Source organism: Desulfitobacterium metallireducens DSM 15288 (assembly GCF_000231405.2).
Classification (GTDB): domain Bacteria; phylum Bacillota; class Desulfitobacteriia; order Desulfitobacteriales; family Desulfitobacteriaceae; genus Desulfitobacterium_A; species Desulfitobacterium_A metallireducens.
Genome location: NZ_CP007032.1, coordinates 921081 through 978751 on the forward strand (window position 1 = coordinate 921081; position 57671 = coordinate 978751).

A 57671-nucleotide genomic window follows, 5' to 3' on the forward strand; every position below is an offset into this window, starting at 1 on the left:
CAAATTTGATTGTGATCAGGACACCGTTCTCTTGACTGTAGACCAAACGGGAATGGCCTGCCATGAAAATTATTTTTCTTGTTTTCACTATGCTGTTGATGATGAACAAGCGATTGAATTTAAAACGGTGGGAGAACCGGAAGTACGTGCGGATATTTCTCTGGGGCAGACCCTAGATATGTTGGCTGAAGTGATTCATACGCGTAATCTAGAGCGACCGGAAGGAGCATACACAACTTATCTCTTCGAAAAGGGGATTGATAAGATTCTGAAAAAAGTAGGGGAAGAAAGCGCTGAGTCGATTATTGCCGCCAAAAATAATGCCCCAGAAGAAATTCGGGGTGAAGTATCGGATCTGTTCTATCATCTTTTGGTCATGCTCGAAGATCGCGGCGTGAACTTAAAGGAAATTTCACAAGAACTTTTGGGTCGCCAAAATAAGAAACATGAAAAAGACTACACTCTTACCAAGTAATCGATAACGAGCAAGCTTAAGTTACGAAAACCCGAAAGGATATGTTAAAAAAAACGTTCCTGTTCGGGTTTTTTTATCAGTTATCAATTTAGAATTTGGAGGCTAGAAACCATGCGGAATTATAAAATCGCCAGTTTACCCGGTGATGGAATTGGTATTGATGTAACTGCTGAAGCGGTGAAGGTATTAGATGCAGTAGCGCGTCTTGATGGAGGGATTCGTTTTGAATTCCAAGAGTTCCCTTGGGGAACGCAGTACTATTTGAAGCATGGTGAAATGATGCCAAAGGATGCTTTGGCTATACTTGCATCGTTTGACTCGATTTTGCTTGGGGCAGTCGGAGATCCAAGCGTGGCCGATCATGTTACTTTATGGGGAATGCTTTTACCGATTAGGCAGAGTTTTCAAGAGTATGTTAATCTTCGGCCGATAAAACTCCTTCCGGGAATTGAAAGCCCACTTAAAAATAAGGGGGTTAAGGACATTGATATGGTCTTCGTTCGTGAAAATACGGAAGGCGAGTATTCGGGTGTAGGAGGCAGAGTTAACCCAGGGACTTCAGCGGAAGTTGCGTTACAAACCGGAGTTTTTACCCGACATGGAACAGAACGTATCCTTCGTTTTGCTTTCGAAGTTGCCCAAAAGCGCCCCAAAAAGCATCTGACCTCAGTCACAAAATCGAATGCCTGTAACTATAGTATGGTTTTCTGGGATGAGGTTTTTAAAGAGGTAGGAACGGACTATGCTGATATTCATGCGGATCAATATCTTGTCGATGCCATGGCAGCTTTTTTAGTGACGCACCCCGAACGGTTTGATGTTATTGTTGCCTCTAATCTATTTGGTGACATACTAACGGATATTGGTTCGGCAATAATGGGAAGTATAGGTTTGGGTGCTTCAGCCAATATTGATCCATCTTTCAAATATCCTTCCATGTTTGAACCGATTCATGGGTCTGCACCCGATATTCAAGGAATGGGAATTGCTAATCCGTTAGGTGCAATTGGCGCAGTTAAAATGCTTCTCGAACATCACGGTGAGAATGAAATGGCAGAATTGCTTCAGCAAGTGATTGAACAACAAATCACAGCGCAGAAGGTATTAACTCCTGACTTAGGAGGAACTGCGAAGACTTGGGAAGTTGGAGATGACATCGTTACACGGATCCTGGCATCTCGATAGAGAACATAAATTTATGAGTTGTGAAGGGAAACGAAGTTTTATGGCGAATTCTAGAAAATATTAACAGATCTATAATTCGGAGACGGGGGGATTATAGTGAAAAAAACTAGATTAGGACAAACGCAGTTAGAAGTTAGCGAAATGTGTTTTGGTGTTTTACCTATGGTGCCACTTCAAGCGAGGATTTCGGAAGAAGCGGGCGGAGAACTCATTCTAGCTGCCCTCCGTCAAGGTGTAAATTTTATTGATACAGCAGAGACCTATAATACATATCCCCATATCCGGAGAGCCCTGGACCAATTTAACGGAGAAGTCATCATTGCCACAAAATCTCCTGCACATACCTATGCCGATATGGAGAGAAGTATTGAGTTAGCCTTAAAATCTCTTGGACGTGAACAGATTGAGATTTTCTTACTCCATGCCGCTCGTGTGACTCCTGCCGTCTTCGAAGAACGGGCAGGAGCTTTTCAATGTTTAGTCGACTACAAGGAAAAGGGAATTCTGAAGGCGATCGGAATTTCGACCCACGTCGTACCTGTTGTAAGAAGAGCGGCTGAAATTCCTAATGTAGATATAATTTTTCCGATTGTTAATAAGCTGGGAATGGGAATCGTCGATGGGAGTATCGACGAGATGCTTCAGGCCATCCGTAAAGCGCACGATGCTCGAAAAGGGTTGTATGGGATGAAAGCCCTTGCCGGTGGACATCTGATCACTGACTTGAAAGAGGCTTTTGATTTTGTTCGCCAAATACCCGAATTAAGCTCAATAGCGGTTGGTATGGTGAAGCTTGAAGAATTAGAAATGAATCTTAAGATATTTAACGATGAAGAATTATCTGCGAACCTTACAATAGGGAACTTAAAAGCTTCAAAGAGGTTACATATCCTTACGAATATATGTAGGGGCTGTGGCACCTGTGTTGAGACCTGTCCTAATGCTGCTTTATCTTTGGTAGATGGTAAGGCTCAAGTCGATCGTGACTCTTGTATACTGTGCGGGTATTGTAATCCGGTTTGTCCGGAGTTTGCATTGCGAGTGGTATGAAATAGAGTGATGTAAAAACTCATGACAAGGAGAGATTTCATGCAACAATTACTTCAACAAGACCCTTTCTTTAGGATTTTATTTGATACACTTCCCGTTTGGGCCTATGTCATGGATCCTGAGTGTCGGATCAATGCAGTCAACAAAGCAGCATGTGATTTCATAGGATGTACTCAAGGGGAATCCTATCTGCATCGATGTGGGACTATGTTGGATTGTATTCATCACACCGATGATCCTAGAGGCTGCGGATTTAGTCCCTATTGCAATTCATGTATTATTAGAAGCACCTCCCTTGAGGCAATCAAAGGGAAGGAAACACGTCGTACTAAGGGGGAAATTGAATTTGCTTCAGGCCAGGTTAAGTATGTGCTCGTGAGTTCAGCACCCTTCGAATATAAGGAAAAGAAATTAGCGGTAACCATTATTGAAGATGTTTCTTTAGTAGTAGAGTTAAAAGGATTATTACCCATATGTGCATCTTGCAAGAAAATACGGGATGATCAGGGATACTGGAATCATGTCGAACAGTATATTGAAGAACATTCTGAAGCAGAATTCACCCATGATATTTGCCCGAGTTGTACTGAAAAATTATATCCTGGATTAAACTTGGGAGTCAGGGAGACTAAAATCGGATAAATCTCAAAAGCGATACCCCAGGGGGATGGAGGGAAGAAGATTTGAAACAAAAATTAAAATTAGATAAGGAAAAAAGACAGGAGATGATTCGGACTCTGCAAGTTTATTTTCTTAATGAAAGAGAAGAAGAGCTAGGCGATTTAGCGGCGGATTTATTATTGGAGTTCATCATTGATAAATTAGCATTCGAGTTTTACAATCAAGGCGTGTATGATTCCTATAAATTTATGAGTGAGCGAACGGAGGATCTGCTCGGGATTATCAAATATGAGTAAAACAAAATAAAAAAGCCTTCCCAAGATTAAATCCTGGGAAGGCTTTAGTTCAAATTCTACCAGTTGCTGTTACGAGTACTGGGTTGGTAACATTCACGGCAATATACAGGTCTGTCACCAGTAGGTTGGAAAGGAACTGTTGTTTCTTTTCCGCAGTTGGCACAGGTTGCAGGGAACATTTCGCGTTGTGGGCGAGAATTGTATCCACCGTTGTTTCTGTTTTGAGCTTTTCTAGCAGCACGGCACTCTGGGCAACGACCAGGTTCGTTAGTAAACCCTTTTTCTGCATAGAATTCTTGTTCTGAAGCGGAGAAAGTAAATTCAGCGCCACAATCTCTACAAGTTAAAATTTTGTCTTCAAACATTAAAAAAACCTCCAAATTTTTATTACCCGCTACATGGAAGTGTTCATTTCTTCCTAGAGCTTTAGGCAATAGAGAAGGTTTTTAGTAAATCCACAATTCAACGAGCTTGCTATCAGTATAACTGGAATCGGAAGATAAGTCAAACATCCTATTGAAAACGCTTAAAAGTCAGTAAAGTCAGTAATATAGAAGGAATTGTACAGAATTAGAAAGAATTGAATTAAGAAATATTAATAATATCAAAGGTAATTAGAGGTATGCATAATGAAAATTCTTGAAGCATCGGAAAATTGTATTGATGCGATTCTGACCTTATGTAAAAATTGTTCCGAACATATGATTGATCAAGGAATTGATCAATGGGATGAAGTTTACCCAAACAAAGCGGTCTTCTTGGAGGATATCAGGACGAAATCTTTATTCCTTGCGGGATCTCCTAATATCTCTGAGCATATTATGGGGTGTATTGTCTTGAATGAACATCAAGACCCTGAATATGAAATGGTTAATTGGCAATATACATCTGAAAAAATTGCCGTGATTCATCGTTTGATGGTTGATCCTCTCTATCAAAGGCAAGGGATTGCCCAACACCTGATGAGCTATGCTGAAAACGTAGCTTCTGAAAGAAAGTATGGAGCGATTCGGTTGGATACATTTATCGAAAATGAACCTGCCATCCGTTTTTATAAGAAACGGGGTTATGAAGCTGTAGGAAATGTTTTCTTTAGAAAAGGAAAGTTCCTGTGCTTTGAAAAACGATTAAGTTCATAACCTCCAGGTATTTAAGAAGGAACAAAGAGAAGAACGAGAAGAACGAGAAGAACGAAGGAGGGGAATAAATGAGCAATCCATGTGGTACGACGCGTGCCAATATTCTCGAGAAAACCGAGGTGAGGGGGATCCCTGTTTATTTTGGGACGGGGGTCAACCCTGTAAATTCTCCAGCTCAGTTCTTTGTAGCTTGGGGGAAGGGAGTTCTTGAAGGGGGCTTGATTCGCACCTTTAACAATGAACAATTGGATTACGGATTTCTCTGGTTTATCGACGAAGAGGAGGCTGAGGCCAAATATAGTGATTTACAGAAGGATTTGATGAAAGAATAATTCGAAAAATCGACTTGATTTTCGAGAAATACAGAAGGATTGTAGAAAAAAAGCTAGAATTATATCTAATATAAAATTGAAACGATTTTAATTCAGCCTGCGGGAGGCATTTATGAAAATTGAAAGCCAACAAAAACTTGTGGATTTGTGCTTTGAAACGGGCTATTGCTCTGATGCTGTAATTGCAGTGGCTTCACGTGTTTTCGAAGCCGCCCAAGAAGGAATATTGATGACTAATCCGCACGGAAGAATTGAATTTGTAAACCCAGCCTTTACGCAAACAACGGGGTACACGCTCGAGGAAGTCTTGGGTAAAAGTCCGCGTATTCTTAAATCCGGCAGGCATACGGTCGATTTTTATCGGGAGATGTGGTTAGACCTTAGCGAAAAGAGACAATGGCAGGGTGAAATTTGGAATAAACGTAAAAATGGAGAGATCTACCCTGAAACGTTAGCCATCCATGCAGTTTATGACGAAAAGTCAGAGTTAACACATTATTTTGCGATTTTCACTGATATCACTGCGGACATGAAGAGGCGTAAAGAATTAGAATTGGGAGGCCAAATTCAAAAGAACATTTTAAGACCTGACCTAATCCATGAGAGACTGAGAATGAAAAGTCTATTTCTACCCTATGATTACTTAAGCGGAGATTCCTATGATTACCGTTGGGATGAGGAAAATCAAATTTTCAAAGGATTTCTTTTCGATGTAATGGGGCATGGGATCGTAACGGCTTTACAAGTATCTGCTCTTAGGGCAATTTTCCGGTATGTCGTCTCTAAAGATCTCTCTTTGTCGGAAAAAATGCAATGGTTGAATCACGAAAGCATAGCTATTTTGCCTGAGGAGTTCTTTGCAGGTGCTATCCTTTTTAATATCGATCTTTTAAAAGAAACATTGACCTATTCTGTGGCGGGAATCAACCATTTCCTAATTGCTTCTAGAGAACAAGGCATAAGGAAAGTAAGCCAACCCGGGCTCTTCTTAGGTATATCTGCAGAGGAGCAGTATGAGGAGTGTCAATGTTCATTCAAGCCTGGGGATGGAGCTGTTTTTTTAACAGACGGCTTTATGGACCCTATTCAAGAGAAAGATATCTCTTTAGAAAATATGGATATAACAAATCTTATGGAGGTGTTAAGCTCGATGCTTTTCAGAGAAAACATCCTGGATGATGCCACTGCTTTAGGTTTTATATTCCAAAAGTAAATGACCTGTTGCTTTAAAACTTTAAACGAGGGAAGAGGTGAAAAATATGCGACAAAAACTGATGCAGTGTACCTTTGTAACAGAGCAAGAATACCAAGCCAAACGGGAAGAGGTTCATCTATGTATTGAGCACGCTTTAAAAAAGCTACCTGAGAATGAGGTGATCCTAGTAGAAATTGCGATCAACGAAGCGATCAATAATGCGTTTAGAGCTGGTTCAGGCCAAACCTTGGTGCCCGCAGTTACGTTAAGCCTCTCCTTACTCGAATCCCAGTGCTTATGTGTTCGTATTAAGGATGCAGGGAGCGGATTCTGTGCTGAAGAGGTCTTGTCCGATTTTTCTACTCGAACGTGTGAGAATAATGAAGAATGGCAATGGGGGGAATCGGGTCGGGGGTTATTCATCATGGAGACAGTCATGGATCAGGTTCACTATAATGCTAAAGGAAATGCAGTCTCCCTACTTAAAAACATTTGATAATTAGAATAATCTTTATTGAGTCAGAATTTTGAAGGAGGAACGTTTATTATGTCGTTTGAAATTAATGCTAACCCCCAGGAGGTCGCGGTTATTTTAGAAGGGAAGATATTTGTCGAAGATGCAGCTCAGTTACGGGAAAGACTTCTCGATTTGATAAATCAAGGACATCGTCGGTTTATTATAGATATGCATAAAGCAACATATATCGATAGTTCAGGACTTGGCGTGTTAGTTGCTATCCATAAACGTGCTCTTGAGAATGGTGGAAAAGTTGTGATTAAAGGCTTACAGGGAGTTGTCAAAGATCTTTTCCTCATGACACGTCTCAATAAGGTGTTTGAAATCGATTAAGGGCTAAGTAAGAAGGAGATGGGGTTATGAAGCTATCCGTCCGGTTTCGGGTTTTAGGTGGGTATTTCGGGATTGTTTTTATTTTTATTGGGGCAATTTTGGTAAGCAGCTATTTCCAGAACAAAGTGGATACAAGCGTAGATGAAGTATTTAATCATGCGAATATTTTATCGTTGTCTAAAGATTTGCAAAGAGATATTCATAGTGCTGATGATAATATGCTCAGAGCGAGCAATGCGCAAACAGCTACTGAACGCAAACCTCTGGTCGATGCTTATCGGGCTGATCTGCAAATGATTGACCAGAATCTTGCAGCAATAAACAAACTTGATCTACTGCCATCAGATCGACAGGATCTTCTAAAATTTCAAGATCTGTTGAAAACTTATACACAGTCTAATGAACAGATTATACAAAGTATACCTGGAAGTAATCTAGGGGTCTCAGGGCAGAACACATTTGAGCCTCTTGTGCTATTGCTTACGAGCTTCGATCAAAGGCAAAGTGATACTTTGAAAGCGAACCAAACGGAAATTCTAAATAATATCAGCAGCGCTAATCGTAACAATGTTTTAGGTACTCTTTTAGCAGTTGCTATGGCAATTTTCGTTGGTGCAGTCCTTTCACGCTGGATTATCCGTGAGATCAATCAATTGCAAGAGACCATGAGTAAAGCGGGACTAGGCGATCTCACGGTTGTTGCAGAAGTTAAATCAAACGATGAATTTGGGGACTTAAACGCTGCTTTTAATGTGATGGTGACCCGATTGGCAGAACTTGTGAATCAGGTTAGAGATCTTTCTAGTAATTTGGCAGCTTCTTCCCAGCAACTTGCGGCGACGAGTGAGGAAGTCACCGTTTCGGTAGAAGAAGTGAGTAAAAGCATGCAAACGGTAGCTTCTGATGCGGAGACGGGTACGAGATCAATTGTCGAGTCCTCTCAGGTTTTACTTGAACTTTCTTCCTTAACTCAAATCGCTAAGCAACAAAGTCAATCTGCTGCTGCAAGTTCTCAAACAACCTTAGAAACAGCAGAAAGTGGGAAAAAGACTGTTGAAGATGCCGTGAGTAGAATGGCAACGATTCGTACCAAGACACTCGAAACAGAAGAGCTGATGGTCACCTTAAGTGAACTTTCCCAACAGATTGACTCGATTACAGAAACGATTACAGGGCTTGCTGATCAGACTAACCTTTTAGCACTTAATGCAGCGATTGAAGCTGCTCGTGCAGGTGAATCGGGAAGAGGGTTTGCTGTCGTTGCTGAAGAGGTCCGTAAATTAGCTGAACTTTCGACCCAAGGAGCGAAAGATGCATCAGGATTAGTTCAAAAAGTTCTCGTTGGGGTGGAGGCAGCAGTTCAATCAACCAAAGCGAGTCGCGAAGAAGTCGAAAATGGTGTACAAATTATGAACCAAGCTGGAGAGGCATTGAACAATATTTATGAAGCGGTGCAACATACCGCTAAGGATGTTCAATATAGTGTCGAGGTTACTGATTCAGAGGTCGCGAGCTCGGATAAGATAGTACAATTGATTAACACAGTTGCAAGTGCCATCGAAGGGACATCGGCACAAGCGCAGCAAGTTGCAGCATCTTCAGAAGAAATCAGTGCATCGATGGAAACGGTAGCAACGAGTATTCAGGAAACGGCACTCATGGCGCAAGAGTTAAATAACGATGTAGATCACTTTAAGGTGATAAAGGACAAGCTAACAAACAAGGATATTCTCGAAAAAGCGAAAACAGATCATCTCCTCTGGAAGTCACGTGTCGTAAATATGATAAAAGGGCTTGAAACGCTTTCGCCTGAAGAAGTTACTTCTCATAATAATTGTCGACTGGGTAAATGGTATAATTCGGGTGATAATTCCTTTAAGGACATCTCAGAATTTAAGGCTATGGATGAACCGCATCGCTTAGTCCATGAAATGGCACAGGAGGCGGCTAAAGCTTATCAGCAAGGAGATATTAGAAAGGCTCAAAGTTGTCTTAAAAAATTAGATCTCCAATCAGGTAAAGTCATAAAATATTTAAATAACCTTATTGATAAAGCGGAAAATGTAAAATAGTAAAGAAAAAGGATAGTGGCTTGCCACTATCCTTTCTCTTTGACAGAAAACGATTACCTCATAAAAAACTTAACTCTGAGGATCGAGTTTTGGAGTTGGAGTTCCGTGCATCAGCTCAAACCATCTGCGAATGGCTATGACAAGGATGATCGTTACTAAGACCATCATGATCCCGGTTAGAGCGGCTAAAAGGTTTTTGCCGACGGGAAGATAGTAAATGACAATATTTTGATATCCCGCAGCAATTGTGGTTATGGTAACGAAGATGAAGGGGATGATTGTTGTCCAAGCATATTGGGCTTTACCCATCTTAAAAATTATGGTAGTCCCAATGGCTAAGGCCATACCTGCGAGTAATTGATTCGCTACCCCGAATAAGGGCCAAATGGTTGAAATATCACCATTATAGACGAGATAACCCCAGGTGAGTGAAATTAAGGCACTTGATATAATCATTCCTGGAAACCAGTTTACTCTACCGAAAGGCTTATAAACTCTTCCTCCTAATTCTTGTAATAAATAGCGACCAACCCGTGTACCCGCATCAATGGTTGTGAGAATGAAAAGGGCCTCGAACATAATGACGAAATGGTAGAGGTAACTTGAAATAGAGGCAAGGAATGGGATTTTGCTGAAGATATCTGCCATTCCTACACCTAGGGATACTGCGCCTCCGGCTCTGCCTGCTACATTTTCACCGACCAGTGCGGAAAGTTGGGGAAGTTCCTGAATGGTCATGCCTAACTTCTGAAAAACTGCAGGAGCAGTATTGATGGCGAAGTAATCTGCAGGATGTAAACTCGTTGCAGCAATTAATGCCATTAAAGCGACAAATCCTTCAACAATCATAGCTCCAAAGCCAATCGGGAGGATATCCCGCTCGCGGGAAATCATTTTTGGAGTGGTCCCAGTTCCAATAATCGCGTGGAACCCTGAAAGAGCGCCGCAGGCGATAGTGATAAACATGAAGGGCCACACTGGGCCAGGAATAATAGGACCACCACCACCGACAAAGGGTGTAAAGGCAGGCATTCTCAGGTTGGGTTGGATAAAGATAATGCCTAAAGCTAAAGCACCAATAACGCCTATTTTTAAATAGGTACTGAGGTAATCGCGTGGCGCAAGGAGGAGCCAGACGGGGAGAGCTGCAGCCGCAAAGCCATAGACTGCGAGAATGATCGCGAGCTGTTGATGTGAATAGGTAAAATACGGAGCAAAGAAGGATTGTTCAACCATAGGGCCGAGGATGACCCCAAGAAAAATTAAAGCTACACCAATAACAGTCGCCTCTCCGAGTCTGCCAATACGTATCCATCTGAGATAGATTCCCACAAAGAGAGCAATGGGGATGGTGACGCCAACGGTAAACGTTCCCCAGGGACTGTTAAAAAGGGCATTGACGACGGCTAAAGCTAATCCTGCCATGGTGATGATTAAAATGAAGAGCACGGCAAATGAAGAAACTATGCCCGCGACAGGACCAAGTTCATCTTTAGCAATTTCAGAAATAGACAAACCATCATGGCGTACTGAGGCAAAAAGGATAACCATGTCATGAACAGCACCAGCAAGGACTGTACCAATAAGGATCCAGAGAACGCCCGGCATGTAGCCATATTGAGCTGCAAGAGTGGGCCCGATTAAGGGGCCAGCACCCGCAATTGCTGCAAAATGGTGTCCAAATAGAACCCATTTGTTAGTCGGGACATAATCTCGATCATCATTATGGATCACTGCCGGAGTCTTACGACTATCATCCAAGGCTAAGATTTTCGCAGCGATGAACGAACCGTAGAGACGATAACCTAGAGTTAAAACGAGAGCTGCTACAATAACGAGCCAAATTGCATTCATGGATTAGACCTCCTTCTTTTAGTCAGGAATTAGTTTGCAAATTTATAGCAAATTTCATTCATGCTTTATTTAAAGTTTTATTTTAAATAATAAAAAGCTCCCGCAGAGCGAGAGCTAAAGAAAGTTGACTTACTAATAGACGCGTTTTGCCCCAATATAAGCATTTTTCCAATAGGGACTAAAACTCGAAATAATAACGCCTTTGGAGGTCGTTGCACTCAAAAATTGATTATCGCCAATGTATATTCCAACATGACTGACTTGTCCGCTGGATAAAAAGCTAAAAATGACCAGATCCCCAGGTTGGAGAGCGTTAAATCTCACTGGTGTACCTATGTTATATTGATCACGGCTGACGCGTGGAAGAGTAATCCCATTTTTCGCAAAGACGTACTGAGTAAATCCTGAACAATCAAAACCAGAAGGGGTATTTCCGCCCCATAGATAGGGAGCCCCTGTATAATTTTGAGCTGTTGAGAGAATCTGTTGAGTCTTAAGTGCTCGGGTTAGGGCTTGCTCGGTTAAAGGACCATAGATCCCATCCGCCTGGAGTTTCGCGCTTTGTTGAAACGCCTGAACTGCAGTTTTGGTTTTGATGCCGTAAATTCCATCGACGGGTCCTGGATTATATCCCAGTGTTTTAAGATCGGACTGTAAAGCTTGAACTGAGGAATCGCGGGTACCCACTTTAAGCAGAGTTGCGGCATGGGCAGTTGGAGTAATAGCAAGAACGCTGAGCATGATCAGTACAGCAAATAAGATCAGTCTCTTTTTCAATCCTAATTCTCCTTTCGTTCTATCAAATTGTACAACTTATCACTAATTATAAAGCCTGACTACAAAGATAAGTAGGCTAAGTTGTTGGTTAATATGTGAATATATGTAAAGATGAATAATGAATACTTCTCCTCGTCCACTCCGAGATATGGTATAATAGAAAGTCGAAAAAGTGAGGTGGAGTGGGAAAATGTATCGGTTAGAAGATTTAAACCCGGTGCAGCGTCAGGCTGTCGAACATCGAGATGGCCCTTTATTGATTTTAGCAGGGGCAGGTTCCGGAAAAACGCGAGTCCTGACCTATAGGATTGCCCATTTAATTGCGCAAGGAATTGATCCCTGGAATATTCTTGCGATTACCTTTACGAATAAAGCCGCTCAAGAAATGCGTGAACGAGTGGGCGCTCTAGTTGGAAGTGAAGGACATGGGCTCTGGGTCGCAACATTCCATTCTGCTTGTGTTCGAATTTTACGGAGTGAGATTGAACAGTTGCCAGGTTATACGCGTAGTTTTGTGATTTATGATTCCAGTGACCAACAAGCGGTTATCAAGGCGTGTATGAAAGAATTAAATTTTGATGAGAAGAAGTTAGCTCCCCGAGCAATCGGCGGAGTGATTAGTGATGCCAAAAATAAGTTGCAGGGTCCAGAGGAATTTTCACGACATGCCACAGATTATTTCGAGCAAAAAGTTGAGAAAGTTTATGAACTTTACCAAAAAAAGCTTAAAGCAAATAACGCCTTAGACTTTGACGATATTATCATGCTGACGGTTCGGCTCTTTCGAGAGAATCCAGAAGTCCTGGATCATTATCAAAATAAATTTCGTTATATCATGGTTGATGAATATCAAGATACGAACCATGCTCAATACGCACTGGTCAATCTTCTGGCTAAAAAAGATCGAAATCTCTGTGTCGTGGGGGACGATGACCAGTCTATTTATATGTTCCGAGGCGCAGATGTCCAGAATATTTTAGACTTTGAACGGGATTATCCTGAAGCGAAAGTGTTAAAGTTAGAGCAGAACTATCGCTCCACGCAGCATATTCTCGATGCGGCCAATTCCGTGGTGCGCAACAATACCGAACGCAAAGAAAAATCACTCTGGACGGAAAATGAGGCGGGGAATCCTCTTGTTTATTATGTTGCAGAGAGTGAGCACGATGAGTCTCGTTATATTGCAGAACGGATTCAACGCTTGAGGGATGTGGAAGGTCGTAAATTTAATGATTTTGCGATTCTCTACCGCACCAATGCTCAGTCCCGGGTCATTGAGGAACGCTTTATGAAGCAAGGTATTCCTTACCGGATTTTCTCAGGCTTAAAATTCTATGAGCGCATGGAAATCAAAGATACGATCGCTTATCTGCGTATTCTTTATAATCCCTCTGATCAGGTGGCTTTTTCACGTATTCTTAACGTTCCGAAACGGGGGTTGGGAGAGAGTACCTTAGAGAAGATTCTTGAATATGCCAACGAGCAAGAGATGCCTATTCTGGATGCCATCATGGAAGCTGATTATATTCCCGACTTGACGACACGTGCTAAAAAGCCGTTATTAGCCTTTGCTCATCTGATGCAGGAGTTGAAAGTCCTCGCACTCGAAGAAAGCTCGGTGACGCGTTTGGTGGAGGAGATCCTGAAGCGAACGGGTTATTGGGACTTGCTCACCGTTGATAAATCACCGGAAGCAGAAGCACGTTTAGAAAACTTGCGCGAGTTCTTATCGGTAACAGCCGAATATGATGAAAAAGCGTTGGATCAGGATGAAAATAGTGCTGAGAGCGAAGATGAGGAAGAATATTTTGTTCCTGGAATTGCTGGCTTCTTGGAGCAGGTTTCACTTGTGGCGAGTATTGACTCTTTAGATCCGGCTGAGGAAGCCATTGCTTTGATGACGATTCACAGTGCAAAAGGGTTGGAGTTCCCAGTCGTCTTTCTTGTGGGCATGGAGGAAGGAATTTTTCCGAGCAGTCGCTCGATGATGGAGCCAACCCTGCTCTCCGAAGAAAGGCGCTTATGCTATGTTGCCATTACACGTGCTAGGGAGAGACTTTATCTTACCTATGCAGAACAACGGATGCTTTATGGCAGAACACAATATAATCGGCCTTCGGAATTCATGGAAGAGATCCCTCCTCAATTGCTTGTGGACCGTGACCCGATTGATCCACCACCGACGCGTATGAAAAAACCGCAATCTCAAGGCGGAAACGGAGGAATCCGAAATTCCGAAGGACGTTCGACGTGGGGAACGTGGGATCGAGAAGCCGGAAACCCAGTTATAGCACCCTCGACGTCTGATTATCATGTTGGGGAAAAAGTGGAACATGCGAAATTTGGCAAAGGAATCATCGTTTCGATTAAAGGCGAAGGAAGTCAGGCTGAAATTTCGATTGTGTTTGGTGGGCAAATTAAGAAACTCATTGCTGAGTATGCTAAGCTTACAAAACTCTAAATGATATAGCTTTATTGCAGCATTTGTTAAAATAATAAAATGTGGAAGGGACAGTTAGAATTGACAGAACATGTATATGTAGTAGGACATAGAAATCCAGATACGGACTCGATTTGTGCGGCAATATCGTTTGCGCGCCTTAAACAACGAATGGGACAGGAAAATGTCGTGGCCTGCAGGGCAGGTAAAGTGAACCGGGAAACAGAATATGTTCTTAATGCGTTTAATGTGCCTGCTCCAGAGTATTTGGCTGACGTGAATCTTCGTGTTAAAGATTTGTTAAATGGCCCCATCCCCACAGTTGATCCTAAGACTCCTTTACAGGAAGCTTGGCAGATTATGAAGAAAAACAGCCAGAAAACGTTGCCGATTGTGGATAGAAATAGGCGTATGCTGGGGATGATTTCGGTGGGGGACCTGTCCGGGTCTTATATTGAAAATATGGGTGATTTAGACTTTGGCAGCCTTCATATTTCAGCACAAAACGTCGTTAAGACGCTCAAGGGAGAGATTTTGGTCGGCTCTGAGGATCAAGAACTTCAAGGGTGCGTCTATGTCGGGGCGATGCATCATAAAACGTTTGAAACCTTCATTCAGCCTGGTAATGTCGTTTTGGTTGGCGATCGGGTGACAGCTCAAGAAAGCGCACTTCGGATAGGTGTCTCAGCCCTTATTTTAACGGGAGGGGCAAAGCTATGTGAGGAGTCAGAGAAATTGGCTCGTGAAAAAGGAGCCATTGTTATTTCTGTTCCGACAGATACATTTACCGCGGCACGTCTTCTGCCCATGAGTGCTCCGGTCCAAAGCATCATGAAAACGGAAGGAGTTGTCACCTTCCAGGAAGATGATCTGATTTCAGAAGTCCGCCAAAAAATGCTGGAAACGCGTTACCGGAACTATCCCGTGTTGGACGAGCAGGAACGGGTTGTTGGCCTAATCAGTCGTTATCATTTATTAAAACTGAATCGAAAAAAATTGATTCTTGTGGACCATAATGAATGGGGGCAAGCAGTTAAAGGCGCTGAGCAGGCTCAGGTACTTGAAGTGGTTGACCATCACCGGGTGGGTGGAATTCAGACTACAGACCCGATTAGCTTTCGTAATGTACCGGTGGGTTCAACGTGTACGATTGTAGCGAAGTGTTATCAGGAACAGGGGATTGAGCCTGAAAAAGGAATTGCCGGAATTATGCTCGCAGCTATTCTTTCAGATACGGTCATCTTCAAATCTCCAACCTGCACGGAGGCGGATAAAGAGATTGTTGCCTATCTCGAAAAGATTGTGGGAATCGATGCTAAGGAATTTGGAATTCAAATGTTCAAGTCCTCGTCGAATTTGGCGGAACGCAAGGTTGAAGAATTGATCGAAGAAGACTTGAAGGAATTCGCTGTGAGTGACTTCAAAGTCGGAATTGGTCAAGTCAGTGTGATGGGTTTGGATGGAATAGACGCCCTTCGTGAAGAATTAAACAAAAAACTCGAAGCAACACGTGGCGATAAGGGGTTACATTATTTACTTCTGATGATTACGGATCTGCTCGAGGAGAATACGGACCTTTGGATTGCTGGAGATAAGCCTGAAGAAATCGCCAAGGCCTTTAATCTGCCTCTCGTAGAGAATAGGGTCTTCTTACCGGGTGTCCTTTCTCGGAAGAAACAAGTGGTTCCGCCGTTAACGAAGTATTTTTTGGGTTAAAATAGATTTAACGAACAATTTTTGCTGCTTGAGTAAGAGCTTAAAGGCGTTGCATGGATTTTTGGTTTAGATGAATATCCTAGAGAGGGGAGTAAATACATGGCAGATGATCAGCAAAAAGAGCAACCAAAGTTTGATGAGTCTCAACTGTTTCAACGTCTGCAAGAGCTGAAAGAGCGGATTCAAGAAGCAAATTATCAGTATTACGGACTCGATCAACCTAAGTTAACAGATGCTGAATATGATGCTTTAATGCAGGAACTGCTTGCTCTCGAAAAAGCCCATCCAGAATGGAAAACTTCAGATTCACCCTCCCAAAGAGTTGGGGGATATATCGCGAAAGAATTTCCGAAAATTCGTCATGCTGAACCGTTATTGAGCTTAGATAATGCCTTTAATGCTGGAGATTTACAAGAATTTGACCGGCGAGTACGCATGGTTGCACCTCAAGCGGAGTACGTCGTTGAACTCAAAATCGATGGTTTAACTGTTGCTCTTACGTATGAAGACGGAGTGCTGGTTCGGGGTGCTACACGTGGTGACGGTGAAGTTGGCGAGGAAATTACCGCCAATGCGCGGACAATATCCACAATCCCTTTGCGTTTGCGCAAACCTCTCTCTCGTTTAGATGTTCGTGGGGAAGGGTATATGCCAAAATCATCATTTGCTCAGCTTAACCAAGAGCGGGAAGAAGCTGGATTATCCACCTTTGCTAATCCGCGCAATGCGGCTGCTGGGTCCTTACGGCAACAGGATTCGAAAATTACAGCCCAACGGCGGCTCAGTTATTTTGCGTACCAAGTTCTGACTCCTGAGGGGACAGAACTAGCGTCACAGACTGAGGTGTTGAGCTTCTTGCAAGAGCAGGGTTTCATTGTGAATCCTGAATTTAAGATATTCAGCACGATTGAAGATGTAATTGGTTATTGTGAAGAGATGGCGGAAAAACGCCATACCTTTATTTATGATATTGATGGGCTTGTGATTAAAGTGAATGATATGGCTCAGCAACGTGAACTTGGATTTACGGCGAAAAGCCCCCGTTGGGCGATTGCTTATAAATTTCCGGCTGAACAAGTAGAAACTGTGGTTGAAAGTATTGAAATTCGTGTCGGACGGACCGGAGTACTCACACCGACGGCCAATCTAACGCCTGTTTTGGTCGCAGGTTCAACCGTTAGTCGAGCTACGTTACATAATATTGATAATATTCGGGATAAGGATATTCGGATTGGCGACCATGTCCTGCTGCAAAAAGCGGGAGATGTCATTCCCGAAGTGGTTCGGTCTTTGCCTGAAAAACGGACGGGGATGGAACTGGTTTTTGAAATGCCAGAGTACTGCCCTTATTGTCATAGCCCGGTTATCCGAGAAGAAGGAGAGGCGGCACACCGCTGTACCAGTATTTCTTGTCCTGCCCAGCAACGTGAAGCGATCATTCATTTTGTCTCTAGAGATGCGATGAATATCGACGGGTTAGGACCCGCCGTTATTGTTCAACTTTTAGAGGCTAAACTTATTCAGGATGCGTCAGATCTCTATACCTTAAAATTCGAAGACTTAGTTGAACTCGAGCGGATGGGGAAAAAGTCAGCAGAAAACCTGCTTAAAGCGATCGAGGAAAGCAAGGGACGGGGATTGGCGCAGTTGCTCTTTGCTTTAGGAATTCGACATGTCGGAGCGAAAGCAGGAAAAATCCTTTCTCAACAGTTCCGAAGCATGGAAGCCCTGGAACAGGCAAAATTGGAAGAGTTACAAAGCATTCCTGATATCGGCCCCACGATGGCACAAAGCATTCTTCGCTTTTTCCAACAAGATAGTTCACAGCGTTTTTTAGCCAAGTTGCTTGAGGCCAGAGTGATAATGACAGCTGAGGAATCAAGTCATCCGCAAATTTTCGCCGGGAAAAGCATTGTGGTCACAGGTTCCTTAGAACATTATGATCGCCAAGGAATCGAGAGCTTAATCGAAGCTTACGGAGGAAAGGCCGCCAGCAGTGTCAGTAAAAAGACCGCTTTTGTTGTCGCTGGAGAAAAAGCTGGTTCAAAACTTGCAAAAGCCAAGGAACTTGGAGTCCCTGTGCTTAGCGAAGAAGAATTTACAAAGCTCTTGGAGAAGGAAAACGGAAAAGCTGTTGAGAGTAACGATTAAAGACCTGAAAGTGTGGCTTAGCGCACAGGAATGAACGATTTGCGCGGAGGGGCGCTAAGGCGCACAACGCTTCCGTGGGTTAGCGTAGCCACTCGGTTCACTACAGGTACTACCCTGAGGTTTGGCGAAGCTCCCGCGGAAACGAGTGCGCCAGCCCTGGAGTGCTGAGTGAATGGATGTGCGCTAAGACACATGACCCAAGCTTTTTCGTTAACGAAAGTGCTTGCTCCCAGCGAACTCATTTGTTATAGTAAATTTAATTATTTTGCCAAAGGATGGTGATTTAGGTGAAAATTTCCCGCCAAGAAGTAGAACATGTCGCCATGTTGGCGCGTTTAGAACTTTCCGAAAAGGAAGTTGCAACCTATACAGAACAGCTCAATTCAATTCTTGATTATGCAGCCATGTTAGACCAGCTGAATACAGATGAGATTAAACCTACGGCCTATGCCGTGCCGCTTCATAATGTTATTCGCGAAGATCAGGTCCAGCCTTCTCTCGAACGTGAAAAGGTACTGGCGAATGCTCCTGTTGCGGAAGATGGTTTTTTCAAGGTGCCTCGTATCGTCTGATAAATTAGAAGGGAGAACAGCTAAGCATGGAGATCACATCCCAATCTATTGGAGAACTGCATGAGCTTTTAGCCGCCAAGAAGATTAGCGCGGTTGAGCTTACCCAAACGATGCTTCATAGAATTAAACATATAGATCCAGAAGTAAAAGCATTTCTTCAGGTTACAGAAGATTTGGCCTTAAGCCAAGCAACACAGGTTGATGAGAAAATTGCGCGGGGTGAAGCGATCGGAGTCTTAGAAGGTATTCCGATGGCCCTTAAGGATAACCTGAGCACTGAAGGCATTCGGACAACCTGTTCCTCGAAAATGTTGGAAAATTTTATTCCACCGTATAACGCAACCGTAGTCGAGAAACTTAGAGATGCTGGGGCAGTTATGCTCGGGAAGTTAAATATGGATGAGTTCGCGATGGGTTCCTCCACGGAAAACTCTCGTTTTTTTGCAACGTGCAATCCTTGGGATTTAGAGCGGGTTCCCGGAGGATCTTCCGGAGGCTCGGCAGCGTCAGTTGCCTCTGAGGAAGCCGTTTTTACCTTGGGTTCAGATACCGGTGGTTCTATTCGCCAGCCAGCATCCTTTTGTGGAGTCGTTGGCCTCAAACCGACTTATGGTGCCGTATCCCGTTTCGGGTTAATTGCCTATGCTTCTTCTCTGGATCAAATTGGGCCAATTACGAAAACGGTTGAGGATAATGCTCGGGTTCTTGAGGAAATCGTCGGTCATGATCGTAAAGATTCGACTTCCGTTTCGTTTGAGGTTCCCAATTATGCAGAATTTCTTGCCCAAGATGTGAAAGGACTGCGTATTGGTGTACCCAAAGAATATTTCGCAAAAGGCTTAGATGAAGGCGTTAAAAAAGTTTTAGATGAGGCTCTTGCGACATACCAAAGATTAGGGGCGATTGTTGAAGAATGCTCACTCCCTCATACCGAATATGCAATGCCTGCTTATTATTTGATTGCGACAGCTGAAGCAAGCTCAAATCTTGCCCGGTATGATGGTGTGCGTTATGGCTATCGTACAGAAGAGGCAGAGGATGTCTTGAATCTGTTCAAAAAGACGCGCTCGGAAGGGTTTGGGTCCGAAGTTAAGGCCCGAATCATGCTGGGAACCTATGCTTTAAGCGCAGGTTATTATGATGCTTACTATTTAAAGGCGCAAAAAGTAAGAACCCTTATTCAAAATGATTTTAATAAGGCCTTTGATCAATTCGATGTACTGCTTTCTCCGACTGCGCCGACGACGGCGTTTAAAATTGGAGAAAAATCAGGAGATCCGCTAACAATGTATCTATCCGATGTTTGCACAGTACCCATTAACCTCGCAGGGATTCCGTCGCTTTCATTGCCAGCGGGCTTTGTTGAGGGGATGCCGGTAGGAATGCAACTCATGGGTCGTCCTTTCTCGGAAGGAACCCTTTATCGCGTAGCCCATGCTTTTGAACAAAATACCGATTTCCACACACGGAAACCGAGTCTGGTCAAAGGAGGCTCGCGTTAAGATGAGTATATTAGATCGTTATGAAATGGTTTGCGGAGTCGAAGTCCATGTGGAGCTCGCGACCAAAACAAAGATTTTCTGTAATTGCAGCACAGAATTTGGCGGCGAGCAAAATACGCATGCCTGCCCAGTTTGTTTGGCTTTACCAGGAACTCTGCCGGTGCTTAATCGGGGCGTTGTGAATCTTGCGATTAAAGCAGGACTTGCGTTAAACTGTGAAATTGCTGAGTTTTCCAAGTTTGATAGGAAGAATTATTTCTATCCTGATTCCCCGAAAAATTATCAGATTTCACAATATGACTTACCAATTTGCAAACAAGGTTGGGTCGATATTGAAGTCGATGGCGAAAAGAGAAGGATTGGGATTACCCGTGCCCATATGGAAGACGATGCAGGCAAGCTCGTACACAGTGGAGAAACGATTTCAACTTCCTCTGAATCGGCTGTGGACTATAACAGGACTGGCGTTCCCCTTCTTGAGATCGTTTCCGAACCCGATATGCGCTCGATCCCTGAAGTTTTGGCCTTCCTTGAAGAATTGGTGAAGATCATGCAATATACGGAAGTCTCTGACTGTCGGATGGAGCAAGGCTCAATTCGTTTTGATATCAATGTTTCCCTAAGACCATGGGGGCAAAAGGAATTCGGGACCCGTACAGAATCGAAGAATTTGAATTCATTTAGTTCAGTTCGGCGCTGTCTAGAGTATGAGATCGGTCGTCAAGCTGAGCTTCTGGACGACGGGGACGAAGTTATTCAAGAGACGTTGACCTGGGATGAAGGACGAGGAATTACCTTATCCCTCCGTTCTAAAGAGGAAGCTCATGATTATCGCTACTTTCCAGAACCTGATCTACCTCCGCTCGTCATCGATCGGGAGTGGGTCGAAAACGTTCGTCAAGCCCTGCCTGAACTGCCTGCTGCCCGCAGAGAACGGCTTAAATCCCTTGGCTTATCTGATTATGATGCAGGCGTAATTACGAATACTAAAGCGCTTTCTGACTTTTTTGATGAAGCCATGAAGCGTTATGCTGATGCTAAAAATCTGGCGAACTGGACGATGGGGGAATATACACGTCTCCTCAATGCTCAAGGGGTTAGTGTTGAAGAATCTCCAGTTAAGCCACAACAACTGGCAACGCTCCTTGGACTAATTGATAAAGGAACGATTAGTGGTAAAATCGGGAAAACTGTGATTGAAGAGATGTTTGCTTCAGGGAAAGATCCAGAAGTTATTATCAAAGAAAAAGGCCTAGCTCAAATCAGTGATGAAGGCGCCTTACTCAAAATCGTCGATGAAGTGATTGCTAAAAATCCTCAATCAGTCGAAGATTACAAGGCAGGAAAAACACAGGCGATTGGCTTCCTCGTTGGGCAGACGATGAAAGCGACAAAAGGGCAGGCTAATCCCGGTGTTGTCAACAACCTGCTGAAGGAGCGTCTGGCTCTACAGTAGAATATCTGAACGATTGTTATCTATATGGCGAAACGCTTCTTTCTTTTCAAATTCGATTTGAATCAGAAAGAAGCGTTTTTGCTTTATTTGATCTATAATACAAATCCGATAAATAAGTATACAGTATAACAGTAGAATTAGAGTTAAACTAAAGGAGAGTTAGTGATAGTATGTTAGATAGCTATAACCTTATGAGTTAAAAGAGAGGTAGAATGAGATGGTTAAGAAGCATTTAACAATTGTGGATACCACTTTAAGAGATGGAGAGCAGACCGCAGGCGTGGTTTTTTCAAACCAGGAGAAATTGATGATTGCACGAATGTTAGATGATTTAGGGGTGCAGCAGATAGAGGCTGGAATTCCTGTAATGGGTGGGGACGAGCAGCGTGTTATTAAAGAAATTGTAAACTTAGGCCTTAATGCAAGTATTATGGGTTGGAATCGGGCCGTTATTAAAGATATTCAAACGTCTCTAGATTGTGGATGCGATGCAGTAGCCATTTCGATCTCGACCTCAGATATTCATATTGAGCATAAATTGAAAACCACCCGCGAGGATGTTCTGGAACGGATGGTTAAAGCAACTGAATTTGCGAAGAAAAATGGGGTTTATATTTCAGTTAATGCAGAGGATGCCTCTCGTTCTGACATGGATTTCTTAGTTCAGTTCGCGCAAGAAGCGAAGAAAGCAGGGGCTGACCGTTTGCGTTATTGTGATACTGTCGGCATTCTCGATCCGTTCACAACCTATGATCGGATTACGGAATTGATTGAGAGAACAGGCCTTGATGTTGAGATGCATACCCATAACGATTTTGGCATGGCAACGGCAAATGCCCTGGCTGGGGTTAAAGCAGGTGCAACGCATGTTGGTGTTACTGTGAATGGACTGGGCGAAAGAGCAGGGAATGCGGCTTTGGAAGAAGTTGTCATGGCTCTTAAACATCTTTTGGATACTGATCTAAATTTCGCGACAGAACGATTTGTCGAAGTATCCGAGTTTGTGGCGCGTGCTTCGGGTCGAGAATTACCCGTATGGAAGGCGATTGTGGGAAGCAATATGTTTGCCCATGAATCGGGAATCCATGCTGATGGCGCCTTGAAAAATCCCTTGACCTATGAGGTCTTTAAGCCGGAAGAAGTCGGACTGGAACGACAAATCGTGATTGGTAAACATTCAGGAACAGCTTCAATTAAAGCGAAGTTTTGGAATGAATATGGCAAGGAAATAGGCGATGAGGAAGCCAATGAGATCCTCAAGCGAGTACGTGCCTTGTCTGTGGATATGAAACGCTCACTTTTTGATAAGGAACTTGTATATATCTATAAAGAGATGAAACGTGTAGCAAATTTAAAAGACATCTAAGGGACAGAACATAATAGGAAAACGGCGGTTTTGAGAGTATTTCAAAACCGCCGTTTTTGGATTAATTCGCTTAAGCAACGCTCTCCTAATTATAAAGGGTGGCAGGATTTACTAGCGGATGGGCGAATATTAAGCCTAGGGGGGTGTTGCAATGGAAGGTAAATTAAAAGCGGATGTTATAGAAACTGAAGTAATCAAGATTAAAGGTTTCAATAATCAAATTGTCAGTGAGCAGGTTGTGGTCGAACAAGCACTCACCGTCTATCTCAATGACGAGGAATTTATAACAATAGTCTGTTCCCCTGGGCAGGAAAAAGAGTTGGTGATCGGTGTGCTCTGTTCTGAAGGGATTATAAAAAAACTAGATCAACTGACGAAACTTTCAATAGATACGAAAGAGGGCTTAGTCTGGGTTGAGACGAGTGTTAAAAGAGCTATGGGCGAAGCCATGTATCTTAAACGTTATTTGACATCCTGCTGTGGTAAAGGAAGAAGTTCCTTCTACTATGCCAATGATGCCCGATTAGCCAAATCCATCCAGAGCTCGCTGCAAATTACCTCTCAAGCAGTTAGCCATTATATAAATCTTCTGGAAGAGAATTCAGAATTATTCCATCTCACCGGCGGGGTGCATGGTGGAGCCTTGGCTTCAGCTGGACAACTCGAGTATAGTGCTTTTGATATCGGTCGTCATAATGTATTGGATAAATTATATGGATATGCCTTTACAAAAGAAATGGATCTTTCCCAAAGAGTCATTGCCTTTAGTGGACGAATGTCATCGGAAATTGTGATTAAAGCAGGTAAAATGGGATGCCCTATTTTGATTGGCGTTTCTGCTCCCACCGATTTGGCACTTACGCTTGCTGAAGAACTTGGAATTACGGTCATCGGTTTTGCACGACAAAACAGGATGAACATATATACTCATCCAGAACGTGTCCTTATATCTGAAGAGCGATTTGCTTAAATAAAGAGATAATCGATAGAACGAATTTTAAAGTTTTCTGCAAGGGGGAGCGGCTCTGATCTATTTAGATAACGCAGCTACGACGTGGCCTAAACCAGAATCTGTCTACCAGGCGGTGGATCAGTGTATGCGGAAAAAAGGAGCCAATCCTGGTCGCTCTGGACATCATATGTCTTTAATGGCTGGACAGATTATTTTTGAAACACGTGAGCTTATCGCCCAATTGTTCAATATTGCTGATCCTTATCAAGTTATATTTACCGCTAATGCTACCGAAGCACTGAATTTGGGAATTAAAGGGCTATTAAAGTCTGGTGATCATGTCATTACTAGCTCATTCGAACACAATTCAGTGGCACGTCCCTTGGAACGCATGAGAACTCAAGGTGTTGAGGTGACAAAGCTTCCTGCTTTAGAGAGTCAGGGAGTGTTACCTGCTCAAGTAGAAGAAGCGATCCAAAGCAATACTCGACTTATTGTTCTTAGCCATGCTTCCAATGTTACCGGTGTCCTTAATCCTATCCGCGAAATAGGCAAGATCGCACAGGATAGGGGTATCGTGTTTATGGTGGATTCTGCCCAGACCGCAGGAACATTTCCAATTGATGTTCAGGCCATGGGAATTGATTTACTGGCCTTTGCTGGACATAAAGGATTACTGGGCCCGCAAGGGACAGGAGGTTTATATATTCGAGAAAATTTAAACCTCATTCCGCTTAAAGAAGGGGGAACAGGGGGCAATTCTGAATTTCTCACCCAACCTAAAATTTGCCCGGATCGGTATGAAAGCGGTACTCTCAACACGCCCGGCATTGCAGGTTTGGGGGCAGGAATTGGGTTCATTTTTCAGGAAGGCCTTATGAAAATCAGAGAAAAAGAAAGAATTTTAACCGAACGACTATTGAATGGCTTAGAAGAAATTCCAGGAGTGATTCTTTACGGACCTCCTCGGGGCATCGAAAGAGCTCCCGTTATTTCTTGGAATATCGAGGGTAAAGAACCTTCTGAAGTATCCTTCCTTCTGGATAAAATGTTTGATATTGAAACTCGGTCAGGTCTCCATTGTGCTCCTGATGCACATCGTACGCTGGGAACCTTCATCCGAGGGACAGTTCGGTTAGGTTTGGGGTATTTCAATACGAAAGAGGAAGTCGATCAATGTTTGGAAGCGATTGCTAGCATCGCTAGGGAATAGTTCTTATTTAACAGGGGATAAATCCCTAGACACTCTGGGGTGAGTCCGTTAAAATAAGAAAAGAAACAAGAAGATTTTAATTGGATTAAATCTATTTTGAAGAGGAAAATTGATGGAAAAACTTAAAAATGAAGCAAAGGTCCCGCTTAAAAATCCTCGCTGGAATATTTGGCAAGGGCTTTTTTTGTTACTATTGATTCTTTTAATTGAATTACCCTTAGGCTGGCTAAATTCGCCGCAGAAATTAGATCAGATGCAAGGTTTCTTGCATTTTTTAGCGGTCGGCATAGGAGAGGCAGTCTTGTACCTGTTTCTTCTCCGTCTTTTTATGAATTTAATGCATGGCTCGTTTCGGGATTTGGGGTTTGTTCGGCCAAAATCGAAATATGTACTACTCGGATTTCTAATGGGTATATTCCTCTTTCTTACGATTGGGCTTATGGGGAATTTCCTGAGTAATCTGTTAGGTACCCCGGCACCCCAGAGTTTTACCTTAACGGTTATTGGGTCAAACTATAGTTGGCAGATGCTACTCCTAATGTTCTTGGGGGGGGTACTCGCTCCTATTAAGGAAGAAGCCTTCTTTCGGGGACTTATTTATCCGCCGCTTCGTCAGATGCTTGGCAGGGGAAAGGGAATTCTTTTGAGTGCAGGATTTTTCGCGGTTTTGCATTCTGATCTTATTCGTTTTCTCCCTCTTTTTGTGGGGGGAATCATCTTAACGTGGCTCTATGAAAAAACATCGAGCATTTGGCCTTCGATAATTGCACATGGAACCTGGAATATTTTAATGGCTTTAGCGCTTTGGATTCAAAAACTAGAGTAAACATGAGCAGAAGGGTTTGAAAAGGTGAAAGAAATCAACAACAGTTACAATAAAAAAAATGAGAGCATTATTATAGAGTGTCTAAGGATTTCCTCAGATGGCTCTGGAGTAGGGTATGACCAAGAAGGGAAAGCAACCTTCATTCCCGGAATGTTGCCTGGAGAAAAGGGTCAAGTGTTAGTCACAGAAAGGAAAAAGTCCTGGCAGAGAGCGCAACTTTTATCTCTTGAAAATGAGGTAAAGGAGAGGATGAATCCCCCCTGTCCTGTTTTTGAAGTTTGTGGTGGTTGCCAGTTACAGCATCTCGATTATGCTGAGACCCTCAAGTGGAAAGAAAGCTGGGTTAGGGATGCGTTAGAACGCATTGGAAAAATTAATTTAGAACACGTAAATGTGTACCCCACGCTCGGTATGGAAGAGCCCTGGCGGTACCGGAATAAGGTTCGCCTGCATCGAAGCGCTTCTGGAGAATTGGGTTATTATCAAGAAAAGAGCCGGGAAACGGTTGAGTTCCCGGATTGTTTGCTGATTAGCGAATCCATGAATGAATGGGTGCGAAAGATTAGGGATGGGCGGAAGGAAACATCAAGACCCCTAGTTAATGCACTGGATAAAATTCGAAACATTACGTTTAGAGAAAACTCAAAAGGGGATGGCATGATCATTTTCGACTCAATGTCGATGACTGATATTCCTCCGGAGATTTTAGTGTCCCTAAAAGAGGTCATGAGCGCTGATCCGAAAATTCAATCTGTTTGGGGTATCAATCATCAAGGCGTCCCTGAATTATTGTGGGGACAGGAATTTTTAACCGAAGAAATACTAGGATTGACGTTTAATTTATCGCCGCTTGCATTTCTCCAGGTTAATCCACTTCAGACACAAAAGCTTTACTCTACTGTTTTAGATTGGACGAATATTACAGAAGAAAGTCAAGTTTGGGATCTCTATTCTGGAATTGGAACGATTACCTTGGCCTTGGCACAAAGAGCTAGGAAGGTGTGGGGAATCGAAGAAAATCCTTATGCTGTTGAGGATGCGAAAATCAATGCCGATTTGAATCATATTTCTAATGCTGAATTCCTCCAAGGCAAAGTAGAAGATGTGCTTCTTCAAATTCCGCAGAGCCCAGATATCGTCGTTTTAGATCCTCCACGGGCAGGGGTTCACTCTCGGGTCCTCAATTCCCTGATTGAAGTTAAACCGGAGCGGATTATCTATGTTTCTTGCGACCCAGGTACGTTGGCACGGGACGCGGGGATACTTCAGAGAGCGGGTTACTTCGTGAAAAAGGTTCAGCCAGTTGATATGTTTCCTTGGACGCAGCACGTTGAGACTGTTGTGTTGATAGAGCGGAAGTAGCTTGGTAGTACAGGGCTTAGCGGTTTTTTGGCAAAATTTAAATGTGTTTTATATGTTCCCTCAGACTAATGTTCTGAGGGGACTTTTTGTCGTTAAACTCAATAATCGTTGCTTCTAAAACTCCGGGAAACCTGTAGAGGCATTCTTCCATTTCCCTGGGATAAATACGTTTAAGCCTGAACGAGATACGCATTATCAGCTAGAACAGCCACGTGAGTCGTCAATAGGAAAGTAAAACGCTAGGGCTTCGGGACGGCTGTTTATGATAGTTTCGGCTATCAACTCCTCTGCTTCCACCATACCGCTTTGTATCCAGTCAATATAAATACCAACAGCTCCGTGACAGTAAAAGTCGATAGCGATTTTTATGGCCGGAGAGATAGCCTTGAGTCCATACTCTTTATGCAAAGCGCCTGTATAATAATCTACGCACCAACGATAGTAAAATTCCGGGAAATTACACGGGTTGTCGTTTTTGACCATTGCCGAAAAAAAGTAACTATTTTCCTTTGTGAAATTAAGAACGGAGAGTACTCCCTGATAAGAGCGCATGGCACGCGTCTTCTCAATTCCCTCAACAAAATCATATAGCACATAATTGATCAGAGTGTACTTGTCCGCAAAATGGTTGTAAAACGTCTGCTTGGCCGTTTGTGAGCAGTCAAGTATGTCTTTTAGCGTAATTCTACTGAGAGGACGTGCTTTTGCTAAAGAGAGCAATGTATTTTTATACAAGTCTTTCGTTGCTTTACTCACGGACATACAGTTACCTCCACTCGTGTTATAGAGAGTCCCTCCAAGAAAAGTGTAAATACTGCCCAAAGTCAGGTTGAGCCATTGTCTTTAAAAAGCAGAATTTTTCTCAAAGAAGTCAACAATATAGACTTTAGGATTTTTTCGTCTGTTGATGCGTTTAATAAACAACATTATATTTAGAAGTGTCAGAGGTATTTTATCCAGATATCAGTCTTTCTTATCATAATCCCATTGTGAAAAGGCAGTCAAGCACAAAGCGGCAAGCAAAAGAATTAAAGAGGAGCGATTTACATGCTGAAAGTTAAAAACCTCACTCAAGCGGAAATCGAAGAAAACTATGTCAAGCTGCGCGACAGGATGAATGAGTTGAGCTTCGGTTATTGTCCGACGGAATCCGGCATCGAATTTGTTCTGCTCAAACGCTTCTTCACCCCGGAGGACGTAGCATACTGGCTGGAGATGGAGACAGAAACGTACTTCACCGCTCAGCGGTACGCAGAAATAACCGGGATAACCCTTGAGAGTGCGTCTGAAGTACTTGAAGATATGTCCCATAGGGGACTGCTCTACAGGGTACGCCGTGGCGGAAGAGCCGAGTACTATGTTGTTCCGGTAGCTCACGGCGTATATGAGTTCAATGTTAACCATTTGGACGAGAAAGATTGGACAACGGCTCTTGCCGGCCATTTTGGACAGGGGATGCTTCAGCAGGTATACGATGCAGACATACCGTTCTACCGTTCCGTTCCTATCAATATGGATGTGGTGAAGGGCAGCGAGGTCTATCCTTACGATGATATTGTGGAGCAAGTCAAACAGTATAACGTTTTTGGCGTCTCTACCTGTACCTGCCGCCAGCTCAACAAGACTTTAGGCGCGCCAGATATGGGCTTTGAAATGGAGACCTGCATCACTTGCGGTGAAATGGCGGAGTTTTATATCGAAAATGGTATAGCACGGGAAATTACCATTGACGAAGTATTGGACATTCTGAAGAGAAGTACCGAGAAAGGTATGGTCACTCAGTGTGTCTATTCCAAGAACAGCGAGATCGTTTGCTCCTGTCATGTTGACGGCTGCGGTATCCTCCAGGCAGCCAAACTCTTCGGCGGCAATGCTACCAGGAACATTAGCAATTATCACCTGGAGCAGGATCAGGATCTCTGCATAAGTTGCGGCAAGTGTGTGGAACGGTGTCCGATGCACTCAATAAAGATGGATGAAGAAAACAAACCTGTCGCTGACTCATCTTGTGTAGGCTGTGGTCAATGCGTTTCCGTCTGTCCGGTACATGCTAAAGTGCTGGTGAAAAAAGAATCAATCAATAAACTGCCTGATTCGATTTTTGATGCTTACAGTCAGATGCAGGAATATCGTAAGTCCGTTGGAAACCTCTCGAAAAAATAATCCCCTCAGCGAGGTCTCGCTGTATGCATGAAATGGCATAACAGAAAGTGTCGGTTCGTATAGAGCGTATTATCAGGTATAGAAATATAAGTGAAAGAGGCACAGGTATTCGTATGTCTGTGCTCTCTTTATACCATGAAGATTGTAAACACGCGATATAGCCAAGTTGTAGATTTGATGGAAAGTAGTTATCAAGGAGGTTAGTATATTATGAGTAATTTTGACACTGAAACTATCATCGTTGGCGGTGGTAGTGCGGGGATGTCCTGCGCTTATGGGCTAAGGAAGGAGAACCGGGCGTTTACACTCATCTGTGACCGCATAGGCGGGCGTATCGTGTATGATTCTAAGCTAGACATGAATTATGGCGCGGTTTTTTATTTTGGGAACTACCATCATATGTTGGGCTCAGGGATTTTGACACCCGGCCCCGATGTTCTTCCGAGTTTGCGCCAGGGATGCTGCCACCCAGATGATCACAAGCAATTCGCGGCACTCTCAGCTCACACCCTGGGGCATGCCGGCAGTCTGTTGAAGTTTCAGAGCTATATGAAGAATAAATTCCTGCCCCATTACGAAAAGTTTAAGAAAGAGTGTGAAACCCGTGAAGTCGCTTCTGTTCTCAAGGACGACCCTTTCATGAGCGATCTGTTCTACAAAACAGCCGATAAGATGATTGGGGAGGTCGGTTTTCAGAAAATTGCCGATGACCTTGTGAGTCAGTTTGCTCATGGGTGCACAGGTACGCCAATCAAGAAGCTTTCGGCACTGGATTACTTGAATTGTGTCCAGGCTTTGGTTATGGATTTGAAGCGTTTTCGTTTTGAAGCGGATCGAATAACTCGTGAACTGTCTGAGAACAAAGGTAAAGTTGTTTTTGATATGGTGAACGCCGTTGAGAAGATCGAGGGTGGCTGGCGCGTCTCTACTGCAAATGGCAACAATTTCACAGCGGAGCATCTTGTGTTGGCAACTCCCGCCAATGTGACCAGAGACTTGCTGGCCACTGTAAGGGAAGTAAAACCGTTAAAAATAAGAAATGCATCCGTATTGCATGCTTATCTAATTAAAGGGGAAATGAAAGCACGCTACAGGAAGCACATCGTTCATATCTTTAATGATTCAATCCCTATTATTTTTACCGCGCGAAAGCGTTTGGGCATCTATGAAATTTTTACAGAAATACCTTTTGAGAATCACTTTGACAAGTATTTTGATGAATGGGAAGTATTGGGGCATAAATATTTTGATCATGCTCTATTTACAAACCCGAACCTGGTGCTTCCTCAGAACCTGGCTCCTGGGTTGATAATGGCTGGTGATCATAATGGCCTGGGAATGGAGCCGGCGGCGATCAGCGGTGTGTACGCTGCAAACAAAATACTCGGAAGAACACAGGACTAAAGCTGTATCACAGAGTTTTTGTTAATTAATTGTTGGGTGAAAGGAGAATGCTAAAAATGGGATTTATTCAGTCCTTTATAACAAATCATACTGCTTGGTTTGTTCTAATTTGTATCGCGGTTTTTGGAATCTTATTAGTAGCTGGATTATGGAAATATGGTTTAGGGTTACCACTGACAGAAAAGGAAAAGAAGATGCGGTTACCGGGAGATGAACTGCTTGGGGACAAAAAAGACCCCAGCATGCGCCTACAATTAGCCCTTACAATAAATGTTCCCCGAGAAAAGGTCTGGCCTTATTTAGCTCAACTTGGCCAGCGTCGGGCGGGATTTTACAGCTTTGGGGCATTGGAAAGGTTTTTTACTTTCCATATCTATAACACGTATTCCATTGTCGATGAATGGAAGAATATGTATCCTGGAGAGTTTATCTTTTATCATCAAGACGGTATAGGGTCTGAAGTAAAAGAAGTCAAAGAAGGAAAATATTTTACATCTATTTCTGATTCACGCAATCCTTCCAAGTTTCAAGGAGCGATAGGATTTGTACCACCTTTTGCCTTAAGTTATTTTGCTTGGACATGGAATTTTCATCTCTTGGATGAAGGAAACGGTAAAACTAGATTTATTACGCGCTGTGATTGTAGTTTCGCTCCTTTCAAGGGTTGGCGTAAGTTTATAATTATTTTCCTTCTGGGGACGCCTTCGTTTGTGATGTCCAGAAGAATGATGGAGATTATTAAGGACTGCGCTGAAGGCAGGAAAAAAGATTCTAGACTTCTTAGTAAATTTGCAGGGTAAGCAATAAATTAAAAAGAGGTAAGCACGATGCATGAAATGGCCCTTACCGAAAACGTAGTGGAAATAGTACTGACACACGCCAAAATGGCCAATGCGGAAAAAGTTATTCAGGTCAAGCTGAAAATCGGAGAGCTAAGAGACGTGGTCGACAGCTTGATCGAAAAGTGTTTCCGCTATATGGCCCGAGGGACCGTCGCGGCTGAAGCCATACTTGAAATTACCAAGGTACCGTTTGTTGTCAAGTGCGGTGACTGCGGTTCGGAGTATCCGGAATCGATAGGGGATTGTACACAGTGCCGCAGCTGCGGCAGTAGGAATTTGAAACTGGTAAGCGGCAAGGAGTTTCTTGTTGAAGAAATAAAGATAGTTTAGGCGGAATATCAGATGATGACAAAAGCGATTTACCGACGCAATTTAGGATGGAGGCGTAAAAATTTATGGACACTTTTCGCGTAATAGAAGTAAAACAGAGCGTCTTGGCTGACAACGACAGGGAAGCGGAAGGCCTGAGGAATGAACTGAAGAAGAATAAAACCTTCCTTCTGAACCTGATGTCTTCGCCTGGCTCCGGGAAGACGAGCACCCTGGTCAGAACGATCGGTATGCTGGGGAACGAGTTCCGGATTGGAGTCATGGAAGCGGATATCGACTCCGATGTGGATGCGCGGACTATTTCCATGACCGGTGCCAAGACGGTCCAACTCCACACCGGAGGCATGTGCCACCTGGATGCGGGCATGACTAGGCAAGGTCTTGATCATCTGGGAACCGGAGATTTGGATATAGCAATTCTTGAGAACGTTGGAAATTTGGTCTGTCCGGCGGAATTTGATACGGGTGCCGTTAAGAACGTGATGATCTTATCTGTGCCGGAAGGGCACGATAAGCCGCTGAAATATCCGCTGATCTTTACAGTCTGCGATGCTCTACTGATCAACAAGATCGATGTGATGCCTTATTTTGATTTTGATCTGGAAAAGGTGAAGGAATATGTGCATCTGCGCAATCCGAATCTGAAAATCTTCCCTGTTTCCGCCAAAACAGGAGAGGGCATGGAGGCGTGGTGCGATTGGCTGCGCCAGCAAGCCAATGATTGGCTGAAATAGAGCGGCTTGGATAAAATTATCCCTGTGGTATATATTCACCATAGGGATAATTCACTATAATCAATATTGAACTTGTGCAATAGTTCTTATTTGACTGCTTGAAAAATCATATCATTTATCATTGAAAGCCGGAGAGAGGAATATGTCAGTAAACAATGCAACAAAAAATATACAAAAATGTGCTTACGCTGGCATGAACTTGACATGAATTATGGTGCGGTTTTTTATATTGGGAACTACCATCATATTTTGGGATCAAAGCTCTTCAGCGGGCATGTGCCGCTTGCGGGAGTGCCCTTCTCTCAGGAAGAAGAAGTGGATCCATACAAGCTTTTTAAGGGAGGAACTTATGAAAAATTTACGTCCAACGATTTTCATTAATCGTCCAAAATGGCTTCGTTACAGTATTTTGATACTTGGGATACACTTACTAGGACTCGCGCTTTTATTCCCAGTAGTTGGCGTATATCCTCAATTTTTAGGGATTGCCTTTCTAGCATATACTCTAGGCTTAAGGCATGCCTTTGATGTTGACCATATAACAGCAATTGATAATACGGTACGAAAAATGATGCAGCAGAAACAGGAACCGACTGGGGTAGGATTTTTCTTTTCACTGGGGCACTCCTCAGTAGTTTTTATAATGGCTCTAATTACATCTTTTTCTATGACCTGGGCAAAAGAAAATATACCACAATTACAAGCTATTGGTGGTTTAATAGGAACGGTTGTCTCTGGAGGGTTTCTACTTTTAATAGGGTTATTTAACCTGTACATTTGGTTCGATATTTATCGGTTATTTAAAAAAATGCATAGAGGGAAGTTTGATGAAGGAAACTTAGAAAAACTTCTTTTAAACCGTGGCTTTATTTCACACCTTTTCAGACCATTTTATCAATTTATTAGTAAAAGTTGGCATGTTTACCCGCTTGGATTTCTCTTTGGTTTAGGGTTTGATACAGCGTCGGAAGTGGCTTTACTTGCAATCTCTGCAAATGCTGCAAGTACATCAATGCCTTCTACAGCAATTTTATCCTTACCAGTTTTGTTTGCCGCCGGTATGAGCATGATGGACACAGCTGATGGGGTTTTTATGATCACTGCCTATGATTGGGCTTTCTCTACACCCCTAAGAAAGGTCTATTATAATTTATCGGTTACTGGAGTATCCGTGGTAGCGGCATTATTTATAGGGTTAATAGAATTAGCCCAGATTGTGACCCCGAAACTCGGACTCAACGGTAGCATTTGGGAATGGATTCAAAAACTTGACCTCAGTGGTATTGGTTACTTGTTGGCTGGACTATTTGTATTTGGGTGGGGAGTCTCTTTTTTATTATGGAAGGTATTAAGGTTGGAACATGCGTAAGGATATTATATTGCCTACATTAGGCAAGGGGTTCCGTTGTCTTAGGATAATTTTATAACTCGGGGGCGAGATTAAGTCAATCTAAAACAGGATGGCGAAACAAAAAGATTAACAAACCGAACGGGCAATGCGGGAAAAGAGGGTGGAGGAATTAAGTGATTTTCTGATAGCTCAGGAGAGTGATCTTGCAAAGTTTTACGATATGCTATTTCGAAGATTTGTTGAAAAAGTAAAGATTCAATCGATGGCGGAAGTAGAGTTTGTGAAAGAAGAAGTTTTAGTAGCAATTAAGCACAATGATGGAAATATTTCTCTTATCAAATATGATGTATCAAATGTATTTTTGTAGTTCCATTTGTTATCCTCTCCTGCGGGTGAGCTATATGTCGTTAGATTTGACGCTTACTGTTAACCACTATATGTAGTGGTTTTGAAGCAAAAAAAGGGCAAAAACCGGGCTGAAAAATGCCAGTTTTTGCTCTTTTTTATGGGGAAATATAGAGGACATAGTGGGTTTTCAATGGGGATTGAGATTTATGTTATATATTCGAGAGTGAACAAAAGATTTTCTTCTCTGGAGATGACAGAGAAATTTATATAATAAAGGATATAAATTGGAATTTGAAAACGAGATTGCAGTGTCTGCGCGGTCTATATTATTGAACTTCGCGAGACCATTTTCGGACTTCACTCAAGGCTTCTACTAACTTTAAGCCATTTTCGGATAAAGAGTATTCAACATGTGGTGGAATCTCATTATATTGGTGACGAATGATAATGTTTTGGGTAACAAATTCTTTTAAGATTTTAGTTAGCATCATATCAGTGATACCGTCAAGTTCCTGCTTTAATTGGTTGAAACGTATGGACTTTGCTGTATAAATTGTCCAGATAATTTGTAGTTTCCATTTCCCACCAAGTATGCTTATAGCATATTCAAGAGGACAATCAGAAAAAGAGTTGTTTTTCTGCATTTCGTTCATCCTGCCTTTCTGAAATTAATTTGATACAAATCAATCTTAAGAATACACAATACTATGATTTTGTATAGTTACTCTATTATTTTTGCGTACTTGTAATTATTGTTTTTTAAAATAAAATAATAACATAGTATAAGGAAATATAGCAATTCTTATAGGAAGGGGTAAATCATGAAGATAGAGATTTGGTCAGATTATGCATGTCCTTATTGTTATATAGGTAAAAGAAATCTAGAGATGGCTATGAAGGGAATCACAGACAAAGAGTTTATTGAAGTTGTAATGAAAAGTTTCGAGTTAGATGCGACAGCCAGTTCACAGGTGACAGGTACAACTCCGGAGCGTATCGCTCGGAAGTATGGATATACTAGTAAACAAACAATGCAGATGATAGAAAGTGTTACCGAAGCGGCCAAAAATGTTGGGTTGGTTTTCCGTTACGATACAACCCGATACACAAATATGATGAATGCACACAGGCTGACAAAATATGCAGAAGGACGTGGAAAAGGCCATGAAATTAGTGAAAAGCTGTTTCATGCATATTTTAATGAAAATAAAGAATTAAGTGATCCACAGGTATTAATAGGAATTGCATCAAAAGTTGGCATTTCTGAATTCGAAGTAAGAGAAGTAATTGAATCAGACCAATATGCATTAGAAGTACGCCAAGATGAGAAGGATGCTGCGCATTTGGAAATACATTCGGTTCCTTATTTTTTGGTTAATCGGAAATATGCATTTTCAGGAGCACAGCCTTCTGGTTATATCAAAGAAACTTTATTAAACATACTGGATGAGGAAAAGGAGCAACTGGAAGTTTTAAATAGTGGAATGACTTGCGGCCCGGATGGGTGCAAAATATAAGAAAAAATTTCGATTTTATATATTGGTATTAGAAAAAGTTTGAAATTAAGAAAGAGGAAAATTATGACAATACTTACAACGCCACTGAAAATCAATAAATTAACTTTAAAGAATCGTCTGGTAATGCCGCCAATGGCATTAGCAAACCTGGAGGATGGATATGTAAACGAAAAGCTGCTGGCTTATTATGATGAAAAATCGAAAGATAGCGCTTTTGGGTTAGTTATCATTGAACATAGTTACATTGCAAGAGAAGGTCGGGCTAAACCTACACAGCTTTCCGTTGCTACAGATGATGTGGTTGGTGGTCTGAAAAAACTTGCAGATATTATTCACAGCAACGGTTCTAAGACATTTATGCAGATTAATCATTCGGGCAGTTACATTCGTGGAGAGGGTGAAAATCCGCCTTGTGTTGCTCCATCAGCTGTGCCGCATCCAATTGGAGGTTTAACACCACGAGCGCTGATGAAAGAAGAAATAAAAAAGCTTCCTGGACTATACAGGGCGGCAGCACGCCGTGTGAAAGCAGCTGGTTTTGACGGTGTCGAAATTCACTCGGCTCACAGCTATTTATTAAATCAGTTTTTTTCACCACTCACTAATAAACGAACGGATGAATACGGTGGAACATTAGAAAATCGTATTCGTTTGCATTTAGAAGTCATCAAGGAAGTCCGTGATGAAGTTGGAAAAGACTATCCAGTAATGTTGCGTCTTGGTGCTTGTGATTTTACAGAAGGTGGTATTACTGTAGAGGATAGTATCTTTGCAGCAAAAGCATTTGAGAAGGCTGGGATTGATGCTATTGACATTACGGGAAGTATGCAGGGTTACACATCTGCTGGCGGCAATACGGGAGAAGGATATTTTTCTGTCATGAGTAGACCGATTAAGGAAGCAATATCAATTCCGGTAATACTGACTGGAGGTATTGTAACAGCAGCCGGAGCGGAAAGTATGTTAAAAAAGTGTAATGCTGATTTAATAGGTGTAGGGCGTATGGTAATGAAAGACTCACATTGGGCAAAAAAAGCGTTAGATGAGCTATGCAAATGATCAATAGTTCCAATGCCGGTAGAATTGGAAGGTAAAATGATATATACGGTGCCAGTTACAGGCGTTTTTATAACAAATATGTATTTTTTGATTGATGAAAAAACAAAACACGGATTTTTAATCGACCCAGGTGCAAGTGCAGATTTGATTCTACAGGTAATTAAAAGATATGGCTTTCAAATAGAAAAAATACTAATTACTCATGGGCATTTTGATCATATTGGTGCAGCTGAAATAGTCAGTAACAAACTGCGAGCTCCGATTTATATCCATGAAAAAGGAAAGCGTTATATTACTGATCCTATATGGAATTTGTCGGAAGAAAGTGGATTAAAAGTAGTTTTAAGAGATGTGCAGTATTTAAATCATGGAGATGTGATTTCTTTAGAATCAAATCCTAACATAATGGTTCATGTGATTTATGTCCCTGGTCATACAACAGACAGTATAGTATTTTACAGCAAAGAAGAGAAGGCTGCATTTGTGGGAGACAGTATTTTTAAGGGAAGCTTAGGAAGAAGTGATTTTTATGGAGGAGATGAAGTGCAGTTATTTACAGAGGTGATTACAAAAATTTTAACTTTACCAGAAGACACAGTCCTTTATTCCGGGCACAGTGAACCCACAACAGTAGGGATTGAAAGAGCTCGAATCTATAAAAAAGTGGTTGAGTGATGGGCCGTACAATTACTTACAATCCTAGAAATAGTTGCAAAATAAACATGTTTAGTATAAGGATAAGCATAGCGAGTGGGGAATGTTTTTCAGAAATATATCCTGCTGCCAAGTGAATACCAGATTTAATACGACATCCTTTTTGTATCCGCAAGGCACGTCGAGACGGTAGTATTGATGTCAAGGGTAAAAGAATGAATGTCAAAAAGAACCTAAGTGCATGGGAGCGGTAAGAATCAATGAGAACAAATGATTATCTATTCTCGATGCCAACTATCATAAGTGAAGGATGTTCTACTAGGTTATAATCAATAGGTGAAAATAGACGACTATAAAATTCATGAGTCGCCCGAACATAGGGACGGGTTGGGAAGCTGGGGTTTTGTTTTACCACATTACCCCGTTGTCCGTTGCTTAAGCGGATACCGGTACCGGTTGGATAGGGAGTTATGCATTTAGAAAAAACATTCTGCACTAATTTAGGTTCAAAGAGCCTATCAGAATTAGCAATTAAATATTCATAAGCCTCATAAGGTTGATGAGCGTTACGATAAATCCTTTTGCTGGTAAGTGCTTCGTAAACATCCGCAACAGCTGCTAGTCTCCCATACTCATGGATTTGAGTTCCTTTTAATCCCCTGGGATAGCCGCTGCCATCCCAGCGTTCCTGATGTTGTAGCGCAACATGAGCTGAAACTATATTGATATCACTGTTTTTTCTTAGAATCTCGAACCCGTATTCCGAATGCTTCTTGATCTCATCAAACTCCTCCTGCGTCAAAGGCCCTATTTTATTGAAGATTTCTGATGGAACCTTGATCTTCCCTACATCATGCATGAGCGCACCCATTCCGAGTTCTAATAATTTGTCATCTGACCAACGCATATAAATCCCCATAATCAAAGCAATAATCGTAGTATTTACAGAATGATGAAAGGTATAATCATCATACCCCTGAATCTCAATTACATTACCTAGCAATCCTTTGTTACCAAGAAGGTCGCTAATGATATTTCGAACAGCACTCTTTACCTCATCTAACTTACCTGAAACAAGCCGTGACTCATCGATATTCTTATTTATATTTTGAATAGCTGCATAAGCAACTTCACGAGTTTTTAAGGACACAGCTGAAGTAATCTCAACATCTTCAAAAGTAGCATCCTCGATAAACATTGTATCTAAACCCAGGCGAGCTAATTTATCAATATAACTTCTTGATAGTGCTATTCCTGCCTGTAAAAGTACTTTGCCATTAGGAGCTACCAAAGGTCTAGCAAGCACAGAACCTTCATCTACATAAGCAATATTTACCAAACGCATTAATAATACTCCTGTTCCATTTGTAATTATTCCTAATAATGCAACAAATTGATAGCATATACAAATTCGTCAAGTTTTTTCCAATTCCTTTTATAATTTATTTATCTCAGTATATTTTTCCTAAAAAGAACAGAATTTGAAAGTATATAATGTTACAACTTTGTGCCTCCATATTTTTTAATGATTTCATTACATAGATGATCAAGATCGTAATTCCTAATCGGAATTGATACTATTTCAATTAACATAGACTAGTTATTGCCCTAAAGATTAAAGGATTCAAGTAAATACTTTATGTTAGCAGTCTAAAGGAGCGGGTAGTAGGATAAAATAACTATGGAACAAAATAGTTTATACGTAAGATCTTTTACTTAATGGGGATGGTAACATGAGAACTCTATATATTGGCAGCAAACATTCGGTGATGAAATTTCCGGAAGGATTTAGTTTGCCTAAAAACGGGAGTAACAAGTAAAGTAAACCAAGGGCGCTTTTAAATGCGTTCAAGAGACTTTATGTCAAAATACTTTAGAAAAAAGGAGGATCAGAAATGGGCTTTTATTCTAAATCTAAATCGAATAGCAAAGGTTATTATCCTCATAAAAATCACGGCAGTGATTACTATAAAGAATCACATAAAACGGGCGGCATCCTAGGGAAAATTTTTGAAGTGCTAGGAGGTTCACAGAGGCATTCTAAGTCCTGGTCGAAAGATTACAAGGAACATTATCCCAAAAGCCATAATAGAAAAAAATCATGGTCTTGAATCTTTTAAGGCGGGATAAAGTATTTCAGCCGTATGAAAAGGTTAGTGAATATAAAATTGAAAGAAAACTGGGAGAGGGACGTTTCGGTATATGTTATCTCATTTCCCAAGGAAGTCAATTTTATATACTTAAGCAGCTAAAAAGGGGAATGCTTAAAGAATCTGGGGCCAAGGTCGTTTATGAGGAAGAAGTATTAAAAGATTTATGGCATGGGAGCATTCCTCGATTTATTTCTAGAATTGATCAAGACAATTTGTGTGGCTATATCCTCGAATACAAGGAAGGCAAAACTTTTGAGGATATTATTTATCTTGATAAGCATAAGTTTTCTCGAGAGGAGATTTACGGAGTAGGTCGTCAGTTAGTTGATATATTAAATTACCTGCATTCTAAGGGTATAGTTCATAGAGATATTAGGGTACCAAACACTTTGTATGATGGACATAGTGTTAACCTTGTTGACTTTGGGCTTGCCCGATGGATAGATAATAAAAAATACCAGTCGGATATGGACTTTGCTTTTTTAGGTGATTTTATCATACACCTTTATTACACTACATTTGTGGCTAAAAGTAGAAAAAAGCTTCCCTGGTATAAGGAATTAGACTTGACTAATGAAGAACAATTATTCTTAAAAAAGTTAATGGGTGTTGAAGCAAGATTCGGAAATATAGCTGAGGTTGAACAAGCTTTTAATGAAACATATAAAAGATTTTGAAGAAATCCCTTCCTTAGCTGGAATAAATATAATGACAGATTAACAAAGGCAAAAACCTTGAGAAATTAAATCGCGAAGGTTTTAAAGCTCCTAATGTCTCATAGACATAAACCAAACTTGTTTTTAAGAAGGTCAAAGATAAATGAAGAAACAAAATTTGGTTAAGGGAGCTTTAATTTTAACTGCTTCTTCTTTCATTACAAGGATGTTGGTTTTTACCCTGTCTATTGTTGAATCTAGAGTTCTCGGTCCAGAAGGTATCGGCTTAAAAAAAATGGCCATGTCTTTTTTGGGCTTAATGATGACACTTACAACCATTGGCTTACCGGTTGCGATTTCCAAATTAGTTGCTGAAGCCAATACTCAAGGAAATAGAACAAAAGTTAAAAAAATTCTTATCGTTTCTCTTGCCATCATGGGAAGCCTAAGTGTTATCGTTGGTTCCCTATCAATTATGGTTAGCAAGTTCGGTTCATCTCATTTTCTAAATGATCCCCGTTCGTATTTTTCCTTCATAGCCTTGATTCCGCTTATCCCCATTGGTGCAGTTTCCAGTGTGCTCAAAGGATACTTCCGAGGCATGCAAAATATGAATCCGATTGCTCTTTCGCAAGTTTTCGAGAAGATTGTTCAACTCATTTTGACTTATGTATTCGTGCAGTATTTAATCCCTTTGGGCATTGAGTACGCTGCTGCAGGTGCCGTTCTAAGTGGTGTCATCGGTGAAATCTTTTCGCTTTTAGTTTTTATTGTTATGTTTAAAATGGAGTATCATAAGAAAATCCGCATTCCTTATCCTCGTTGGACAAATGTCGTAAAAGGAAAAAGGATGCTCTTCGAATTATTGCAAACAGGTCTGCCCACTACGGGAGACGGTTTTATAAAATCTTTTTCCCGAGCACTGCAACCTGTTGTTATCACTAAAAGCCTGGCCATAGCCGGTGTCGGTTCAGCTATGATCGCCAAGCAATATGGCATGTTAACAGGTTATGTCATGCCGCTTATATTTTTGCCCGGTTTTATCAACCAGTCTTTGAGAGTGACACTCGTTCCGGCTTTGAGCGAAGCAAATGCTAAAAATAATCAAATGTTAATTCAGCGAAGGCTCAATCAAGCGATTGGAGCTGCCTTGATCGTGGGAGCTCCTAGCACCGTTTTGTTGTATCTCTTTGCTCCAGAGTTGATGTCCATCATTTACCGCTCCCCGTCAGCAGCCCCCTTACTCAAATTGATCGTACCATTCTTCCTATTCAATTATCTACAGACACCTCTCCAATCCGCATTAGTCGGAATAGGCTTGGCAAAAAAAGCCATGTTTAATAATATCATCGCTACAGGTATTACGATTGCCCTAATTTATCCTTTGGCTGCCAATCTAGGGTTAGGCATTTTGGGTGTGATCTTAGCCATTAGCTTCGGGATTATTTCGGAAACACTCTTACATTATTTTTGCGTTGTAAAAGCAATTGATTTTCATCTTGATATCAAATATGTAACTAAAATTATCTTCGCTGGGCTGAGTATGGGGTTCTGCAGCAGAACCTTATTTGTATCCATAACTCAATTGACATCAATAGAGCTGTTTAACCTTACCCTTCTAGCATCCGTTCTCGTTTCTATATTAGTCTATATCACGGTATTAGGTTTCCTGAAAATCATTCATCAGCATGACGTCATGAGAATCCCTGGAGTTGGTAAAATACTGGGTTCGTTTTTTCCTACCTAAACCTATAAATGTTCATCTTTATAATTTTCATGCATAGAACACTTTTATGCGCATTTCATAGGTATTTGGGTTATAGGTACCTTATTTAAAAAAATTGATTTTAATCACGGATATAATCTTTTGAATTAGTTAAAATCAAAGTATCAAAAGAGATAAAAGTAATTCAAAAAAGTAGTTAAATTTTTTAATATTTAAGGAGGATGTTCTGATGAAACAATCAATTACAATCAACAATCAAACACACCTTGGGGAGCTGGTAACCTATTTCCCTGCCATTACTTCCCGTCTTAATGAACTGCATATTGATTATTGCTGTCAGGGGGATCGAACGCTTGAGGCTGCCATTAAAGAAGTGGGTCTTACATCAGATTTCATTACTAAAATACAGGATGATTACAGCGATTATTTAGCCAGACCCGATAAGGAACTACCTGTGAGTGAACTATCTGATGAACAGCTAATTGACCTCATTCTTGAAATTCACCATCAGCCTGAGCGTGATCTGTGGAAGGAATTAGATAAGCTTGTTAATAAGATTTTGCTCGTACACTATGGGCATGGCAAAGAACTGCTCTTGAAGCTTCATCGAAATTTTAGTGAATTAAAGATGGAGCTGGAGGAGCATTTTGCCAAGGAGGAGGAGGAACTTTTCCCGGCAATGCGCAAACTTAATAAAACTCCAGAGGATAGGGCTGCGATACATTCACTCATTCTAAAATTAGAGGGTGAACATGAAGATGCTGGGAAGATTATTAAGCGTATAATCAAAGAGACTGACGATTTCACACCTCCGGAGTACGCATGTCCTACCATGAAGGCTGTATATCTGAAAATACACGAATTGGCAGATGACATATTCCTTCATATTGCTAAGGAAAATAGTGTTCTTTTCAAGCGTTACGAATAAAATAGCCATTGGCGAAATAAGCTTACAAAACAAAACTCATGTTTTTTGCTTACTTTAATATTCACCTTTAATTACGAAAAACGAACCTCGAATTGTTCCAGCTAGTTTAGACCTCTGCCTAGCAAACTTAAACTTCTCTTCTAACTCTTTTGGTACATCCATTCCTTCAGAAAGCTTAAAACCAACGGCCCGCTTCTTAGGGTCATCAACTGTATACATGATGTTGACCACAAGACCATCCTCATAAAAGACGTAGGCAAATTTGATATTTTCCACTTGAAAACGCGACGTTTCTAAAGGTTTGGCCACAAACTCAATATCACGTTCTTCTTTCAAGATTCGGTTCACATAATCAAGGGTCTCCTGGTTTTCGCTAGCTGGGACAACCGTAAATTCATGCTTGTATTTGTTCATAAAGTAACGGGCTTCATTAGCACGTAAACCAGCAAGCGCTTCAACTACAGGGGAAGACTCTAAACCAATTGTAGACACATTTTTAAAATCAACGATATATAACATTTTCATCTCTCCTTTTGCCGTTTCGCTGTCTCATCTCATCAGCAAGTTGTCACTATACACCATATATTATACAATACAAGAACTTTTAAAAAAAAGATAACGTTAACTGGCCGGTTGGAGCATATCAGTATGCATTTAACCAGCTTTTTTTATTGGCTCTATGATGTGGTCGTATAGGAGGCAAATGAAGATTAAATGATAAAACGACCATTTCTTGCATTTTTGGCTTTTTCATTGGGAATGGTTTTTACTCTTACTGCTTGCAGCAGCAACAGAACGGATACGACCAATAACAATCAGCAGGCTGAGCAGGCTGCCAAATCGAGTGTAAGCACAGACAGCAAGGAACCAGAGCGAATTAGATGCTCGGGTAAAATTAAGTTTTAACCATGAGCAAGTCATTTCACAATTTTTGTTCCCCTAGGGGTTGACTTAGAGTTAACTCCAAGTGATATGATTTCGCTATCAGGAGGTGAAACGCATGACGATTTCAGAAGTCAGCGAAAAGTTTGGTATTACCCAGGATACACTTCGCTATTATGAACGGATCGGACTGATTCCTCATGTGAACCGCAATAAAAGTGGAATCAGGGATTATACAGAAGAAGACTGCAACTGGATCGGATTTATCAAATGTATGCGGAGTGCAGGTCTTCCGATTGAAGTATTGATTGAGTATGTCGGACTGTTTCAACAGGGTGATGAGACCATTAAGGTCAGAAAAGGACTCTTAATTGAACAGCGTAATCAGTTAATGGCCAGAATCGAAGAGATGAAGAAAACCCTAAACTATCTAAATCATAAAATTGAAACGTATGATCAACTTGTTGTCGTTGAACAAGGGCTAAAAAGAGAAGAATAGTTTTGGATTCATGGCTTAACAAAGAGAGCATTCCGCATTGTAGAAAAAGTTTATGAGAGGTAAGAATTATGAAAAAGGTTCTGATTATATCTACAAGTCTTCGTAAAGACAGCAATTCCGAGTTTCTGGCGAAAGAGTTTGAAAAAGGTGCAAAGGAAGCTGGCAATGAGGTCGAGTTTATCAGTCTTGCAGGTAAGACTATCAGCTTCTGTACCGGTTGTCTTGCTTGTCAAAAGACACAGAAATGCGTAATCAAGGATGACGCCGTTGAAATTGCTGAGAAGGTAAAAGAGGCAAATGTTCTCGTTTTTGCCACACCAATCTATTACTACGAAATGAGCGGCCAGATGAAGACGCTTCTTGACCGATGTAATCCGCTGTTTCCGTCCAAATATGCCTTTCGGGAGGTTTATCTGTTGACCACAGCGGCTGACGGGGACGAAAGCGCGATGGACGGGGCCGTCAAGGGAATGCAGGGTTGGATGGACTGCTTTAACAAAGCACGTCTTGCCGGTGTTGTCCGTGGTGTCGGTATCGGAGACGGCGGCGAGGCAAAGAATCACACCAATCTGCTTGCAAAGGTCTATACACTTGGTAAGAAAGTGTGATATGAATCGTTCACTCATCTTCCTTTTATCGATAACCCTTATGGTTTCACTCTCTGCTTGCATAGGTAATACGGCTGAGAGTCAAACTAGCGACAGAGAAACGGCGAACCGAATAACACGGGAAGCAACCCCGACCTCGGATACGAGCGTAAGTATCGAGAATACTGACGTTGCGAATTCATCAGATCATTCGCAGGCGCTTGTAACGACGCCAACAATCAGCATTCGAAGCGGAGACCAGACTTTCCATGCAGCTTTATATAACAATCCCTCCGCTAATGCGTTGATAGAAAGGCTTCCGTTGACTTTGGATATGCGGGAACTGAACGGTAACGAAAAGTATATTTACTTTTCAGAGGATTTGCCTTCGGACAGTGTCCGCGTCGGCGAGATTCAAGCGGGTGATTTGATGCTCTTCGGTTCGGACTGCCTCGTATTGTTTTACAAAAGCTTTTCCACCTCTTACAGCTATACTCGTCTCGGACGAATTGAAGAACCGGCAGGTCTTGCCGAAGCCCTCGGTAACGGAAGCGTGTCCGTTAAATTTAATATTGAAAAGTAAAATAGCATTAAACTTATAAAATATGGAGGATGACAAAAGAATGTTAGGAAATTTTAGCTATTCAAACCCCACCAAATTATATTTCGGAGAAGACTCATTAAATTCCTTGAATGAGGAATTGCCTAAATACGGAAAGAACGTATTGCTTGTTTATGGCGGAGGTTCTATCAAGAAAACAGGTCTATATGACAAGATTGTTAAAATTCTCAAGAACAACGGCAAAGAAGTCTTTGAGGATGCGGGCGTTATGCCGAATCCCACCGTCGAAAAACTGTATGAGGGCTGTAAGGTAGCTAAGGACAACAACGTCGATTTGATTTTAGCCGTGGGTGGCGGCTCGGTATGCGACTATGCAAAAGCCGTGTCCGTTTCGACCTATTGTGAGGAAGACCCGTGGGGAAAATACTATCTGCGCATGGAGGATGTTGATAATAAAATCATTCCCGTAGGATGCGTTCTGACGATGGTCGGTACTGGCTCTGAAATGAACGGGGGCTCTGTTATTACCAATCATGCTGCCAAGCTGAAAATCGGTCATGTGTTTGGTGATAATGTCTTCCCGAAATTCTCCATTCTGAATCCCGTATTCACCTATACCCTACCGCAATATCAGATGGTCGCCGGATTCTTTGATATCATGTCGCACATCCTGGAGCAATATTTTTCCAACGAGGATGACAACACCTCTGATTATATTATGGAGAGTTTATTGAAGTCTTTGATCCACAGTTCCAAGATCGCAGTAAAGAACCCTACAGACTACGAAGCCAGAAGTAATATTATGTGGACCGCAACTTGGGCACTTAATACACTTGTTGCAAAAGGCAAATCCACTGACTGGATGGTTCATATGATTGGACAGTCCGTCGGCGCTTATACTGACGCTACACACGGTATGACACTGTCCGCTATCTCCTTACCCTATTACCGGTTCATCATGGCCTATGGGCTTCAAAAATTCAAACGCTATGCAATCAACGTCTGGAATGTAAGCCCCGAAGGAAAAACAGACGAACAGATCGCTAAAGAGGGGCTCGACCAAATGGAAGCGTATATGAAAGAGCTTGCCCTTGTGATGAGCATCAAGGATTTAGGCGTAACCGAGGATATGATTGAAGGCATTGCGAAAGGTTCTTTCATCCTGGAAGGCGGATACAAGGTTCTAACACAGGATGAAATCGTCCATATTTTGAAAGAAAGCATGATTTAGATGAAAAAACAAACAGCAGGCAGAGATGCGCTTGGATCATTCGCACCTAAATTTGCGGAATTAAACGATGATGTTCTTTTTGGAGAGGTCTGGTCACGAGAAGATAAATTATCCATAAGAGATCGCAGTATCATTACTGTAACTGCGCTAATAACAAAAGGAATATTTGACAATTCTCTAAAATATCATATCACCAACGCAAAAAATCATGGAGTCAGTGCTGAGGAAATGTCGGAAATCATCACGCATCTTGCGTTCTATGTAGGATGGCCCAATGCTTGGGCAGCGTTTGGATTGGCGAAAGATGTATACGTTGAACAATCAATGAAATGAATGATGGATGGAGTGGCTTCTATATGGATAAAAAAGAATTAGAAAAGGTATCCGATTTTCCATTAGGCGAGGAAAATGTAGCATTTGCGCCATATTTTATCGGAAAGAGTTACTTAGGTCTATTGAATGATAAGGAAGTAAGCATCCATAATGTGACGTTTGAACCGGGATGCCGTAACAATTGGCATATTCATCATGGTGGCGGACAGATACTGATCTGTGTGGGCGGACATGGCTGGTATCAGGAGTCCGGGAAAGATGCCCGGCTTTTGAAAAGCGGTGATGTCGTGTATATTGCACCGGAAATTAAACATTGGCATGGAGCAGTGAGTGATGAAGCCTTTGCACATCTGTCCTTATCAGTTCCGATGGAAGGTTCAAGCAATGAATGGTTGGAACCAGTAACGGATGAAGAATATAACATGATGCCGATGCCCATCATCTATAGTGTGTAAAAGGTCCAGATATGAGAGTGCCACCTATTATAAAGGGGTATAGTCGATTTAAGTACAGGAAATAAATAATGTTAAGATGAAAGCCGTCCGAAGGGGCGGCTTTTGTATTAAGGCGTGAAGATCGAATAAGAGAATTGAATGATTGTTTAAAACGAAACTTACGTATATCATATTAATTGAAGAATCGACAACAGGTATAAACGGGCTGTGGCTTTAAAAATAGATAAAGGATTTTAAAAGTTATGAAAAGATTAGTAATTGGGATATTAGCCCATGTGGATGCGGGCAAGACAACATTATCAGAGAGTATGCTTTTTCTGAGCGGTAAAATTGGGAAATTGGGCAGAGTGGATAATAAGGATGCCTATTTAGACAATTATGAGCTAGAAAGGGCAAGAGGAATCACCATTTTCTCAAAACAGGCCATTTTTGAAATGGGTGAGATACAAATTACATTACTTGATACCCCAGGGCATGTAGATTTTTCGGCTGAAATGGAGAGAACACTTCAGGTGCTGGATTATGCCATTTTAGTGATTAGTGGTGCGGATGGGGTGCAAGGACATACCAAAACCTTATGGCGGCTACTTGATATGTATCAGATCCCTGTTTTTTTATTCGTTAATAAGATGGATCAGAATGGGACGGATAAGGAAAAGTTAATCAAAGAAATAAATTATCAGCTGATTGACAGATGCATTGAATTTGAACAGGTTAGGACAGACGGCTTTTATGATCAATTGGCAATGTGTGATGAAATAATGATGGAAGGCTATCTCGAAACAGGAAAAATAGAAGCTGTGCAGATTAAAAAAGCGGTTATGGAACGTAAAGTTTTTCCATGTTTTTTCGGTTCCGCTTTGAAATTAGAGGGCGTTGAGCATTTTATGCAGGGCATTGCTAAGTATGCCTTGATACCTTCTTATCCCGACGAATTTGGGGCTAAAATATTTAAAATTTCAAGAGATGAGCAGGGAAACCGATTAACGCATATGAAGCTTACAGGCGGAAGATTAAAGGTAAAGGATGTCTTAAAAAATAGCAGTTGGGAAGAGAAGGTTAATCAAATTCGTATCTATTCTGGACAGAAATTCGAGGCGGTGAGCGAGATTGAGGCAGGTTCTGTATGCGCTGTAACTGGGCTCAGCCAAACTAGACCGGGAGAGGCCTTAGGGATAGAGGAAGTTTCAGAAGCACCTGTATTGGAACCGGTGCTGTCCTATCGTATTATACTTCCGGAAGGCTGTGACCCAAGAGTGATGATTCCCAAGCTGCATCAGATTGAAGAAGAGGAGCCGGAACTTCATATTGTCTGGGATGAGCAGTTACAGGAAATTCAGGCACAGATCATGGGTGAGGTGCAGATTGAAATTCTGCAGAGCCTTATCCAAAAACGATTTGGGGTCATAGTAGCTTTCGATGCGGGAAGGATTGTATATAAAGAGACGATTGTCAATGGAGTAGAAGGGGTTGGGCACTTTGAACCCTTGCGGCATTATGCGGAGGTTCATCTGTTATTAGAACCGGGTGAGCCAGGAAGCGGTCTACAGTTTGGGGTGGAATGCAGTGAGGATATCTTAAGTAAAAACTGGCAAAGACTTATTCTAACCCACCTTGAAGAAAAAGTTCATAAAGGAGTTCTAACAGGTTCTGCGATTACAGATATGAAAATTACCTTAGTCTCAGGTAGAGCGCACAATAAACATACAGATGGCGGTGATTTTAGAGAGGCTACTTACCGTGCAGTGCGCCAGGGTTTAAAGGAGGCAGAATCCATCGTGTTGGAGCCTTATTATACCTTTCAGATGGAACTGCCTGAAAAAATGGTAGGCAGAGCAATGACTGACATTGAGAAAATGCATGGCACATGTGAAATATCACAGACGAATGGCGAGATAGCGGTTCTTATGGGGAACGCTCCTGTTGTTACCATGAGGAATTATCAGAAAGAGGTAGTTGCTTATACCAAAGGACGTGGAAGGCTATTTTACAGCCTGAAAGGCTACGAACCTTGCCACAATTCCAAAGAGGTCATCGAAAGTATCGGATATGATTCGGAAAGAGATCTGGAAAATCCTACAGGTTCTGTGTTTTGCACACATGGTGCAGGCTTTTTAGTGGCTTGGGGTGAAGTGAAGGACTACATGCATGTTGAAAGCTATCTGCAGATAAAAGACGACTTATCGGGAGAGACCGTTCAAAATCTGGCCCCATATACAGAAAAAAGATCAATCAGTTTAGATGAGATTGACCAAATTATCAATAATACCTTCTATGCGAACCAAGGAAAGAAGTCTGTCTGGAAAAGAAGTAAAACAGCCCGTGAAAGTTATTATGAACCGACTACCTATGTCGGCAGTGAGAAGGAATTCAAAGAAGAGTATCTTCTTGTGGACGGCTATAATATTATCCATGCTTGGCCTGAACTGAAAGCGCTCGTAGATGAAAATATGGACGGTGCCAGAATGAAATTGCTGGATTCCCTAAGTAATTATCAGGGGATTAGAAAATGTCAGATTATCGTTGTGTTTGATGCTTACCGTGTTCAAGGGCATTTTGAGGAAGTCATCGATTATCTTAATATCCATATTGTTTTTACCAGGGAAGCTCAAACAGCAGACCAGTATATTGAAAGATTTGCCCTTGGAAATCAGAAAAGATATAATATCACGGTTGCAACGTCAGACGGTTTAGAGCAGCTTATTATCAGGGGAGCAGGATGTTCCTTATTATCTGCTAGAGAGCTGAAGATTGAGATCGAAGGGGCTAATGAAAGATTAAGGCAGGAATATCATGAAATACAGGGGAGAGATCGTAGTTATCTAATAGATGCATTGTCCCCTGAAGCAAAACAGCAGATGAAAGGACTTGTTAAAAAATCTTAAAATCTACCATTTCCCTTGCGCGTTTTATGTTGAGAACGGTAAAATAGAGCTAACAAAATCAGTTTACTATTTACTTTTAAAATTAGGAGTGTTTTATATGGCTAAAAAAGTATCACCCTCTATTGACGAATGGCTTAAACAAGCAAAAGCGGATCCAATGGCTTTACAGGAAGGGATGTTTTTAGTACATAATGGTGTAGTGCGTCAAACACCCAAAGCTAAAGTCCGCCAAGGATTTGATGATGGTTCGTTAGTAAAAGGAATGGAATTTGCTTATGATGCAGTGAAGGTGGATGCGGCGATTGCGGAAACTTATAAAATGGATGGTATTTTCTATGTTAAAGTCTGGCTTAATGAAGGCCAACTTGATGTTGGTGATGATATTATGTATGTTCTAATTGGCGGAGATATTAGACCCCATGTTGTAGATGCCTTGCAGTTCCTAGTTGAAAGAATTAAAACCAAATGTGTTGTAGAGATTGAACAAAAGTTAAGTTAATTGTCGGTTAGTTTGTGGAGAGAGCGCATTCCCTGGTCATGGGACTGCGCTCTCTTTATGTTTCCATGGACAAGGTTTTGCATAAATTATTCGTAACTTAAATGCAGCAAGTTCTTAACAAAATATTGTGTATCCCTTACAGGATTTGGCACAGTAATGTTCAGAGTTAGCAGCAGGCTTAGCATAAAAGCAATGGACATTAAAAAAGTATAAACAGCAAGTTCCCGCCAGCTTTTATCTCGGATAAGCCCTGGTACTTCAAATAATATAAGTCCAATAAAAGCAACAATCAGCAAAAAAGTCATTTAGAATTTTCACCTTTCTTTATGGGTAATCTTCTTATTAAAATTACAATTAATGTAACAATAGGGACTAAGAACTCGCTTATGGACGCATTGAAAGGCCAAACATATTGTCCCGCATAGACCTGTTCCATATCCGACGGATATAAATTTGCAGCGATAAAAATAGTGATAACTCCAATGGGAACGACAAGCGGTATGTAAGAGCGTAGTTTAAGCGTTTGGGCAATACCCAGTACGGTTACATAGTAAAAAACAGTGACCTTCATAAAGACGGTGATCAATAATGTTATCGCAACCAGTATGTCCAGCCTGGTCAAAATATTGGCTACATCGATTTGACGTGTTACTGCAAAAGAAGCAGATGACGCAATAAGCAACCGTGGACCTAATATAAGTGTATCCCGCAGAACAACAATCAGCAGTTGGATCGCACTTATACTTAGGCCAATCAGTACGGGCTTTCTTATCTTCTGCTTATTGGCTGTATACGGCAGTATAAAGAGAAAGGCTACAATATCACAGAAGGGAATGACTAATATAACATGGACACCCTGGATAAATTTCAGGGGTGAAACCTCAAGAATGGGTAATAAATTAGTAGGTTTCATGTCACCTATTAATAAAATTGTAGTTACCAGGATGGTTACCGTTACAATAATAACAAACAGGAAGCTTAACCGAGCGATAACTTCTATTCCGTTTCGAACAGCCATGGCACATACAAAAATAAACATGATGAGAAATGCTAAACGCGGGGTTTCAGGCATAATATAGGTAATCCAAAAGCTATTAAAAAAGTACATATAATGAATCATATACTGGAAGAAAAACCAGAGGTAAGTTGCTGAAATCAACTTACCTATATAGGGACCGAAAACATGATCATTGATCTGGACGAGATTTTCCCCTGGGAATTTTAATGCAATGGCTAAATAAAGCAATGTAAAGAGAATTGCTATGGTAAAACTCACCAGGACTGCAAGCCAAGTATCCTGCTTGGTTATTGTATAAGCAAAATTAATGGTTAAAATCATACTTTGTAAGAAGCTTAATACGAATAACATTAATTGTGAATTTGAAATTTCTCCATTTTCAAGCTTCATTAAATACTTTATCTCCTACTCCGGTACTGCCGGCTTGAGTGCCCTGCCCATAAGACGCAAATTTGCGTCGACATTGACTTCTACTTCTATATCCGGGAAAGTCTCATCCCAATTACTCTCCATATCTTTCCACTCTTCCGGGTATTTTTGATGCACTGCCTCTCCAAAACCAAAAACGTCAGCGTCAAGCTCCTGGGCTTTTTTTACAGCAGCTATGACCTCGTTTTGGATTACTTCGGACTTCTTTTTTTCCAGCGTTTTAATTTCAGGAAGCTTCGCCAGGTCTTCGGGGCCAGTTTGCTCACCAATATTTCCTTCTTCAGTTATATTTACCTTCATTGTTATCTTATCATCTTCGATTTCAGGGATCATTTTACCCTTTGCCCGAATGATTTCCAGACTGACTATATCGTTATCGGGACCCTCTACTTCTATAATGCCACTTTTTACCTCTCCCAGAACCCAGGAAAGACCCCGGCCTTCTTTTTTATCCAGCTTACCTACTAGTTTATCTCCTTTAAATACGGCTGTTCCCGATATGGTGGCAACCTTTTCCTCTCCATCCCCGGAGATTTCAATAAAAGGTGCGATGGGGGCTATTGTTTTGCTCATAAGCCTAGTTTCAAAATCTTTAAGTTTTATTTCACTTGTCTGTGATGTAGCGGCTGCGTTCTCTTTAATCAATTTTGCAATATTGTTCGCCGGCACTTTCTCCAATTTCGATTTTACGTCTAGAACCTCTTCGGCAGTAGATTGCGAAACGAGAACCTGTACATTCACGCGGGTTTCCGGGTCACGTGCAAAGAAGTCAACGTATTCGTGGACGCCTTCTTCAGCGATACCCCGTCCAAATATTAAAACTTGATTATGAGGAAAGAACAATTTGCGGCTTGACTTACTGGTTAAATCCCTTAATGTACCAAAAACAGTTTCTCCTGTATCTTTTATATTCCAAAAGGCTTCCGTGCCGCCGCCTTTTCCCTCCGATGAACTTATCTCTCCAGGCCTTACAATTTGTGCTGTAATCTGAACTCTGCCCGATTCTTTCGGCTTATCTACGCCTACTCCCATTACAATGGCTAACGTATCCAGCTCACGGCTGTTCCAACAGCCGCTGAGGCTCATAATTAATAGGATACACATTGCAGCTTTTAATAATATGCCAACACGATTTTTCATGAGTAAGCCTCGTTAATAAATTGTTCTATTCTTTAGATCCATTTTTTCTTTCTTGTGGAGGATTTGGCTTTAATCTGAATTTCTGTCTCTCCGGATCATGCCAGGCAATATCCTTGGGCCTTTTGAGCATTGTCCAGATAGGCGCTCTGACAAATGTATCCTTCAAGTCACTAGGGCTAAGCGGAGCCAAAGGTGACAAATAGGGTGTTCCAAAAGATCGCAAGGAGGCCATATGGATAAATATTGCCAATAATCCCATTGCGATTCCAAATCCCCCCATAAAACCAGCAAGGATGAGAAGTATAAAACGTATGACCGCTCCTGAATCGGTCTGGGGGGGGACTACAAAACTGGACACAGCCGTTATAGCTACGACAATAACCATAGGTGCTCCTATGAGGCCAGCTGATACTGCAGATTGACCAATTACCAGAGCTCCTACGATACTGACGGCCTGACCTACCGGACGGGGAAGTCGAACTCCGGCTTCCCTTAAAATTTCAAATGCTATCATCATTAAACCTGCTTCCAGTATTGACGGAAAGGGAACTCCCTCATGTGTTGCCGCCATAGTGAGCAGCAAGGACGTGGGGATCAATTCCTGATGAAAGGTTGTTAAGGCTACATAGAGAGCAGGAGCCAGAATACTGATCGAATACGATACAAATCTCAGTATTCTGATAATGCTTGCAAAAAAAGGGCGGGAATAGTAATCCTCCGCGGTTTGAAAACTTTCAATAAAAAGCATAGGAACCGTAAGCACGAACGGTGTTCCATCAACCAATATGGCGGCCCGGCCTTCGAGTAATTTCGCAGCAACTTTGTCGGGCTTCTCACTATTGGAAACTGTAGGAAAGATGGAGAAGGGGGCATCTTCTATAAACTGTTCAATATAACCCGACTCTAGAATTGCATCGGTATTAATTCTCTTCAGCCGCCGTCTGATTTCCTCTATGAGTTGTGGATTAGCCAATCCTTGTATATATGCAATACATACTTCTGTTTTCGTGCGTGCTCCCAGTTTAGTTTTTTCCAGCATAAAATCTGGATTCTTAATTTTACGTCTTAAAAGAGCTGTGTTGGTACTCAAGCTTTCAGTGAAGCCTTCCCGGGGTCCCCTTACCGCAGATTCTGTTTTCGGCTCTTCTAAGCCACGGGTTTTCCAACCGCGTAAATGGATGATCAAAGTTTCTTTTGAGCCATCTATCAACAAAAGAGTATCTCCGGATAAAAAGCTGTCAACGGCTTCATTTATCGAGGCTGTTTCTTCAACTTCTACCACAGAAAGCAAGGTCGATTTGATATAAGAAATATTATTGATTTCAGACGTTTCTTCTTTATAAATGAAACGAATATCGTACATCAGCGGTTTCATGATGTTTTCATTGATTAAAGCCTTATCCGTCAAACCATCTATAAAAATGATGGCAGCCTGGATCTGCCTTTTATAACCAAAAGCAAACTTACGGATAACAATATCACTGCTGGCGCCGATAATACCTTTTAAGGTATCTAGGTTTTTTTCAAGGTCTTGTGAAAATTTACGGTGAGCTTTTTGTTCATGTATAGTTTCTTCTTTTCTACTGTAGTTCAGTATTTGCCGAAACCGCATTTTTTTTAATATATAGCTGAACATCATTACTCCCCTGAATCCGTGAGTTATCAATTTCTGGATAGTCCTTCATCTAATTAATTATTAACAAAAAATGTGTATGTTAAACATGATGGCTAACTTTAAATACTTCAAAGTTGGTCTATGTCATAATTTCGCCACACTTAGAGTACACAATGGAAGCCGTAAGCCGTTTTATACACATTGAGCAGAATAAATTGAGTGGAGGGATAAAGGTGTGAAAAATTCAAGATGGGGTGTAATATTGTCATTTTTGGGGACGGTAATCCTAACCCTTGTATTGTCGCTTTTTGTAACACAGATATTCGGAGGGCATTCTGAAAAAGTTTCAGTACCAAAGACATTCTCAGTGAGCTTAGATATGACTGTTTCAGAGATCTCTGCAACCAATAATTTGAAACTTGATACAGTGAAAGACGCCCTTAAAATTAAAGAGCCTGCAAATTTGTCCAAAACGCTAGCAGAACTCAATATAAGTGAAAAAGATGCCAATGAAATGATTACTAAGAAACTCAATTTAGAGGCTGAAGAAGCAACTAAAAACCCAGCACTTATTGGTATCAAGTTTATTATTTGGGCTGTACTTATGATCTATGCCTTTATAGCATTAAGGCGTAGAAAAATTACCCCTCAATTTAGAAAGTACATGCTTCTTGCATCGTTTATTCTGACTGGGGTCATTTTAGGTTCGGAACCTAATGCGATGTCAACAGTAAAGGATTTTGTTTCTGCATATGCCATTAAAGGAATTATATTTCCACCTAGACTAGTTGCCCTAATCGTCTTTCTCCTTCTCGTTTTTGTGGCAAATAAATTCACGTGTGGCTGGGCTTGTCAATTTGGGTCATTACAGGATTTCATATTCCAAATAGATCGTAATTCTGATAAGAAGAAAGGGGTATTCAGACAATATAAAGTTCCTTTCTTAGTATCAAATACGATAAGAATCCTATTTTTCTTTCTATTTGTCTCAATTGCGTTCTTATGGTCTCTGGATATTATCGAGATAATTAATCCGTTTACCATCTTTAATCCTACAGTACTTACCGGAGCTGGAATTTTGTTTATTTTATTTATCCTGGTAGCCAGTCTGATCATATATCGACCTTGGTGCCATTTCTTCTGTCCATTCGGGTTTGTTGGATGGGGAATTGAGAAATTTAGCCTATATAAGATTAAGGTAAATCATGACACGTGCATCGATTGCGGAGAATGCTCTAAAGCATGTCCTTCAATGGCTATGGAAGCAATCTTGAAACGTCATAGAGTTACCCCAGATTGCTTTTCGTGTGGAAGTTGCATTATTGCTTGCCCTACAAAATCGGTTGAATTTAAGAAATAGGGGGTATTAGATCCTTAAGGCTAGAATAAATATGGGATGAGATTCAATAGTTATATAGTGTATTTTTAAATGGCAATGCAATAATAATGAAGCCAATTATTATAGACTAACAGGCAAAGATGCTTGAAAATTCCCACAAAAGCCAGACATCCGAATTGGAGGTGACGTGGAACGGGATGATGGCAGGGACCTGTAATTCTATAATTACAACTAAATACATCGTGAGGAGGGAGTTTATGACAACATTCTTAATCGGGATTTTGATTCTTGTAGTCGGCGGATTTTTCTATGGTAAATTCTGCGAGAAAGTGTTTGGACCGGATGACAGAGCAACACCCGCTATTGCGAAAGCAGACGGAGTAGACTTTGTCGGAATGCCAAAATGGAAGAACTCATTAATTGAATTATTAGATATTGCAGGAACAGGACCAATTTTCGGAGCTATTCAAGGAATTTTGTTCGGACCTATTGCGTTTCTTACGATACCGATCGGTGCAGTTATCGCCGGATCCATGCATGATTATTTTTCCGGCATGATATCGATGCGTAATGGTGGAGCTCAGATGCCCCGGCTTATTAAAAAATATCTCGGTGATAACGTTATTAAAGTTTATAACTTCTTTTTGTGGATTCTGATGTTTTTGGTTGGCGTTGTTTTTGTTTATACACCAGGCGATTTAGTTGTAACTCAAATTATTGGTCAGAAGGCAGCAGTTGAAAACCCAACCACCTGGATTGTATATGGAGTCATTTTTGCGTATTATCTGGCTGCTACTCTCTTCCCGATTGATGCAATCATTGGAAGAATTTATCCTATATTTGGAGCCTTCCTTGTTCTTTCCGCCTTAGGTATTTTTGGTGGGGTCCTTTTGGATGGTGGGGCGCATCTCACCAATCTATCTTTTTCCA

59 protein-coding genes (2 of these 59 cut by a window edge) are annotated in these 57671 nt (G+C 41.5%); 48 read left to right on the plus strand and 11 right to left on the minus strand.

The window, feature by feature from the left end; genetic code table 11:
* The 5 genes from hisIE to DESME_RS04410 all read left to right on the plus strand — a co-directional run.
* Positions 1-475: the 3' portion of a bifunctional phosphoribosyl-AMP cyclohydrolase/phosphoribosyl-ATP diphosphatase HisIE gene (gene hisIE, locus DESME_RS04390; protein WP_006715064.1), read on the plus strand. The gene continues 230 nt to the left of window position 1, outside the view; only the last 475 of its 705 coding nucleotides appear in the window; its start codon lies off the left edge, out of view; its stop codon occupies positions 473-475.
* 111 nt (positions 476-586) lie between these two features.
* Positions 587-1660, plus strand: a complete 1074-nt coding sequence (locus DESME_RS04395) for a tartrate dehydrogenase (protein ID WP_006715063.1) — start codon at positions 587-589, stop codon at positions 1658-1660.
* Positions 1661-1756: 96 nt separating this feature from the next.
* Positions 1757-2710 (plus strand): aldo/keto reductase, encoded by a 954-nt coding sequence (locus DESME_RS04400; RefSeq protein WP_006715062.1) that lies wholly within the window; start codon positions 1757-1759, stop codon positions 2708-2710.
* 39 nt (positions 2711-2749) lie between these two features.
* On the plus strand, positions 2750-3352 hold the full coding sequence (locus DESME_RS16150) for a PAS domain-containing protein (protein ID WP_006715061.1): 603 nt from the start codon (positions 2750-2752) through the stop codon (positions 3350-3352).
* A 41-nt stretch (positions 3353-3393) separates the two neighbouring features.
* Entirely contained in the window at positions 3394-3627 is a 234-nt protein-coding gene (locus DESME_RS04410; protein ID WP_006715060.1) for a DUF2164 family protein, read from the plus strand.
* A gap of 56 nt (positions 3628-3683) precedes the next feature.
* On the opposite strand, the gene DESME_RS04415 is transcribed toward DESME_RS04410, so the two are convergent.
* Entirely contained in the window at positions 3684-3992 is a 309-nt protein-coding gene (locus tag DESME_RS04415; RefSeq protein ID WP_006715059.1) for a zinc-ribbon domain containing protein, read from the minus strand.
* Positions 3993-4256: 264 nt separating this feature from the next.
* On the opposite strand from DESME_RS04415, the gene DESME_RS04420 reads away from it, so the two are divergent.
* From DESME_RS04420 to DESME_RS04445, 6 genes are all read left to right on the plus strand, one after another.
* Positions 4257-4766 carry a GNAT family N-acetyltransferase gene (locus DESME_RS04420; RefSeq protein WP_006715058.1) on the plus strand — a complete coding sequence of 170 codons (510 nt, stop codon included), beginning with the start codon at positions 4257-4259 and terminating at the stop codon, positions 4764-4766.
* Positions 4767-4834: 68 nt separating this feature from the next.
* On the plus strand, positions 4835-5098 hold the full coding sequence (locus DESME_RS04425; RefSeq protein ID WP_006715057.1) for a hypothetical protein: 264 nt from the start codon (positions 4835-4837) through the stop codon (positions 5096-5098).
* Positions 5099-5210: 112 nt separating this feature from the next.
* Positions 5211-6311, plus strand: coding sequence for a SpoIIE family protein phosphatase (locus DESME_RS04430; protein ID WP_006715056.1), 1101 nt, complete (start codon positions 5211-5213; stop codon positions 6309-6311).
* A 46-nt stretch (positions 6312-6357) separates the two neighbouring features.
* Positions 6358-6789, plus strand: coding sequence for an ATP-binding protein (locus DESME_RS04435; RefSeq protein WP_006715055.1), 432 nt, complete (start codon positions 6358-6360; stop codon positions 6787-6789).
* 51 nt (positions 6790-6840) lie between these two features.
* Entirely contained in the window at positions 6841-7143 is a 303-nt protein-coding gene (locus tag DESME_RS04440) for an STAS domain-containing protein (protein ID WP_006715054.1), read from the plus strand.
* Positions 7144-7169: 26 nt separating this feature from the next.
* The gene (locus DESME_RS04445) at positions 7170-9215 is read left to right on the plus strand and encodes a methyl-accepting chemotaxis protein (RefSeq protein ID WP_006715053.1); all 2046 of its coding nucleotides are present in this window, start codon (positions 7170-7172) and stop codon (positions 9213-9215) included.
* A 69-nt stretch (positions 9216-9284) separates the two neighbouring features.
* Here DESME_RS04445 and DESME_RS04450 read toward each other — a convergent pair whose 3' ends face one another.
* Together DESME_RS04450 and DESME_RS04455 are read right to left on the minus strand one after the other, a co-directional pair.
* Positions 9285-11069, minus strand: coding sequence for a carbon starvation CstA family protein (locus DESME_RS04450; RefSeq protein WP_006715052.1), 1785 nt, complete (start codon positions 11067-11069; stop codon positions 9285-9287).
* Between the two features lie 132 nt (positions 11070-11201).
* On the minus strand, positions 11202-11846 hold the full coding sequence (locus tag DESME_RS04455; RefSeq protein WP_006715051.1) for a C40 family peptidase: 645 nt from the start codon (positions 11844-11846) through the stop codon (positions 11202-11204).
* A gap of 190 nt (positions 11847-12036) precedes the next feature.
* On the opposite strand from DESME_RS04455, the gene pcrA reads away from it, so the two are divergent.
* From pcrA to rlmD, 11 genes are all read left to right on the plus strand, one after another.
* Positions 12037-14307 carry a DNA helicase PcrA gene (pcrA, locus tag DESME_RS04460; RefSeq protein WP_006715050.1) on the plus strand — a complete coding sequence of 757 codons (2271 nt, stop codon included), beginning with the start codon at positions 12037-12039 and terminating at the stop codon, positions 14305-14307.
* Between the two features lie 60 nt (positions 14308-14367).
* On the plus strand, positions 14368-16002 hold the full coding sequence (locus DESME_RS04465) for a putative manganese-dependent inorganic diphosphatase (RefSeq protein ID WP_006715049.1): 1635 nt from the start codon (positions 14368-14370) through the stop codon (positions 16000-16002).
* A 99-nt stretch (positions 16003-16101) separates the two neighbouring features.
* Positions 16102-18153, plus strand: coding sequence for an NAD-dependent DNA ligase LigA (ligA, locus tag DESME_RS04470; RefSeq protein ID WP_006715048.1), 2052 nt, complete (start codon positions 16102-16104; stop codon positions 18151-18153).
* Between the two features lie 287 nt (positions 18154-18440).
* Positions 18441-18725, plus strand: a complete 285-nt coding sequence (gatC, locus tag DESME_RS04475) for an Asp-tRNA(Asn)/Glu-tRNA(Gln) amidotransferase subunit GatC (RefSeq protein WP_006715047.1) — start codon at positions 18441-18443, stop codon at positions 18723-18725.
* 26 nt (positions 18726-18751) lie between these two features.
* Positions 18752-20227 (plus strand): Asp-tRNA(Asn)/Glu-tRNA(Gln) amidotransferase subunit GatA, encoded by a 1476-nt coding sequence (gene gatA / locus DESME_RS04480; protein WP_006715046.1) that lies wholly within the window; start codon positions 18752-18754, stop codon positions 20225-20227.
* A gap of 1 nt (position 20228) precedes the next feature.
* Positions 20229-21683 (plus strand): Asp-tRNA(Asn)/Glu-tRNA(Gln) amidotransferase subunit GatB, encoded by a 1455-nt coding sequence (gene gatB / locus DESME_RS04485; protein WP_006715045.1) that lies wholly within the window; start codon positions 20229-20231, stop codon positions 21681-21683.
* 217 nt (positions 21684-21900) lie between these two features.
* Positions 21901-23049 (plus strand): homocitrate synthase, encoded by a 1149-nt coding sequence (gene nifV / locus DESME_RS04490; RefSeq protein WP_006715044.1) that lies wholly within the window; start codon positions 21901-21903, stop codon positions 23047-23049.
* 151 nt (positions 23050-23200) lie between these two features.
* A complete protein-coding gene (gene fdhD / locus DESME_RS04495; RefSeq protein WP_006715043.1) occupies positions 23201-24019 on the plus strand; it encodes a formate dehydrogenase accessory sulfurtransferase FdhD in 819 nt (272 codons plus the stop codon).
* Positions 24020-24074: 55 nt separating this feature from the next.
* Positions 24075-25214 carry an aminotransferase class V-fold PLP-dependent enzyme gene (locus DESME_RS04500; protein ID WP_025248660.1) on the plus strand — a complete coding sequence of 380 codons (1140 nt, stop codon included), beginning with the start codon at positions 24075-24077 and terminating at the stop codon, positions 25212-25214.
* A gap of 112 nt (positions 25215-25326) precedes the next feature.
* A complete protein-coding gene (locus DESME_RS04505) occupies positions 25327-26040 on the plus strand; it encodes a type II CAAX endopeptidase family protein (RefSeq protein WP_006715041.1) in 714 nt (237 codons plus the stop codon).
* A gap of 24 nt (positions 26041-26064) precedes the next feature.
* Complete coding sequence (gene rlmD, locus DESME_RS04510) at positions 26065-27402, plus strand: 23S rRNA (uracil(1939)-C(5))-methyltransferase RlmD (RefSeq protein WP_006715040.1); 1338 nt, start codon at positions 26065-26067, stop codon at positions 27400-27402.
* A 195-nt stretch (positions 27403-27597) separates the two neighbouring features.
* Here the strand turns inward: rlmD and DESME_RS04515 are convergent, their stop codons facing one another.
* Positions 27598-28164, minus strand: coding sequence for a TetR/AcrR family transcriptional regulator C-terminal domain-containing protein (locus DESME_RS04515; RefSeq protein WP_006715039.1), 567 nt, complete (start codon positions 28162-28164; stop codon positions 27598-27600).
* 285 nt (positions 28165-28449) lie between these two features.
* On the opposite strand from DESME_RS04515, the gene DESME_RS04520 reads away from it, so the two are divergent.
* From DESME_RS04520 to DESME_RS04555, 8 genes are all read left to right on the plus strand, one after another.
* Positions 28450-29565 carry a 4Fe-4S binding protein gene (locus DESME_RS04520; RefSeq protein WP_006715038.1) on the plus strand — a complete coding sequence of 372 codons (1116 nt, stop codon included), beginning with the start codon at positions 28450-28452 and terminating at the stop codon, positions 29563-29565.
* A 210-nt stretch (positions 29566-29775) separates the two neighbouring features.
* The gene (locus DESME_RS04525; RefSeq protein ID WP_006715037.1) at positions 29776-30969 is read left to right on the plus strand and encodes an NAD(P)-binding protein; all 1194 of its coding nucleotides are present in this window, start codon (positions 29776-29778) and stop codon (positions 30967-30969) included.
* A 56-nt stretch (positions 30970-31025) separates the two neighbouring features.
* Positions 31026-31769, plus strand: a complete 744-nt coding sequence (locus tag DESME_RS04530; RefSeq protein ID WP_006715036.1) for a hypothetical protein — start codon at positions 31026-31028, stop codon at positions 31767-31769.
* Positions 31770-31796: 27 nt separating this feature from the next.
* The gene (hypA, locus tag DESME_RS04535; RefSeq protein WP_006715035.1) at positions 31797-32141 is read left to right on the plus strand and encodes a hydrogenase maturation nickel metallochaperone HypA; all 345 of its coding nucleotides are present in this window, start codon (positions 31797-31799) and stop codon (positions 32139-32141) included.
* A gap of 65 nt (positions 32142-32206) precedes the next feature.
* A complete protein-coding gene (hypB, locus tag DESME_RS04540) occupies positions 32207-32875 on the plus strand; it encodes a hydrogenase nickel incorporation protein HypB (RefSeq protein WP_006715034.1) in 669 nt (222 codons plus the stop codon).
* A gap of 204 nt (positions 32876-33079) precedes the next feature.
* Positions 33080-33256 (plus strand): hypothetical protein, encoded by a 177-nt coding sequence (locus DESME_RS16035; RefSeq protein ID WP_167998826.1) that lies wholly within the window; start codon positions 33080-33082, stop codon positions 33254-33256.
* Positions 33225-34244, plus strand: coding sequence for a HoxN/HupN/NixA family nickel/cobalt transporter (locus DESME_RS04550; protein WP_006715033.1), 1020 nt, complete (start codon positions 33225-33227; stop codon positions 34242-34244). Before DESME_RS16035 ends, DESME_RS04550 begins: the two co-directional genes overlap by 32 nt.
* A gap of 127 nt (positions 34245-34371) precedes the next feature.
* Positions 34372-34593 (plus strand): hypothetical protein, encoded by a 222-nt coding sequence (locus DESME_RS04555; RefSeq protein ID WP_167998827.1) that lies wholly within the window; start codon positions 34372-34374, stop codon positions 34591-34593.
* Positions 34594-34900: 307 nt separating this feature from the next.
* On the opposite strand, the gene DESME_RS04560 is transcribed toward DESME_RS04555, so the two are convergent.
* Positions 34901-35218, minus strand: coding sequence for a winged helix-turn-helix transcriptional regulator (locus tag DESME_RS04560; protein WP_006715031.1), 318 nt, complete (start codon positions 35216-35218; stop codon positions 34901-34903).
* 177 nt (positions 35219-35395) lie between these two features.
* On the opposite strand from DESME_RS04560, the gene DESME_RS04565 reads away from it, so the two are divergent.
* The 3 genes from DESME_RS04565 to DESME_RS04575 all read left to right on the plus strand — a co-directional run bounded on the left by DESME_RS04565 (position 35396) and on the right by DESME_RS04575 (position 37825).
* The gene (locus DESME_RS04565; protein ID WP_006715030.1) at positions 35396-36091 is read left to right on the plus strand and encodes a DsbA family oxidoreductase; all 696 of its coding nucleotides are present in this window, start codon (positions 35396-35398) and stop codon (positions 36089-36091) included.
* Between the two features lie 63 nt (positions 36092-36154).
* On the plus strand, positions 36155-37150 hold the full coding sequence (locus DESME_RS04570) for an NADH:flavin oxidoreductase (RefSeq protein WP_006715029.1): 996 nt from the start codon (positions 36155-36157) through the stop codon (positions 37148-37150).
* 12 nt (positions 37151-37162) lie between these two features.
* Positions 37163-37825, plus strand: a complete 663-nt coding sequence (locus DESME_RS04575; RefSeq protein ID WP_202962886.1) for an MBL fold metallo-hydrolase — start codon at positions 37163-37165, stop codon at positions 37823-37825.
* 253 nt (positions 37826-38078) lie between these two features.
* Here the strand turns inward: DESME_RS04575 and DESME_RS04580 are convergent, their stop codons facing one another.
* Positions 38079-39149, minus strand: a complete 1071-nt coding sequence (locus DESME_RS04580; protein WP_006715027.1) for an HD-GYP domain-containing protein — start codon at positions 39147-39149, stop codon at positions 38079-38081.
* 550 nt (positions 39150-39699) lie between these two features.
* Between DESME_RS04580 and DESME_RS04585 the strand changes: the two genes are divergently transcribed.
* The 4 genes from DESME_RS04585 (at position 39700) to DESME_RS04600 (ending at position 43267) form a co-directional block, all read left to right on the plus strand.
* Positions 39700-39915 carry a hypothetical protein gene (locus tag DESME_RS04585; RefSeq protein WP_006715026.1) on the plus strand — a complete coding sequence of 72 codons (216 nt, stop codon included), beginning with the start codon at positions 39700-39702 and terminating at the stop codon, positions 39913-39915.
* Entirely contained in the window at positions 39906-40634 is a 729-nt protein-coding gene (locus DESME_RS04590; RefSeq protein ID WP_025248662.1) for a protein kinase domain-containing protein, read from the plus strand. The genes DESME_RS04585 and DESME_RS04590 overlap by 10 nt, the downstream gene beginning before the upstream one ends.
* 142 nt (positions 40635-40776) lie before the next feature.
* Positions 40777-42360: a stage V sporulation protein B gene (gene spoVB / locus DESME_RS04595; RefSeq protein ID WP_006715024.1), complete on the plus strand. Its 1584-nt coding sequence runs from the start codon at positions 40777-40779 to the stop codon at positions 42358-42360.
* Between the two features lie 208 nt (positions 42361-42568).
* Positions 42569-43267 (plus strand): DUF542 domain-containing protein, encoded by a 699-nt coding sequence (locus DESME_RS04600; RefSeq protein ID WP_006715023.1) that lies wholly within the window; start codon positions 42569-42571, stop codon positions 43265-43267.
* Positions 43268-43321: 54 nt separating this feature from the next.
* On the opposite strand, the gene DESME_RS04605 is transcribed toward DESME_RS04600, so the two are convergent.
* A complete protein-coding gene (locus tag DESME_RS04605) occupies positions 43322-43786 on the minus strand; it encodes a hypothetical protein (RefSeq protein ID WP_006715022.1) in 465 nt (154 codons plus the stop codon).
* Positions 43787-43981: 195 nt separating this feature from the next.
* Here DESME_RS04605 and DESME_RS04610 point away from each other — a divergent pair, with 195 nt between their 5' ends.
* From DESME_RS04610 to DESME_RS04650, 9 genes are all read left to right on the plus strand, one after another.
* Positions 43982-44173, plus strand: coding sequence for a YgdI/YgdR family lipoprotein (locus tag DESME_RS04610; RefSeq protein WP_025248663.1), 192 nt, complete (start codon positions 43982-43984; stop codon positions 44171-44173).
* Positions 44174-44267: 94 nt separating this feature from the next.
* Positions 44268-44648, plus strand: a complete 381-nt coding sequence (locus tag DESME_RS04615) for a MerR family transcriptional regulator (RefSeq protein ID WP_006715021.1) — start codon at positions 44268-44270, stop codon at positions 44646-44648.
* Positions 44649-44713: 65 nt separating this feature from the next.
* Positions 44714-45256, plus strand: a complete 543-nt coding sequence (locus DESME_RS04620) for a flavodoxin family protein (RefSeq protein ID WP_025248664.1) — start codon at positions 44714-44716, stop codon at positions 45254-45256.
* Between the two features lies 1 nt (position 45257).
* Positions 45258-45818: a cyclophilin-like fold protein gene (locus tag DESME_RS04625; RefSeq protein WP_025248665.1), complete on the plus strand. Its 561-nt coding sequence runs from the start codon at positions 45258-45260 to the stop codon at positions 45816-45818.
* A gap of 40 nt (positions 45819-45858) precedes the next feature.
* The gene (locus tag DESME_RS04630; protein WP_006715018.1) at positions 45859-47028 is read left to right on the plus strand and encodes an iron-containing alcohol dehydrogenase; all 1170 of its coding nucleotides are present in this window, start codon (positions 45859-45861) and stop codon (positions 47026-47028) included.
* Positions 47029-47361 (plus strand): carboxymuconolactone decarboxylase family protein, encoded by a 333-nt coding sequence (locus DESME_RS04635; protein ID WP_006715017.1) that lies wholly within the window; start codon positions 47029-47031, stop codon positions 47359-47361.
* A gap of 23 nt (positions 47362-47384) precedes the next feature.
* A complete protein-coding gene (locus DESME_RS04640; protein ID WP_006715016.1) occupies positions 47385-47816 on the plus strand; it encodes a cupin domain-containing protein in 432 nt (143 codons plus the stop codon).
* Between the two features lie 242 nt (positions 47817-48058).
* Positions 48059-50701: a translation factor GTPase family protein gene (locus DESME_RS04645; protein ID WP_006715015.1), complete on the plus strand. Its 2643-nt coding sequence runs from the start codon at positions 48059-48061 to the stop codon at positions 50699-50701.
* A 97-nt stretch (positions 50702-50798) separates the two neighbouring features.
* The gene (locus DESME_RS04650) at positions 50799-51200 is read left to right on the plus strand and encodes a molybdenum cofactor biosynthesis protein MoaE (RefSeq protein ID WP_006715014.1); all 402 of its coding nucleotides are present in this window, start codon (positions 50799-50801) and stop codon (positions 51198-51200) included.
* An 86-nt stretch (positions 51201-51286) separates the two neighbouring features.
* On the opposite strand, the gene DESME_RS04655 is transcribed toward DESME_RS04650, so the two are convergent.
* Genes DESME_RS04655 through DESME_RS04670 form a run of 4 tightly spaced genes read right to left on the minus strand, consistent with a single transcriptional unit; the run spans position 51287 to position 55423 of the window.
* A complete protein-coding gene (locus tag DESME_RS04655; protein ID WP_006715013.1) occupies positions 51287-51505 on the minus strand; it encodes a hypothetical protein in 219 nt (72 codons plus the stop codon).
* On the minus strand, positions 51502-52608 hold the full coding sequence (locus DESME_RS04660; protein ID WP_006715012.1) for a GerAB/ArcD/ProY family transporter: 1107 nt from the start codon (positions 52606-52608) through the stop codon (positions 51502-51504). Before DESME_RS04660 ends, DESME_RS04655 begins: the two co-directional genes overlap by 4 nt.
* A 15-nt stretch (positions 52609-52623) precedes the next feature.
* On the minus strand, positions 52624-53787 hold the full coding sequence (locus DESME_RS04665; RefSeq protein ID WP_006715011.1) for a Ger(x)C family spore germination protein: 1164 nt from the start codon (positions 53785-53787) through the stop codon (positions 52624-52626).
* A 25-nt stretch (positions 53788-53812) separates the two neighbouring features.
* A complete protein-coding gene (locus tag DESME_RS04670) occupies positions 53813-55423 on the minus strand; it encodes a spore germination protein (RefSeq protein ID WP_006715010.1) in 1611 nt (536 codons plus the stop codon).
* 214 nt (positions 55424-55637) lie between these two features.
* Between DESME_RS04670 and DESME_RS04675 the strand changes: the two genes are divergently transcribed.
* Both DESME_RS04675 and DESME_RS04680 read left to right on the plus strand, forming a co-directional pair.
* On the plus strand, positions 55638-56762 hold the full coding sequence (locus DESME_RS04675; protein WP_006715009.1) for a 4Fe-4S binding protein: 1125 nt from the start codon (positions 55638-55640) through the stop codon (positions 56760-56762).
* Positions 56763-56998: 236 nt separating this feature from the next.
* Positions 56999-57671 carry the start of a carbon starvation CstA family protein gene (locus tag DESME_RS04680; RefSeq protein WP_006715008.1) on the plus strand. It continues 815 nt past the right edge of the window, so 673 of the gene's 1488 nt are visible here — the first part of the coding sequence; it begins with the start codon at positions 56999-57001; its stop codon lies beyond the right edge, outside the window.

Coding starts and splice junctions, on each gene's coding strand:
- DESME_RS04530 (WP_006715036.1), top strand. CDS start 31,026: ATGGGATTTATTCAGTCCTTTATAACAAATCATACTGCTTGGTTTGTT.
- DESME_RS16035 (WP_167998826.1), top strand. CDS start 33,080: ATGAATTATGGTGCGGTTTTTTATATTGGGAACTACCATCATATTTTG.
- DESME_RS04665 (WP_006715011.1), bottom strand. CDS start 53,787: ATGAAAAATCGTGTTGGCATATTATTAAAAGCTGCAATGTGTATCCTA.
- pcrA (WP_006715050.1), top strand. CDS start 12,037: ATGTATCGGTTAGAAGATTTAAACCCGGTGCAGCGTCAGGCTGTCGAA.
- DESME_RS04640 (WP_006715016.1), top strand. CDS start 47,385: ATGGATAAAAAAGAATTAGAAAAGGTATCCGATTTTCCATTAGGCGAG.
- DESME_RS04580 (WP_006715027.1), bottom strand. CDS start 39,149: ATGCGTTTGGTAAATATTGCTTATGTAGATGAAGGTTCTGTGCTTGCT.
- DESME_RS04450 (WP_006715052.1), bottom strand. CDS start 11,069: ATGAATGCAATTTGGCTCGTTATTGTAGCAGCTCTCGTTTTAACTCTA.
- DESME_RS04440 (WP_006715054.1), top strand. CDS start 6,841: ATGTCGTTTGAAATTAATGCTAACCCCCAGGAGGTCGCGGTTATTTTA.
- DESME_RS04635 (WP_006715017.1), top strand. CDS start 47,029: ATGAAAAAACAAACAGCAGGCAGAGATGCGCTTGGATCATTCGCACCT.
- DESME_RS04420 (WP_006715058.1), top strand. CDS start 4,257: ATGAAAATTCTTGAAGCATCGGAAAATTGTATTGATGCGATTCTGACC.
- spoVB (WP_006715024.1), top strand. CDS start 40,777: ATGAAGAAACAAAATTTGGTTAAGGGAGCTTTAATTTTAACTGCTTCT.
- DESME_RS04395 (WP_006715063.1), top strand. CDS start 587: ATGCGGAATTATAAAATCGCCAGTTTACCCGGTGATGGAATTGGTATT.
- DESME_RS04525 (WP_006715037.1), top strand. CDS start 29,776: ATGAGTAATTTTGACACTGAAACTATCATCGTTGGCGGTGGTAGTGCG.
- DESME_RS04630 (WP_006715018.1), top strand. CDS start 45,859: ATGTTAGGAAATTTTAGCTATTCAAACCCCACCAAATTATATTTCGGA.
- DESME_RS04505 (WP_006715041.1), top strand. CDS start 25,327: ATGGAAAAACTTAAAAATGAAGCAAAGGTCCCGCTTAAAAATCCTCGC.
- DESME_RS04565 (WP_006715030.1), top strand. CDS start 35,396: ATGAAGATAGAGATTTGGTCAGATTATGCATGTCCTTATTGTTATATA.
- DESME_RS16150 (WP_006715061.1), top strand. CDS start 2,750: ATGCAACAATTACTTCAACAAGACCCTTTCTTTAGGATTTTATTTGAT.
- DESME_RS04575 (WP_202962886.1), top strand. CDS start 37,163: ATGCCGGTAGAATTGGAAGGTAAAATGATATATACGGTGCCAGTTACA.
- DESME_RS04425 (WP_006715057.1), top strand. CDS start 4,835: ATGAGCAATCCATGTGGTACGACGCGTGCCAATATTCTCGAGAAAACC.
- DESME_RS04570 (WP_006715029.1), top strand. CDS start 36,155: ATGACAATACTTACAACGCCACTGAAAATCAATAAATTAACTTTAAAG.
- DESME_RS04645 (WP_006715015.1), top strand. CDS start 48,059: ATGAAAAGATTAGTAATTGGGATATTAGCCCATGTGGATGCGGGCAAG.
- DESME_RS04655 (WP_006715013.1), bottom strand. CDS start 51,505: ATGACTTTTTTGCTGATTGTTGCTTTTATTGGACTTATATTATTTGAA.
- DESME_RS04660 (WP_006715012.1), bottom strand. CDS start 52,608: ATGAAGCTTGAAAATGGAGAAATTTCAAATTCACAATTAATGTTATTC.
- DESME_RS04520 (WP_006715038.1), top strand. CDS start 28,450: ATGCTGAAAGTTAAAAACCTCACTCAAGCGGAAATCGAAGAAAACTAT.
- DESME_RS04590 (WP_025248662.1), top strand. CDS start 39,906: ATGGTCTTGAATCTTTTAAGGCGGGATAAAGTATTTCAGCCGTATGAA.
- DESME_RS04550 (WP_006715033.1), top strand. CDS start 33,225: ATGAAAAATTTACGTCCAACGATTTTCATTAATCGTCCAAAATGGCTT.
- DESME_RS04650 (WP_006715014.1), top strand. CDS start 50,799: ATGGCTAAAAAAGTATCACCCTCTATTGACGAATGGCTTAAACAAGCA.
- DESME_RS04560 (WP_006715031.1), bottom strand. CDS start 35,218: ATGCAGAAAAACAACTCTTTTTCTGATTGTCCTCTTGAATATGCTATA.
- hypB (WP_006715034.1), top strand. CDS start 32,207: ATGGACACTTTTCGCGTAATAGAAGTAAAACAGAGCGTCTTGGCTGAC.
- DESME_RS04610 (WP_025248663.1), top strand. CDS start 43,982: ATGATAAAACGACCATTTCTTGCATTTTTGGCTTTTTCATTGGGAATG.
- gatA (WP_006715046.1), top strand. CDS start 18,752: ATGGAGATCACATCCCAATCTATTGGAGAACTGCATGAGCTTTTAGCC.
- DESME_RS04670 (WP_006715010.1), bottom strand. CDS start 55,423: ATGTTCAGCTATATATTAAAAAAAATGCGGTTTCGGCAAATACTGAAC.
- gatB (WP_006715045.1), top strand. CDS start 20,229: ATGAGTATATTAGATCGTTATGAAATGGTTTGCGGAGTCGAAGTCCAT.
- DESME_RS04615 (WP_006715021.1), top strand. CDS start 44,268: ATGACGATTTCAGAAGTCAGCGAAAAGTTTGGTATTACCCAGGATACA.
- DESME_RS04415 (WP_006715059.1), bottom strand. CDS start 3,992: ATGTTTGAAGACAAAATTTTAACTTGTAGAGATTGTGGCGCTGAATTT.
- DESME_RS04585 (WP_006715026.1), top strand. CDS start 39,700: ATGGGCTTTTATTCTAAATCTAAATCGAATAGCAAAGGTTATTATCCT.
- nifV (WP_006715044.1), top strand. CDS start 21,901: ATGGTTAAGAAGCATTTAACAATTGTGGATACCACTTTAAGAGATGGA.
- DESME_RS04435 (WP_006715055.1), top strand. CDS start 6,358: ATGCGACAAAAACTGATGCAGTGTACCTTTGTAACAGAGCAAGAATAC.
- hypA (WP_006715035.1), top strand. CDS start 31,797: ATGCATGAAATGGCCCTTACCGAAAACGTAGTGGAAATAGTACTGACA.
- fdhD (WP_006715043.1), top strand. CDS start 23,201: ATGGAAGGTAAATTAAAAGCGGATGTTATAGAAACTGAAGTAATCAAG.
- DESME_RS04605 (WP_006715022.1), bottom strand. CDS start 43,786: ATGTTATATATCGTTGATTTTAAAAATGTGTCTACAATTGGTTTAGAG.
- ligA (WP_006715048.1), top strand. CDS start 16,102: ATGGCAGATGATCAGCAAAAAGAGCAACCAAAGTTTGATGAGTCTCAA.
- DESME_RS04515 (WP_006715039.1), bottom strand. CDS start 28,164: ATGTCCGTGAGTAAAGCAACGAAAGACTTGTATAAAAATACATTGCTC.
- DESME_RS04625 (WP_025248665.1), top strand. CDS start 45,258: ATGAATCGTTCACTCATCTTCCTTTTATCGATAACCCTTATGGTTTCA.
- DESME_RS04600 (WP_006715023.1), top strand. CDS start 42,569: ATGAAACAATCAATTACAATCAACAATCAAACACACCTTGGGGAGCTG.
- DESME_RS04445 (WP_006715053.1), top strand. CDS start 7,170: ATGAAGCTATCCGTCCGGTTTCGGGTTTTAGGTGGGTATTTCGGGATT.
- DESME_RS04555 (WP_167998827.1), top strand. CDS start 34,372: ATGCGGGAAAAGAGGGTGGAGGAATTAAGTGATTTTCTGATAGCTCAG.
- DESME_RS04430 (WP_006715056.1), top strand. CDS start 5,211: ATGAAAATTGAAAGCCAACAAAAACTTGTGGATTTGTGCTTTGAAACG.